Source organism: Pseudomonas lini (assembly GCF_001042905.1).
GTDB lineage: Bacteria > Pseudomonadota > Gammaproteobacteria > Pseudomonadales > Pseudomonadaceae > Aquipseudomonas > Aquipseudomonas lini.
This window is the reverse complement of the sequence record NZ_JYLB01000001.1, coordinates 685703-743373: the sequence shown is the minus strand read 5'-3', so window position 1 is coordinate 743373 and position 57671 is coordinate 685703. Positions and strand designations below refer to the sequence as shown.

The window sequence follows — 57671 nt, the reverse complement described above, 5'->3', positions numbered from 1 at the left end:
ATCAAGTCCGATAACTACAACACCGCCGGTGTGGTCACCACCTCGTACGATGAAAGCGAAACCACGCCGCTGTTCGGGGTGGTGGTCAAACCCTGGGATCACGTTTCGTTCTACTACAACTACATCGAAGGCTTGAGCAAAGGCGACATCGCACCGGCCACGGCCTCGAACTCGGGTGAAATCTTCGCGCCTTACATCTCCCGTCAACAGGAAGTCGGGGTCAAGGTCGACTACGGTACCTTCACCTCCACACTCGCCCTGTTCCAGATCAAGAAGCCCAGCGGCGAACTGGCCAACGGCGTGTTCTCGGTGGAAGGCGAACAACGCAACCGTGGCGTGGAGTTGAACGTGTTCGGTGAAATCGCCCAGGGCACGCGGCTGCTCGGTGGCGTGACCTTGCTCGACGCCGAACTGACCAAAACCGGCACTGCCGCCAACCGTGGCAACAAACCGGTGGGCGTACCCGAGGTTCAGGCCAACCTCTGGGCCGAATGGGACACCCCGTGGGTCGAAGGTTTGACGCTGACCAGCGGCGCGATCTACACCGGCAGCCAATACGTGAACCAGGCCAACACCCAGGAACTCGATCCATGGACCCGCTTCGATGTCGGAGCGCGTTACGCCACGCGCATCGCGGAACACCCGACCACGTTCCGGGCGACGGTGCAGAACGTATTCGATCGTGAGTACTGGTCCGGTGTCGCGTCTTACGGCGCCTTCTCCCAAGGTTCGCCGCGCACCCTGCAACTGTCGGCCACCGTCGATTTCTGAAAACGTTCAGCCCGAGCAGTGGCCTGAGCCGCTGCTCGGGCTGACCCTGTAAAGGCTTCAACCATGGCATCTGTTCATCGACACAGCCACGCCTTCGTTGCCCTGCTATTGGCAGGACTGCTGGGCGTGGCGTTGTTTTTTTCACTGGCGCCGCGCAACGCGGTTGCCGCGGTTCAGGACCCTGCAGCAGTCACGGTGACCGACTTGCTGGGACGCAAGGTCAAGGTTCACCTTCCAGTCAGACGGGTGATTCTCGGTGAAGGTCGTCAGCTGTACCTGGTCGCCGCGCTGGATACGCAGAACCCGATCGAGCGCATCGTCGGTTGGCGCAAGGATTTGATCCAATCTGATCCGGACACCTACGGCGCCTACCTGCGCAAATTCCCCGACATCGCGAAGATCCCCACCTTCGGCGGCTTTGAAGACGGCACGTTCGACATCGAGCAAGCCATCTCCCAGCAGCCGGACGTGATTATTCTCAACATCGAAGCCCAACACGCCACTGAAGACGCCCGCTACATCGAGAAACTCGACGCCCTAGGCATTCCGGTGGTCTATGTCGATTTTCGCAACAACCCGATGGCCAACACCGAACCGACCATGCGCCTGTTCGGCAAGCTGTTCGGCAAGGAAGCGCGCGCCGAGGCGTTCATCGATTTTCGCAACCAGCAGATCCGCCGCGTCACCGACGTCATCAAGGCCAGCCAAGCGCCGCGCCCGAACGTGTTCATCGAACGCATCGGCGGTTATACCGACGACTGCTGCCTGAGTTTCGGTAACGAGAACTTCGGTCGTTTCGTCGAGATGGCCGGCGGCAAGAACATCGCCAAAGGAATCATTCCGAGCACCTTTGGCCAGTTGAACCCTGAACAGGTGATTGTCGCCAACCCGGATCAGGTGGTCGTGACCAGCGCCAACTGGGAAGCCTTTGCGCCCAACGGCCGTTGGGTCGGCGTTGGCCCGGGCGCCGACCTCACAGAGGCCCGACGCAAACTGGCCTGGTACACCCAGCGCCCGGCTTATGCCGGGATCAAGGCTCAGGGCACCCAAGCGTTTCATGGGATCTGGCACCAGTTCTACAACAGCCCTTACCAATTCGTGGCCATCCAGCAACTCGCCAAATGGTTTCACCCGACACTGTTTGCCGACCTCGATCCCGACGCCTCGTTTCGCGAACTGCATGAGCGATTCCTGCCGGTACCGTACGAGTCGGGTTACTTCGTCAGCCTTAAGGAGAGCCGTCAATGAGCTCCTTGGGCGAAGCGCAGATCGTACAACGCGACACGTATCGTCAATTGGTGCTGCGCAAACGGCTGATTCTCGCGGCGTTGGTGGTGTTGCTAGTGTGCAGCGTGTTGCTGGATCTGGCCCTGGGCCCCGCCAGTTACAGCTTGAGCGAAGTACTCAATGCACTGTTTTCACCGGACACCGCATCGGCGCAAGTGCGGGTGGTGATGTGGGAAATCCGTCTGCCGGTGGCGCTGATGGCGGTGGCGGTCGGCGCGGCGTTATCGCTGGCCGGCGCGCAGATGCAGACCATCCTCAACAATCCCCTCGCCAGCCCTTTCACCCTCGGTATTTCCGCCGCCGCCAGTTTCGGCGCGGCCATGGGCCTGGCCTTCGGCGTGGCGCTGTTTCCGTTGGCGGCGCAGTACATGGTGCCAGTGAATGCCTTCATCATGGCGATGCTGTCCGCGCTGCTGATCCACTTCCTGAGCATGCGCCGTGGCGTGACTGCAGAAACCATCGTGCTGCTCGGCATTGCGCTGGTGTTCACCTTTAATGCGCTGTTGGCGCTGGTGCAATTCTTCGCCACCGAACAAGCGGTCGCGGCGGTGGTGTTCTGGACCATGGGCAGTTTGACCAAAGCCACCTGGCCAAAACTCGGGGTGATCTGCCTGGTGATCCTGATCACCCTGCCGATTTTCGCCAAACGTGCCTGGGCTTTGACCGCCCTGCGCCTGGGCGATGACAAGGCCGCGAGTTTCGGGATCAACGTGCGCAGCCTGCGCTTTCAAACGCTGATCATGGTTAGCCTGCTCGCCTCGTTTCCGGTGGCATTTGTCGGCACCATCGGCTTTATCGGGCTGGTCGGGCCGCACATCGCGCGGATGCTGATTGGTGAAGATCAGCGGTTCTTTTTACCCGCCTCGCTGCTGACCGGCTCGCTGATTCTGTCCGCCAGTTCAGTGGTCAGTAAAACCCTGATCCCGGGCGCGATATTTCCCATCGGCGTGGTCACTTCGCTGATCGGCGTGCCGTTCTTCATATCTCTGATTCTCAGCGGGAAGAAAAACTCATGGTGAAGATCCAGCTTGAGAACCTCGGCGCCCGCTATGGTCAGCGCGAGATCATCTGCGGCGTGACCACCGCGACCTTCACCGGTGGCCAGGTGGTCGCGGTGGTCGGGCCCAACGCAGCGGGCAAGTCGACCCTGTTCAAGCGCATCGCCGGCCTGATCGATGGGCCAGGCCAAGTCATTCTGCAAGACTCGAAAAAAGGCGCACAAGGCATCAGCTACATGCCGCAAGGCCTGAATGCCAGCGCCCGCCTGACGGTTTACGAGTCAGTATTGCTGGCACGCAAACAACTGACGCCTGGCTGGGTCGTGTACGATGACGAGTTGAAACTGGTGGACGAAATCCTCGGCGCACTGGGGATCACCGAACTGTCTTTTCGTAACCTCGGCGAACTCAGCGGCGGCCAGCAACAGCTGGTGTCGATTGCACAAACCCTGGTGCGCGAGCCGGAAATCCTGCTAATGGACGAACCGACCAGCGCCCTCGACATGCATCGACAGGTGCAAGTGTTGAACTTCATGCGCGCACTGGCGCGCAAACGCGAGGTGATCGTGTTCATCGCGATCCACGACCTGAATCAAGCCCTGCGCTTCGCCGATCAGGTGCTGGTCATCGCCAACGGCACCAGCCACGGCAGCGGGCCCAGCGATGAAGTGATCACTGAGCAGATGCTGCGCGAGGTCTACAAGGTCGAAGCGCGAATCGAAAAATGCAGTCGTGCCCAAAGCCACATTCTGATCGACGATATCGTCTGAAACCCGCCGTCAAAGGTCGAAGCGATCAACCGCCCGCCGGCGTTCATTGTCGTCGCGCACATCATAATTAGCGGTGGTCTGGATGTTGCTGTGATGGGCCAGTTTCTGCGCGATCGACAGGTCGTGCTCTTCAATCACTCGGGTGATGAACGATCGCCGGAAATCGTGCGGCATGATTTTCACCCCGACCTGCGCACCGCGTTGCCGGGCGATGTAGTAGATCGCATGCTTGGTGATGCGCTCGCGGGTAATGTGGCTGCCACGGCGGATGCGGTTGAACAGGAACGGATCATCCGTCTCGCCCTCCTTTAGCTGCGAACGCCGCAACTCCAGCCACGCATCCAGTTTGGCGAAGGCCCAGGCTGGCGCGTATTTGATCAGCTGTTTGTTGCCCTTGGCGGTGACGCACAGGCTGCGTTCGGTGAAATCCACCTGGGCCAGGTCCAGATTCACCGATTCCGATTTGCGCATCCCCGAACCGTACAGAATCCCGATGATTGCCGCGTCCCGGAGCCCTTGTGGCCGTGGATCGGCGGCGCAGACCTCCATCAAGTCGCGAATCAAGGTGCGCTTGAGGTTGCGCCCCTGGGACAGTCGCGTGCCGGCAATGCCTTTGACCGAACGCATTTTCAGCAAGTGCTCCTGACTAATCAGGCTCATGCGCCACGCTTCGTTCATCACCCCGCGCACCGCATTAACGTACAGCGATGAGGTATTCGGCGCGTAGCCGTCTTCGCGCAAGGTCGCCACCAGTGCAACGACATCCTCGGGCTGCAGTTGATGCCAGGGAATCTCTTCGATGTTCATGTCTTCGAAGTCCAGACGGTCGGCGGCGTCCTGCAATACATAACGCATGGTCAACTGGCTGGACGGCGCCAGACGCGCCAGATACAGGGTCAACGGGTTGGCTTTGGAAACAATGGATTTAGTAGCAGGTAAGTCAATCAATGAAACGGCCTTGAAAATGAATAAAGTTCAAAAAAATAACTAAACAATGAAATCTACTTAATATAAAGCGCGGCACTTCTGTCGCGCTCTTACGCTAAAAAACGGGATAAACGGCACAAGTCTGAACAGTGGCTGTATGAGCTTCAGATAAACGATTCGCCCACCGCTTTTTCATGTTCCTTTGACAAAAACGGGCATAACCTTCCCTTCATTCGACGAGCCCGCGGGGCCGTCACGCTGCCGGTCATGGCCGGCAAAGTCAATTGATGGCTTCTTGGCTTATCGGCTAAGCCTTTGAAAACACGCTTCTTTCGGCGATTTCGCTGAAGGGCTTCGTTCGCCCGGAGATTACTATGAATCAGGCGTTTCTCCCCTTCTCCCGCCCCAGTATCGGCGATGAAGAAATAGCCGCGGTAGAACAAGTACTGCGCTCCGGCTGGATCACTACCGGGCCGAAAAACCAGCAACTGGAAGAGCACTTCGCCAACTATGTCGGCTGTCGCCATGCCGTCGCATTGTCTTCAGCCACCGGCGGGATGCACATCACGTTACTGGCATTGGGAATTGGTCCCGGCGACGAAGTCATCACACCATCCCAGACCTGGGTATCGACCGCCAACATGATCTGCCTGCTCGGCGCGACGCCGGTTTTCGTCGACGTTGATCGCGACACGTTGATGAGCGACCTGGCGAGCATCGAAGCGGCAATCACGCCGCGCACCAGGGCAATCATTCCGGTGCATTACGCCGGAGCCGCGTTCGACCTCGATCCGCTTTACGCGCTGGCCGACAAACACGGCATCGCCGTCATCGAAGACGCTGCGCATGCGGCGGGCACTTTCTATAAAGGTCGTCACGTCGGCGCCCAAGGCACGGCGATCTTCTCATTCCACGCGATCAAGAACATGACCTGCGCCGAGGGTGCAATGTTCGTCAGCGACGATGAAGCCCTGGCCGCTCGAGTGCGCATGCTCAAATTTCATGGCTTGGGCGTGGATGCCTACGACCGCCTGACCCACGGCCGCAAACCTCAGGCCCAAGTGATTGAGCCTGGCTTCAAGTACAACCTGGCCGACATCAACGCGGCCATTGCCCTGGTGCAATTGAAGCGTCTGGACGCGATCAACGCCAAGCGCACGGAGCTGGCCCAGACCTATCTGCAACGCCTGGAAGGCTTGCCGGTGCAACCGCTGGCCATTCCGGCGTATGCGCAGCAGCACGCCTGGCACCTGTTCATTCTGCGCATCGACACCGAACGTTGCGGGCTGGACCGCGAGGCGTTCATGAAGGCTTTGCAGGAACAGAACATCGGCACCGGCATTCACTTCATCGCCACGCACCTGCACACCTTCTACCGCCGCCGTTTCCCCAACATCTACCTGCCTAACACCGAATGGAATTCGGCGCGGCTGTGTTCGATCCCGTTGTTCCCCGACATGACCACCGATGACGTCGATCGTGTTGTCGGCGCCATTGAAAACACATTGGACAAAAGCCTGTGAAACCTTATCCGATCCGTTGCGTGTCAATCGTCATCCCGGTCTACAACGAGCAAGACAGCCTGCCCGAGTTGCTCCGGCGCACCGAAGCGGCGTGCCGGCAACTGCATCAGGATTACGAAATTGTGTTGGTCGATGACGGCAGTCGCGACAACTCGGCGCAGATCCTCGAGGACGCTGCCAGTCGCGAGTGCAGCCCGGTGGTGGCGGTCATTCTTAATCGTAACTACGGCCAGCACGCAGCGATCATGGCCGGGTTCGAACAGTGCAAAGGTGATGTGGTCATCACCCTAGACGCCGACCTGCAAAACCCGCCGGAAGAAATCCCGCGGCTGGTGGCTCAGGCCGAACTGGGTTACGACGTGGTCGCCACGGTGCGCAACAATCGTCAGGACTCTGCCTTGCGTCGTTGGCCATCGAAGCTGATCAACCTCGCCGTGCAGCGTTCCACCGGCGTCGCCATGAGCGACTACGGCTGCATGCTGCGCGCCTATCGCCGGACCATCGTCGACGCCATGCTCGCCTGCCGCGAACGCAGCACCTTCATCCCGATCCTGGCCAACAGCTTCGCCCGGCACACCACGGAAATTCTGGTGACCCACGCCGAGCGCGAACACGGCGAATCCAAATACAGCCCGATGCGCCTGATCAGCCTGATGTTCGACCTGATCACCTGCATGACCACCACACCGCTGCGATTACTGAGCATCGTCGGCTTCGGCATGGCCGGCCTCGGTTTGTTGTTCGCCGTCATGCTGATCGTCCTGCGCCTGGTCTTCGGCGCCGAGTGGGCCGGCGACGGGCTGTTTGTACTGTTTGCGGTGCTGTTCGTTTTCACCGGTGGGCAGTTCATCGGCATGGGCCTGTTGGGCGAGTACCTGGGCCGCATGTACAGCGACGTCCGGGCGCGCCCACGGTTCTTCATCGAAAAGGTTCTGCGCAGCCACCCCTCTACCCCTGCTCCCGTAGTCACCGTCGACGGCCTCACTTCCACTTCTTCAGATCAGGTTCTCTCATGAGCGCAAAAGCTGTTGTCTTCGCCTATCACGATATTGGCTGTGCCGGCATCGAAACCCTGCTCGACTCGGGTTACGAGATTGCCGCCGTGTTCACCCATCCCGACGATCCGAAGGAAAACGCGTTCTACGGCTCGGTTGCGCAGCTGTGCGCGCGCAAAGGCATCCCGGTGCACGCCCCGGAAGACGCCAACCATCCGCTGTGGATCGAACGCATCAGCCAGCTCAACCCCGATTACCTGTTCTCGTTCTACTACCGCAATCTGTTGAGCGAACCGCTGTTGGCCACGGCCAGTAAAGGCGCGTTCAACCTGCACGGTTCGTTGTTGCCTCGCTACCGTGGCCGGGCACCGGCCAACTGGGTGCTGGTCAACGGTGAAACCGAAACCGGCGTGACCCTGCACCGCATGGTCAAACGTGCCGACGCCGGCGCGATCATCGCTCAGCAACGGGTGGCGATCGAGCGCAGCGACACCGCGCTGATCCTGCACGGCAAATTGCGCGTGTCTGCCACCGATCTGCTGCGCGATACCTTGCCGGCGCTGCTTCAGGGCAAAGTCAGTGAAACCCCACAAGATGAATCCCAAGCCACGGTGTTTGGCCGTCGCACCCCGGCGGACGGCAAACTGCTCTGGAACAAACCCGCTGAACAGCTGTTCAATCTGGTCCGCGCCGTGACCCAGCCTTATCCGGGCGCGTTCTGCGCGGTGGGCGAGCACAAGCTGATTGTCTGGAGCGCGGACGTGGCAAAGGACAATGAAGGCCTGGCCCCGGGCCGGGTCATCAGCGTCGATCCATTGCGAATCGCCTGTGGCGAAGACTCGCTGGTGATCAATGCCGGCCAGCGTAATGACAACGGTCTGTACTTGAGCGGCCCGCAACTGGCCAACGAACTGGGGCTGGTCGATGGTTCGGTATTGCGTGGCGCCGAATCGGGCCGTGGGCCACGTCGCACCCGGGTGCTGATCCTCGGCGTCAACGGTTTCATCGGCAATCACCTGTCCGAACGCCTGCTGCGTGACGACCGCTATGAAGTGTACGGCCTGGACATCGGCTCGGACGCCATTGAGCGGCTGCGCAGTCATCCGAACTTCCACTTCGTCGAAGGCGACATCAGCATCCATTCGGAATGGATCGAGTACCACATCAAGAAGTGCGACGTGATCCTGCCACTGGTGGCGATTGCCACGCCGATCGAATACACCCGCAATCCGCTGCGCGTGTTCGAACTGGACTTCGAAGAGAACCTGAAACTGGTTCGCTACTGCGTCAAGTACAACAAGCGCGTGATTTTCCCGTCGACCTCCGAAGTCTATGGCATGTGCCAGGACGGCAACTTCGACGAAGACAGCTCCAACCTGGTGGTCGGGCCGATCAACAAGCAACGCTGGATCTATTCGACCTCCAAGCAGTTGCTCGACCGGGTGATCTGGGCTTACGGCCAGAGAGACCTGAATTTCACTCTGTTCCGTCCTTTCAACTGGATGGGCCCACGCCTGGACCGGCTGGACTCGGCGCGCATCGGCAGTTCCCGAGCCATCACCCAGTTGATCCTGAACCTGGTGGAAGGCACGCCGATTCGTCTGTTCGACGGCGGCGAGCAAAAACGCTGCTTCACCGACATCGCCGATGGCGTCGAAGCCCTGGCGCGGATCATCGACAACGAGAACGACGCCTGCAACGGCCAGATCATCAACATCGGCAACCCCGACAACGAAGCCAGCATTCGTCAGTTGGGCGAAGAACTGCTGCGCCAGTTCGAGGCGCACCCGCTGCGCAACAACTTCCCGCCGTTCGCCGGCTTCCGCGATATCGAAAGCAAAGCCTTCTACGGCACTGGCTATCAGGACGTGTCTCATCGCAAACCGAGCATCGCCAACGCCAAACGTCTGCTTGACTGGATACCAACGGTGCAGATGAGCGAGACCATTGGCAACACGCTGGATTTCTTCTTGCGCGAGGCCATGCTCGAACGGGCGGAGCAATCTACAGAAGAATCATGCTGATGCAGGCAGGCCTACGAATCGATGTCGACACTTACCGAGGCACCCGTGAGGGGGTGCCGCGGCTGCTGGACATGCTCGATGAGGCTCAGGTCAAGGCGACGTTTTTCTTCAGTGTCGGGCCAGACAATATGGGGCGCCACTTGTGGCGCCTGATCCGCCCGCAGTTTCTCTGGAAGATGCTGCGTTCCAACGCCGCCGACCTGTATGGCTGGGACATTGTGCTGGCCGGCACCGCTTGGCCGGGCAAACCCATTGGCCGAGACCTCGGACACCTGATGCGTCAGGCCCTGGCGGGTGGGCATGAAGTCGGCCTGCACGCCTGGGATCACCATGGCTGGCAGGCCAATGCCGGGCGCTGGAGCGAGGCGCAGTTGATCGAGCAGATTCGCCGTGGCGTCGACAGCCTCAACGACATCCTCGGGCAAAAAGTCGAGTGCTCGGCGTCTGCCGGTTGGCGGGCGGACGAGCGAGTGATCGAGGCCAAGCAGGCTTTCGGCTTTCGCTACAACAGCGATTGTCGGGGCCAGCGCCTGTTCCGGCCAACATTGGCCGATGGCAGTCCAGGCACACCGCAGATTCCCGTGGACCTGCCGACCTTCGACGAGGTGGTCGGCTCGGCTGTCGCGGCCAAGGACTTCAACGCGTTCATTCTTGAGCGGTTCACCCCGCAAACACTCAACGTCTACACGATCCATGCCGAAGTAGAAGGGATTCTAATGGCCAACGATTTCCGTCAACTGCTGGCCGAAGCGCGTCGGCAGGACATTCACTTCCAACCCCTGGGCAATCTGCTGCCCGAGGCTCCCGCCACTTTGCCCATGGGCCATGTCGCGCGCGGCACCCTCGAGGGCCGTGAAGGCTGGCTGGGGGTACAAGGCGCATGAGCCAGCGCTGGACACTGCCGTTTTTGCTGGTCGTTTTGGCGCTGGCGTATTTGCTGCCACTGGGTACTCACGGTTTATGGATTCCCGACGAAACACGCTATGCCCAGATCAGCCAGGACATGCTCCTGAGCGGTAACTGGGTGTCGCCGCACTTCATGAGCCTGCGTTACTTCGAAAAGCCAGTGGCCGGTTATTGGATGATCGCCATTGGTCAGGCGCTATTTGGCGACAACCTGTTTGGTGTGCGTATCGCCTCGGCGCTGAGCACCGGGTTGAGCGTGTGGCTGTGTTATCTGATCGCCCGACGGCTGTGGAACGAGCCGCGCAAGAGCTTCGCCTGCGCGCTGCTGTACATGAGTTTTACCATCGTCGCCGGACAAGCCGGCTACGCCAACCTCGATCCGCAATTCACTTTCTGGGTCAACCTGAGTCTGGTGGCTTTGTGGTTTGCGCTGGACAGCGTCAACCGTGGCCCGCGTCTGCTCGGCTGGGCGATGCTGGGGCTGGCCTGCGGCATGGGCTTCATGACCAAGGGGTTCCTCGCCTGGCTGCTGCCGGTGCTGATCGCCCTGCCCTGGATGCTCTGGCAAAAACGCTGGCGCGAGCTGCTGACTTACGGCGCGGTGGCGATTGTCGTGGCCATCGCGGTCAGCCTGCCGTGGGCCTTGGCGGTGCATGCGCAGGAACCCGATTACTGGCGGTTCTTCTTCTGGCATGAACACATTCGTCGCTTCGCCGGGGATGACGCCCAGCATGACGCACCGTGGTGGTTCTATTTGCCGTTGCTGGTGGCGTTCAGTCTGCCGTGGGCGGCGTTGCTGCCCACGGCACTGAAACAGGCGTGGCAGACCCGGCATCAGGCAGGCATCGCTTTCCTGTTGCTGTGGCTGCTGATGCCGTTGGCGTTTTTCAGCCTGAGCAACGGCAAATTGCCGACCTACATCTTGCCCTGCCTGCTGCCCCTCGCATTGTTGCTGGGCCATGCACTGGCAGACCATTTGAAGCTGGAACAGGGCCGGGTACTGGGGATCAATGGCCTGCTGAACCTGACGCTGGGCCTGATCACCCTGATTACGCTGGTCTGGCTGCAACTGAAAAACCCGCTGTACGCCCATGAACTGCACAACCTGGTGCTGGTGTTCATCGGTTTGATCGGCTGGATCATGGCAAACCTGCTGCAAGCGTTCCGCCCGTTGCAATGCTGGGCGGCACCGGCCTTCGGCAGTTTGCTGCTGATCGGCGTGCTGCCGGCCGGGATGCCCGATTCGGTGGTGGCAAACAAGATGCCCGATCAGTTCGTCCTCGAACACGCCGAGGAACTGGCGCAAAGCGGCAAGCTGTTGAGCAATGACCTGGGCGCCGCTTCAGCCCTGGCCTGGCGCCTGAAACGCCCCGACGTGGCGTTGTACAACACGATAGGCGAATTGAAATATGGCCTCGCCTATCCTGATTCAGCGAAGCAGCGAGTCGACCCGGACAAGGTTCGACAGTGGATGCGCGAAGCCCGCCAGAGTGGTTCGGTCGGCGTGGTGATGCGGGTCAAGGGCGATGGCGAGCTGCAAGAAATCGAACGACTGCCCAAGGATGGCAAACGTTATGAGCAAGGCAACCTGGTGATTCTGATCTTTCCTCAGGAGGCGTCATGAGCCTGCTGCTCGTTTTAACTGCCTGCCTGCTGACCTGCCTGGGCCAAATCGCCCAGAAATACGCCGTGGAAAGTTGGCGCGGCAAGGCGTCGGGCTGGGGTGAGAAGCTGCGTTCGCCGTGGCTGTGGCTGGCGCTCGCCTCTCTGGGATTGGGCTTGCTGGTCTGGCTGCTGGTGTTGCAACGCCTCGAAGTCGGCGTCGCCTATCCCATGCTCAGCCTGAATTTCGTGTTGATCACATTGGTCGCCCGCTTCGTCTTCCACGAAACCATCGACCGCCGTCACTGGTTGGGCGTGGCGCTGGTGATCGCGGGTGTGGTCTTGCTGGGGCAACACGCATGAGCCTGCGTCGCGGACTCGTCTTCGCCTTGGCCAGCGTGCTGCTGGGCAGCGCCGCGCAGTTGGGCATGCGCTGGAGCATGACCCGCCTGCCCCATCCCGAACAGTTGATAAGCGCCTTGAGCAACGGCAGCGTCGATGCGACCGCCGTGTCCGTCGTGCTGGCCGCCATCCTCGCCTATGCCGTGTCGATGTTCACCTGGCTCGCCGCCCTGCGGGATTTGCCCCTGGGTCGGGCGTATTCACTGCTGAGCATCAGCTACGCGCTGGTGTACGTGCTGGCCGCCAGCCTGCCTGTGTTCAACGAAACCTTCAGCCTTTCGAAAACCCTGGGGGTGGCGCTGGTCATCCTCGGTGTCGTCACCATCAACTCGCGACCCGCTCACACGCCCACTATCAGGAGAGCTCCATGAAAATCAGTGTATTTGGCAGCGGTTACGTTGGCCTGGTGCAAGCTGCCGTCCTGGCTGAAGTCGGCCACGACGTGGTGTGCATGGACATTGACGAGGAAAAAGTCGCGCTGCTGCAACAAGGCCACGTCAGCATCTTCGAACCGGGGCTGGCCAGCCTGGTGCGTGAGAGCCTGGAAGCCAAACGGCTGCAGTTCACCACGGACGAAAAATTCGCGGTGCAACATGGCCAGGTACTGTTCGTCGCTGTCGGCACGCCGTCCCGGGACGATGGTTCGGCGGACCTGCGCTACGTGCTGTCGGTGGGTGAAGCGGTGGCGCGTCACCGTGAACAACCGGTGATTCTGGTGGAGAAATCCACGGTGCCGGTGGGCACGGGCGATACGCTGCGCGCGCATATCGAAAAGTGCCTGCTCAAAGTCGGTCGGTTGCTACAGTTCGATATTGTCTCCAACCCCGAATTTCTCAAGGAAGGTTCGGCCGTGGCCGATTGCCGGCGCCCGGACCGCATTGTCATCGGCTGTGAACGCGATGACGTGCGCGACGTGATGCGCGACCTCTACGCCCCGTTCAACCGCAACCATGACCGCATCATGTTCATGGACCTGCGTAGCGCCGAACTGACCAAATACGCCGCCAACTGCATGCTGGCGACCAAGATCAGTTTCATCAACCAGATCGCCGAACTGGCCGAGCACCTGGGCGCCGACATCGAGTCAGTGCGGCTGGGCATTGGCGCCGATTCACGCATCGGTTATCACTTCATCTATCCCGGCTGCGGTTACGGTGGCTCGTGTTTCCCCAAGGACATGCGCGCGCTGATTCACAGTGCCGAACAGGCCCACTGCTCCAGCGACCTGCTGCAAGCGGTGGAAGCCATCAACCAGCGGCAGAAACACAAACTGTTCGAACGCATCAACGCCTTCTACAAAGGCGATTTACGTGGCAGGACCTTCGCCGTGTGGGGCCTGGCCTTCAAGCCCAATACCGACGACATGCGCGACGCGCCGAGCCGGGTGCTGCTGGAATCGCTGTGGGCTGCAGGGGCTCATGTGCGGGCGTTCGACCCGGAAGCCATGCAGGAAACCCAACACCTTTACCCGGACGAATCTAAGCTGATGCTTATGGGCACACCAGAATCGGTTCTTACCGGGGCCGACGCCTTGATCATTTGCACCGAGTGGCAGCAGTTCAAGGCGCCGGACTTCAACCTGATCCAGCAACGGCTTAACGCGCCGGTGATCTTCGACGGGCGCAACCTGTACGACGCCGAGCGCCTGGCCCGCAGCGGTTTCCTGTACTTCCCGATGGGCCGCGGTGAATCGCGCAACCTGCCGATTCCCCATCAGCAATGGCCTGCGGCCTCGGTCGTGGCGTGAACACGGTTTCGCCCGGCATTCGTCGGCAGTCCCTGGGGGTTGGGCTGCTGGCGCTAATGCTGTTCATCGCCGGGGTTTATCAGCAAGCGCCGATCGGTTTCGACTCACGGTTCGTGCTGTTCGCCCAGGAGATGCTGCGCCACGGGCCATCGGTTTTTCCGACTACCTACGGCCAGCCCTATGCCGATTATTCAGCGGTTTCGACGCTGTTCATCTGGTTGTTGTCCCTGCCGTTCGGGCAGGTCAACAGCCTCAGCGCCTGGTTGCCGAGCGCCATCGCTGCCGCGGTGATCGTCACGTTGATGTACCGGTTGCTCACGCCGTACTCCAGACGTTGGGCGCTGCTGAGCATCGCCTTGATGTTGCTGACCAGTACGTTTGTCACTGAAACCCGTGCCGTTTCCCAGGATTTGATGCTGGCGGCCGTCGCGTTTTCGGTGTTCTACCTGGGGTACGCCACCGATCATTTTGCGATGCCTCGTCGGTTGCCGTTACTGCTTGCCTTGTTGCTGCTGGGCTTCGGTATTCGCGGGCCGATCGGGCTGGTGATTCCTGCCGGCATGCTGTGCAGTTATTACCTGCTCAATCGCCAATGGTCACGGTTGTTCGGTTTCGGCTTGCTGGCGACCGTGTTGCTGGCGATGTGTGTCGGCGTGCTGCTATGGCTGGCCGAAACCAGCGGCGGACCGGCATTCATGCAGGACGTGGTGCACATGCAGTTCTTGGGGCGTATGGATGGCAGCGAAGGGGCCAGCGGTTCGCTGTATTACTTCACCCGTTCGCTGGGTAACTATGCGCTCGCCTATCCGCTGGCGTTGCTGGTGTTGGCCGCGGTCTGGCTGACGAATCCACGGCAGGCCGGTCCGGCATTGCGCCTGTTGCAGTACTGCACGGCGGCCGGGTTGATCGTGATGATTGGCTTGTCGATTCCCCAAGCGAAAAAGGCCCGCTACCTGCTGCCGATGCTGCCCATGGCGGCGATCATTGCGGCGTATCCGTTTCAGGTGGCGCAAGGTCGGGTGTTCGGTTGGTTGCGGACCTTGATGCAAGGGCTGTGGTTGCTGATTCCGGGGCTGTTGATCGTCGGATTACTGATCGCGCAGCGGCGTCTGCCAACGCCACCGGCTGCCTTTGTTCCGGTCCTGATCGTGCTTGCCGCGTTGCAAATCATCGCGCTAGTGGTGTGGTTCCGATCTCGCTGGCGGGCCGAATTATTGGCCGGTTGCGCAGTCCTGGCGCTGTGGTCGGTTTACATCCTGGTGTTCGAACCGGTCGAGCGTCAGCTTTACGACACGCAAACCTTCAGCCGAGCGGCATTCGCACAGGTTCAGAAAGACCCGGCGCCGCTGGTGCTGCACGGCATGGGCAAAGACGCCAAGGCGATCAAGTTCATGGTCAATATCGAGCAGGATCTGCAACCGGTGTTCACCGAATCAATTCAAGAACTCGAAGCGCTGCCAGGACCGGCCTGGCTGATGATGGATCGGAGCGACTACCACGCTCTGCAAGGCACACCGCTGGGAGCCCAGGCGCCGATATTGAGCGGGCGTTTCGATAAAAACGATTACGTCCTGCTGCACACGCCTCCCTTGTAGGAGCTGCCGAAGGCTGCGATCTTTTGGTGGTTTCGATGTTGTTGAAGATCAAGATCAAAGGATCGCAGCCTGCGGCAGCTCTTACATAGGGACGTATAGCCTGCAGACCGTGGACGGTCGGCAAGCGAGCCTGTGTGTTGAGGTGCCGTTGGGTGCGCCGGGCAATCGGTTGAGTGATGAGGCGCTGGAGGAGAAGTTTTTCAGTCTGGCGGGGCGGGTGATGCCGCGACAGCGGGCGGAAGAATTGCTTGCGCAGTTGTGGCGACTTGAAGAGCTGGAATCGGTTCGGGCGCTTGAGCGGTGGCTGAGTTGAGTATGCGTTGTTTGTGCTGGCCTCTTCGCGGGCAAGCCCGCTCCCACAAGGTTCGCGTCGAGCCACGATTAAATGATCGACACAAAACCTGTGGGAGCGGGCTTGCCCGCGATTGGCAACGACTCGGTCTTGTGTCGGACACTACAGAATCTTAATAAGGACATTTGCCCCACCGTGGCCACTTACTCCCTCGTTATCCGCCGCTTGATGATCGTTTCGCTGACCATCGTCGTCAGCCGCGCCATTACCAGCCCGTTGCTCACCCTGTTTCTGAGCAACAAACTCGGCCTCAACCAACAGGACGTCGGCCTGTTGCTGGGCATCGCGGTGTTCATCGCCACCCTGCTCGCCCTTTACGGCGGCTACATCATCGACCGCCTCGAAAAACGCCGGCTGCTGATCCTGGCCATGCTCTCCAGTGCCATCGGCTTTGTGCTGCTGACCTTCGCCGAAAACCTTTACCTGACCACCGCCACCCTGGTGATTACCGAAACCGCCTCGGCGCTGTTCCTGATCGGGTCCAAGGCGATCCTCAGCGAGAACCTGCCTATGGGCCAGCGCGCCAAGGCTTTTTCACTGCGCTACACGCTGACCAACATCGGCTACGCCACCGGCCCCATGCTCGGTGTGGTAATCGCCGGGGTGCAGCCAACAGCGCCATTCCTGATTGCCGGCGGCATCGCATTCTTCAGTATTTTCCTGATGAGCGGAATTCCCAAAGACCCGGCCCAGATACCCGCCATCGGCCAGCCCCAGAGTTTCCTCAAAACCCTGATCACCCTGAAGAACGACCGCACGCTGATCATGTTCACTTGCGGCTGCCTGCTCAGCACCGTGGTGCACGGTCGTTTCACCCTGTACTTGTCGCAATACCTGCTGGTCACGCAAGACACCAAACGTGCCCTGGAAACCATGGCTGCCCTGCTCGCCTGCAACGCCATCAGCGTGATCCTGCTGCAATATCAGATCGGACGGTTCCTCAAACGTGAACAACTGCGTTACTGGATTGCTGGCGGCACCAGCCTGTTCATCCTCGGGTTGATCGGTTTCAGCCTGGCTGACAGCCTGGTGAGCTGGTGCGTGGCGATGTTCATTTTCACCCTCGGCGAAATGATCATTTACCCCGCCGAATTCCTCTTTGTCGACACCTTGGCCCCGGAAGAACTGCGCGGCAGCTATTACGGCGCGCAGAACCTCGCGGCCCTCGGCGGTGCGCTGAGCCCGGTGATCTGTGGCTATCTGCTGATGCACACGCCCGCACCCACCATGTTCTATGCCTTGAGCGCGTTGACGGCAATGGGCGGTTTTCTCTGCTTCATGAGCGGTCGGCGCGTGGCAATACTGCAAAAATAATGCATTGAAACTGCATTAATATGAATTTGTCAGCATCAGGAATGATCGGCACACTGTGCGGCGTTCCTCCCCCAATAGTTGGAACTACTTCAAGGGCTTTCTGGGTATCCCAGCTAAGCCTTTTTTTTGCCTCGATTTTTACGGATTGTTTGCCTCATGTTTGCTCGCTGGTTCCCTGCCGCCATCAATACCCGTCCTTCAGAATGGAGCCGCGCCGCCATCGGCATGTCGCTGGGGACGATGTTCAGCGTCTGGCTCTGCAGTCAGGTATTTGGCATGGAAGTGGCGCAGCACCTGATCGGCCCGCTGGGTGCATCCGCAGTATTGCTGTTTGCTGTGTCCTCAGGCGCCCTCGCCCAGCCCTGGTCGATTCTTGGCGGCTACTTGAGCGCCGGGGTGGTCTCACTGCTGGTCGCTCATGTACTCGGACGCACCTTGGGCAGCGCGTGCCTCGCGGCAGGCATGGCGCTGATTCTGATGTGCTGGCTGCGTTGCCTGCACCCACCGGCCGGTGCGTTGGCGTTGCTTTTGGTGGTGGCGGACCCGGCGACCATCGCCCTGGAATGGAAAGCCCTCGGCCCGGTGATGCTCAGTGCCTCGACGATGCTGCTCAGCGCATTGGCGTACAACAATCTGACGCGCATTCGTTACCCAAAACGTCCCGCCGAACCGGCGCCGATGATGCCCCTCCCCGACAGCCAGGCGATCACTGCCGCGGATCTGAAACTGGCCCTCGCCGACATGGAGGCCTTTTACGACGTCACCCCCGAAGACCTCGAACAACTGATCCATGCCAGTGAATTGCATGCCAAGCGGCGTAGCATCGGGGATGTATTTTCCAGCAAGGGTTGAAGATCAAAAGAAAGATCAAAAGATCGCAGCCTTCGGCAGCTCCTACGTTGAACATCGATTGCGTAGGAGCTGCCGAAGGCTGCGATCTTTTGTTTTGGCTTTAAGGTAAAAATGCAAACAGCACCTGCACGTATCCCGGTTGTACATCACAAATTTGCACTGATACGATCCAGCATCGCTCGCGCGCGAGCTTCTCTATAAAGAACAATAAAAGCAGGGAGTTAGTGATGACTGCTCAGGTTTCATCCCCGACCACACAGCCCATGGATGCCACGCAAAACGAAGTGTTGGCCGAGGTGCGCAATCACATCGGTCACCTGACCCTCAATCGTCCCGCCGGCCTCAACGCCATTACCCTGGACATGGTTCGCAGCCTGCAACAGCAGCTCGATGCCTGGGCACAGGATCCGCAGGTGCATGCGGTGGTGTTGCGCGGCGCTGGTGAGAAAGCGTTCTGTGCCGGCGGCGATATCCGCTCGCTGTACGACAGTTTCAAAAGCGGCGACACCCTGCATGAAGACTTCTTCGTCGAGGAATACGCCCTCGACCTCGCCATCCATCACTATCGCAAACCGGTCCTGGCCTTGATGGACGGCTTTGTGCTGGGCGGTGGCATGGGGCTGGTGCAAGGCGCCGATTTGCGGGTGGTCACCGAGCGCAGCCGTCTGGCGATGCCGGAAGTGGCTATCGGATATTTCCCGGACGTCGGCGGCAGCCATTTTCTGCCGCGTGTTCCCGGTGAGCTGGGTATTTACCTAGGTGTCAGTGGCGTGCAAATCCGTGCGGCCGATGCGCTCTATTGCGGCCTGGCAGACTGGTACCTGGAAAGCAACAAGCTGGGCACCCTGGACGAGCAACTCGATCAGCTCGAATGGCACGAGACTCCATTGAAGGACCTTCAAGGTCTGCTGGCGAAACTCGCCGTGCAACAACTGCCGGCTGCACCATTGGCGGCGTTGCGGCCGGCTATCGATCACTTCTTCGCCCTGCCCGATGTGCCGAGTATGGTGGAACAACTGCGTGAAGTGACCGTCGCCGATAGCCATGAGTGGGCCACGGCCACCGCTGACTTGCTGGAAAGCCGCTCACCGCTGGCCATGGGCGTGACCCTGGAGATGCTGCGGCGCGGTCGGCACCTGAGCCTGGAACAGTGCTTCGCCCTCGAACTGCACCTGGATCGCCAGTGGTTCGAACGCGGCGACCTGATTGAAGGCGTGCGCGCCTTGCTGATCGACAAAGACAAGACCCCGCGCTGGAATCCGCCGACCCTGCAGGCGCTGGACGCCGAGCACGTGGCGAGTTTTTTCACCGGGTTCGAGCAGAGTGGGAGCTGAGTCATGCACGATATCGAATTGAGCGAAGAGCAAGTGATGATCCGCGACATGGCCCGGGATTTTGCCCGCGGCGAAATCGCGCCCCATGCACAAGCCTGGGAAAAGGCCGGCTGGATCGATGACGGTCTGGTAGCGAAGATGGGTGAACTGGGTCTGCTGGGCATGGTGGTGCCCGAGGAATGGGGCGGCACTTATGTCGACTACGTCGCCTACGCCTTGGCGGTGGAAGAGATTTCCGCCGGCGACGGCGCCACTGGTGCGCTGATGAGCATCCATAACTCCGTGGGCTGCGGGCCGGTGCTCAACTACGGCACCGAAGAGCAGAAACAGCAATGGTTGCCAGACCTCGCCAGCGGCCAGGCCATCGGTTGCTTTTGCCTCACCGAACCCCAAGCCGGTTCCGAAGCCCACAACCTGCGCACCCGCGCCGAACTGCGCGACGGCCAGTGGGTGATCAATGGCGCCAAGCAATTCGTCAGCAATGGCAAACGGGCGAAGCTCGCAATCGTGTTCGCCGTGACCGATCCGGAGCTGGGCAAGCGCGGCATCTCGGCGTTCCTGGTGCCGACCGAAACCGCAGGTTTTATCGTCGACCGCAGTGAACACAAGATGGGTATCCGTGCGTCCGATACCTGCGCCGTGACCCTGAGCAATTGCACCGTTCCCGAGGCCAATTTGCTCGGCGAACGCGGCAAAGGCCTGGCCATCGCCCTCTCCAACCTCGAAGGCGGCCGCATCGGCATCGCCGCGCAAGCCTTGGGCATCGCCCGTGCGGCGTTCGAAGCAGCGCTGGCTTACGCGCGCGATCGGGTGCAGTTCGACAAGCCGATCATCGAACACCAGAGCATCGCCAATATGCTGGCCGACATGCACACCCGGCTGAACGCCGCGCGTTTGCTGATCCTCCACGCCGCAAGGTTGCGCAGTGCTGGCAAGCCGTGTCTGTCGGAGGCTTCACAGGCCAAGCTGTTTGCCTCGGAAATGGCCGAGAAGGTCTGCTCGTCGGCGATACAGATTCATGGCGGGTATGGGTATCTGGAGGATTACCCGGTGGAGCGCTACTACCGGGATGCGCGGATCACGCAGATTTATGAAGGGTCGAGCGAGATACAGCGGATGGTGATTGCCCGGGAGCTCAAGCACTACCTGGTTTGAAGCCTTAAAAGCTTCGCGAGCAAGCCCGCTCCCACATTAGTCCTGCGGTGTACACGGCATTTGTGAACACCCGAGATCAAATGTGGGAGCGGGCTTGCTCGCGAAAGCGTCCGCAAGAACGCTACATCACTTACCCTGGAACTCCGCCTCCCGCTTGGCAATAAACGCCGCCATCCCTTCCTTCTGATCCTGCGTCGCAAACGCCGCATGGAACACCCGGCGCTCAAAACGCACACCTTCCGACAGGCTGACTTCAAACGCGCGGTTGACGCTTTCCTTGATCATCATCGCAATCGGCAGCGACTTCTTGGCAATCAGCGCCGCGACTTTCAGCGCCTCTTCCAATAGCTCATCCGCGGGCACGATGCGCGCAACAATGCCGCAGCGCTCTGCTTCCACCGCATCGATCAAACGTCCGCTCAGGCACATTTCCATGGCCTTGGCCTTGCCCACGGCTCGGGTCAGGCGCTGGGTGCCGCCCATGCCCGGCAACACACCGAGGTTGATTTCCGGCTGACCGAATTTGGCGTTGTCGCCCGCCAGAATGAAGTCGCACATCAACGCCAGTTCACAACCGCCGCCCAAGGCGAAACCGTTGACTGCGGCGATGATCGGCTTGCGGCGGTTGGCCACGCGATCGCTGTCGCTGAACAGGTCATCGAGGTAGATCTGCGGATACGTCAGCTCGGCCATTTCCTTGATGTCGGCACCGGCGGCGAAGGCTTTTTTCGAGCCGGTCAGCACGATACAACCGATGTTCGAATCGGCTTCCAGACCATCGAGGGCGTGGTTCAATTCGCTGACAATTTGCGCATTCAACGCGTTCAAGGCTTGCGGACGGTTGAGGGTGATCAGGCCGACGCGGCCGTGGGTTTCCAGCAAAATCGTTTCGTAGTTCAGCTCTTTATTGCTCACAGAGGGGACTCCTTCTCAAAGATTGCGCGAAATGACCATGCGCTGAATGTCGCTGGTGCCTTCGTAGATCTGGCACACCCGCACGTCGCGGTAGATCCGCTCCAGCGGGAAGTCGTTCAGGTAACCGTAACCGCCAAGGGTTTGCAACGCCGAGGAGCAGACCTTCTCGGCCATTTCCGAAGCGAACAGCTTGGCCATGGATGCTTCCACCAGCGCCGGTTTGCCGCTGTCGCGCAACGCCGCCGCGTAATGCACCATCTGCCGGGCGACGGCGATCTGGGTTGCCATATCCGCTAGCCGGAAGGCTACCGCCTGGTGTTCGATGATCGGCTTGCCGAAACTCTCGCGTTCGCGAGCATAATCACGGGCCGCTTCGAACGCGGCGCGGGCCATGCCCACCGATTGCGAGGCGATGCCGACACGACCGCCTTCGAGGTTGGCCAGGGCGATCTTGTAGCCTTCGCCCTCCTCGCCCAGTCGATTGGCCACCGGGACTTTCACATCCTCGAAGAGGATCTGGCAGGTATCGGAGGCGTGCTGACCAAGTTTGTCTTCGACCCGCGCGACTTTATAGCCCGGCGAATCGGTCGGCACGATCAGCGCCGTGATCCCGCGTTTGCCGGCACTCGGGTCGGTCACCGCAAACACAATGACCACCCCGGCGTTTTGCCCGGAAGTAATGAACTGCTTGCAACCATTAAGCACGTAGTGATCGCCGTCCAGCCGGGCACGGGTTTTCAGGCTGCTGGCGTCGGAGCCGGCTTGCGGTTCGGTCAGGGCAAACGCACCGAGCATCGCGCCGCTGGCCAGCGGTTTGAGGAAGCGCTCTTTCTGGTCGTCGTTGCCGAACTTGAGGATCGGCACGCAACCCACCGAGTTGTGTACGCTCATGATGGTCGAGCAGGCGCCGTCGCCGGCAGCGATTTCTTCCAGGGCCATGGCGTAGGCCAGGTAACCGGTGTCGCAACCGCCCCACTGCTCCGGCACCAGCATGCCGAAGAAACCCAGGTCGGCCATCTCGCTGATGGCTTCCTTGGGGAAGCGATGTTCACGGTCCCATTCGGCGGCGAACGGTTTCAGCCGTTCCTGGGCAAACTGCCGGGCCGCGTCGCTGATCTGAAGTTGTTCGTCATTGGGAATCATGCCAAGTCCTTAAAAATGTAATTGCCCCTACAGAAGCCATGCGGGCCTTAGTACAGGCATTCCACAGCCATGGCCGTGGCTTCGCCGCCGCCAATGCAGATCGCTGCAACACCGCGTTTCAGGCCTTTCTGGCGCAAGGCCGAGAGCAAGGTCACGAGGATCCGCGCGCCAGACGCACCGATCGGGTGGCCCAAAGCGCAGGCACCACCGTGGACGTTGATCTTCTCGTGAGGGATTTCCAGTTTGGTCATGGTCACCAGACTGACCACCGCAAAGGCTTCATTGACTTCGAACAATTCGACTTCGTCCAGGGACCAGCCGGTTTTCTTCATCAGTTTCTTGATCGCGCCCACCGGTGCCACCGGGAACAGCCCCGGCGTGTCGGCAAATGCAGCGTGACCATGAATCACCGCCAGCGGTTTAAGGCCTTGTTTCTCTGCTTCGGAACGGCGCATCAGCACCAATGCTGCAGCGCCATCGGAGATCGAACTGGAGTTCGCCGCGGTCACAGTGCCGCCATCGCGGAATGCCGGTTTCAGCGAGGCGATCTTGTCCAGTTTGGCTTTCGGCGGCTGTTCGTCGTGGCTGATCAGCACCTGCTCTTTGCCGACCATCACCTGCACGGGCACGATCTCGGCGTTGAAGCTGCCGTCCTTGATCGCCTGTTGCGCGCGGGTGGTCGAAGCGATGGCGAAGGCGTCTTGAGCTTCACGGGTAAAGCCGTTGGTTTCGGCGCAATCCTCGGCGAAGGTGCCCATCAGACGGCCCTTGTCGTAGGCGTCTTCAAGACCGTCGAGGAACATGTGATCGAGCACCCGGCCATGGCCCATGCGGTAACCGCTGCGGGCGCGGTCCAGCAGGAATGGCGCGTTGGACATGCTTTCCATACCGCCGGCGACGACCACATCGGCACTGCCGGCGATCAGCATGTCGTGGGCCAGGATCGTGGCTTCCATGCCCGAGCCGCACATTTTGTTCAGCGTGGTGCAACGGGTCGATTTATCCAGCCCGGCGCCCAGTGCCGCTTGCCGCGCCGGGGCCTGGCCGAGACCGGCGGAGAGCACGCAGCCGAACAGCACTTCTTCGACGGATTCAGGCGAAACACCGGCGCGTTCGACGGCAGCACGAATAGCTGCGGCGCCCAGTTGCGGCGCGGTCAGGCTTTTCAGCTCGCCCTGGAAACCGCCCATCGGGGTGCGGACGGCGCTGACAATAACAATCGGATCGTTGGAAAGTGTCATGTTTAATCCTCCTTATTTGGCGGCCATGCGCAGGGCACCGTCGAGACGGATCACCTCACCGTTAAGCATGCTGTTTTCTATGATATGCCTGACCAGCGCGGCGTACTCGCTCGGCTTGCCCAGGCGCGGCGGGAACGGAACGCCGGCGGCCAAGGATTCGCGCACTTCCGGGGTCATACCGGCCATCATTGGCGTTTCGAAAATGCCCGGGGCGATGGTCATCACGCGGATGCCGAAGCGCGCCAGTTCACGGGCGGCGGGCAAGGTCAGGCTGACGATCGCGCCTTTCGACGCCGAATACGCGGCTTGGCCGATCTGGCCGTCGAAGGCTGCGGCCGAAGCGGTGTTGATGATCACCCCGCGCTCACCGTCTTCGTCGGCTTCGGTTTCGGCAATCGCCGCCGCTGCCAGGCGCAGCATGTTGAAGCTGCCGATCAGGTTAACGTTGATCACCTGGCTGAAACTGGCCAGTGCATGGGGGCCATTCTTGCCGAGGATCTTCTCGCCACGAACGATGCCGGCGCAATTGACCAGACCATTAAGGCCGCCAAAGGCTTTGACCGTCGCCTGCACCGCCGCTTGCGCAGCCGCTTCATTGCTGATATCCGCCACCACGCTTTGCGCGCCCAGACGTGCAGCCTGGGCCGCGACGGCTTCGGCGTTCATGTCCACCAGCATCACTTTGGCGCCAGCAGCCACCAGCATTTCAGCAGTGGCGGCACCGAGACCGGACGCACCACCGGTGACGAGAAAAACCTTGTTTTCGATCTGCATCATTGTTTCCTTGGATTCAAGCTGAAACGTTCTTCGCGGTGGCCTCTTGAGCCTTGGCGATTTCCTGGTTGCGCAAGATAAAGCGCTGCAATTTGCCGCTTGGGGTTTTCGGCAATTCGCTGACAAATTCGATTTCACGGGGGTACGCGTGCGCCGCCAGACGCTTGCGCACGTGTTGGCGCAACTCTTCGGCGAGCGCAGGTTCGGCGCGGTATTGCGGACTGAGCACAACGAAGGCTTTGACCAGCTCGGTGCGCTCCGGATCGGGCTTGCCGATCACCGCCGCTTCGACCACCGCCGGGTGTTCGATCAGCGCACTTTCCACGTCGAACGGGCCAACGCGATAGCCGGAGGTGGTAATCACGTCGTCGCTGCGGCCGACGAAGCTGATGCTGCCGTCCGGGTTCCACTCGACGGTGTCGCCGCTCAGGTAATAGTTGCCGACGAAGGCCTTGGTCGGTGCGCCTTCGTAGCCGCCGAACCAGCACATCGGCGATTGGGTACGGTCGATGGCCAGGATTCCTGGCTGGCCGACGCCGAGCTCTTTGTATTCGTCATCCAGCACTACGATGCGGTGACCCGGCGAGGCGAAACCGGCAGCGCCGACGTGCACCGGATGATCGAGGCCGTGGTGGTTGCACAAGACCATGCCCAGTTCGGTCTGGCCGTAATGGTCGTGGATCACCACGCCGAGGTTATCGGCGAACCAGCGGATCACTTCCGGGTTCAGCGGCTCGCCGGCGCTGCTGACAATACGCAGTTTGCCCTTGATCGAGCGGGCGAACTCGTCGCCACCGGCAATCAGCAAGCGATACGCGGTCGGCGAACCGGTGAGGTTGGTGATCCCGTATTTATTGATCACCCGGCAGGTGCTTTCGAGGGTGAACGGGCCATCGTAAAAGGTGATCGGATGCCCCATCGCCATCGGCCCGGTGACGCCGAAATAAATGCCATAGGCCCAGCCCGGATCGGCGACGTTCCAGAATGCGTCTTCAGGGCGCAGGTCTACCGCGTCACGGGTGTAACTCTGGAACGCGACAATTGCCTTGAGCGGCACCGACAACGCTTTCGACGGGCCGGTGGTGCCCGAGGTGAACATCAGCAGGAACGGGTCTTCGCCGGTCAGCAATACCGGTTCGCACTCGGAAGAATAATTGGCCAGTTCGGCCCAGAAACTGAAGTCGCCACGCACGATGCCCTGGCCCTTGGGGCCGCCGACGGTGACGATGGTCGGGCAGTCGGCCACTTCAGCGAGTTTCGAGCGATTGACCGCATCGGTCACCACGACGGCGGCGCCGGAGCTGTTGAGGCGATGTTCGATGGCTTTCGGGCCGAAGGCGGTAAACAGCGGCTGATAGACCGCGCCGATGCGCCAGGTGGCGAACACGGTGATCAGCAACTCGATGTTGCGTGGCAGGAGGCCGGCGACTTTATCGCCCTTCTTCACGCCCTGGGCCAGCAGGAAATTGGCAAACCGAGCGGCTTTGTCCTGCAAGTCGCTGAAGGTGTAGGTCGCGCTGGCACCGTCGCGGCCTTCCCAGAACAGCGCGATGCGCCCCGGCAAGGCATGCCGGTCGCAACACTCGACGCAGGCATTGAGCGCACTCAACGACCCTGTGAGCGCGGCATCGACGGTGTGCTGATAATTGAACTGTGACGTAGCAGACAAGTAATCGCGCATTGCCAGAATCCCTGTGTATTTTTATTAGGTTGGGGAACCGTAAATAACAGGGAAATACTCGCTCTGCGCGGGGCGCGGGACAATGGTCAAAGCTATCAAATTGTGTGACTGGTTTGGCCAAGGTTCAAGGGATGCGTCGCCTGGACGGACGCCATCGCGGGCAAGCCTGCTCCCACAGGTTTTGCGGCGTGTACAACATTTATGGTCATCGCATATCACTGTGGGAGCGGGCTTGCCCGCGATGGCGCCGGCTCAGGCACCACACAATCCGGATCAACTGGCTTCGTTAAGAATCAAACTCCGATAATGCCCCGGATTAGACCCCGACCACTTGCGAAACGCCTTGTAGAACGAACTCGCATCGGCAAACCCCAAACGAGTAGCGATTTCGGCGAAGCTGATAGCCGGTTCGGCCAACCAGACAATGGCCAGTTCCTTACGCACGCTGTCCTTGAGCCCCTGATACGTCTGCCCCTCTTCAGCCAGGCGGCGGCGCAGGGTCGAGGCCGACATGCACAGTTGCTGCGCCAGCGCCTCGGTTTCCGGCCAATGCTCGGCAGGCAGTTGCCGCAGATCGTGCTTGATCCGACTGGCCAGACTCTCCGGATCGCGGTACTTGACCAGAATGTTCGCCGGCGCATGGGCGAGGAATCGCTTCAATTCTTCAGCGCTGCGCTTGATCGGCAAATCCAGGCAATCGGCCGAGAAAATCATCCGCGTGCGCGGCCGGTCGAACCGCAGGTTCTCGGAGAACATCACCCGATAGTCATCACAAAAATCCGGCGCAGGGCAACGCAACTCAATGGCCAGGATAGGAATCCGCCGCCCCGCCAGCCAGCAGGCCACGCCGTGCACGATCATCCAGTAAGTGAAATAGGTGAAGGCGCGGCGCGGGTCTTCGTCGTCTTCCAACAGGACGATTTCCGCCAGGCTTTGCTGGCGAACCAGTTGCGCGGGCATGCGTTCTAGCATCAACGACAGGAAGCTCAGGCCAGAAGTCAACCCGGTGGCCAGGCTCGGCTGGACCATCGAGCAGCGACACAGAAACTCCAGGCTGCCGGACTTGAGCTTGCGCGGGTCCATGCCAAAAAACTCATCGTCCCCGCGCCGGGCCAGCAAGCGCCACAACCGTGCATAGGCGGTGGCCGGAACACGGGCGTCGGTGGTTTCCAGCAACGCCGGATCAATGCCGACCTTGTTCAACACCTCTTCGGTGGCAGCGCCCGGGGCGCAACTTTGCAACAGCGCTTCACGCACCAGTTGAATGGAGATGGTGTCTTTTTCCGACATTGACCGTGGCGAGCCTTGTTCTTGTGTGAGTGGTGAGCATATTAGCGCAGCCATCAGCCCGGTGCAGATCCCTGTGGGCAGCCTGAATCCATGTGGGAGCGGGCTTGCTCGCGAAGGGGCCATAACAGTCAACATTGATGTCGCCTGACACACCGCTTTCGCGAGCAAGCCCGCTCCCACATTGGATTTGAGTCGATCACAATTCCAATGTGGGAGCGAGCCTGCTCGCGATGGCATTTGGGCAGGCGCCACACCTACCCCGCCGTATTAACCCTCACAAAATCCGATACAACAACCGCTCGATCCGTACCCGACTCACACGCTTGAGAAACTTGGCCACTCCCGCCGGGTAATCCGGCAATGTTTCCAGATCCTGATACCGCTCAATGCGGCTGGTGTGCCGGAAAATCTCCGTCAGCTCATTGCCACGCGGCTCCAGCAATTCACCTTTCGGATCATCGATCAGCAACGCGTTTTCCAGGTCGAGTCGGAACGCTCGGGGATTGAGGTTATTGCCGGTAAGCAAGGTGTAGCGCTGATCGATCCACATGCCCTTGAGGTGATAGGTGTTGTCGCCATCCTTCCACAAATGCAGGTTCAGCTTGCCGTTGTCGATGCTGCGCTGATGACGCTTGGCGAAGCGTCGCAGACTGATCTCGTAAAGGTATGGCAGCGCCGCGATGACCTTGAACGGCTCGCTCGGCGGAATGTAGAAGTCGTTGGCGGTTTTGTCGCCGACGATGATGTCGATCTTCACGCCCCGCGCCAGCGCCCGATTGATTTCCCGGGTCACTGCCAGCGGCAGGTTGAAGTATGGGGTGCAGATGGTCAGCTGATGTTGAGCGCTGGCGATCAGCTCGCAGATCACCCGACTCAACGGGTTGTTCTTGCCCACACCGAGCAATGGACTGACCGATAAACCGCCCTTCGCCGTGCTGCCCACCGTGGTGTCGTACGCCGCGTGCTTGAGACGGCTGCGCAGGTCACCGATATCGTTGCGCAGGCTGCGGGTGGTCGGCAGGTTTGGCAGGTCGAGGCGATGCACCGCTTTTGAGGCAATCAGACCATGCTGAATCAGGTGCTGCATCGAATCGGCCAGCGCATGATTCTGCAGCAGGTGATAACGGTCGAAGCGGTACTTGTCGAATTTGTGCAGGTAAACGTTGTTCAGGCTCGCTCCGCTGTAGAGCACGCAATCGTCGATCACGAAGCCCTTCAAATGCAGCACGCCGAACAGCTCGCGGGTCTGCACCGGCACGCCGTACACCGGCACCACGCTTTCGTGGGTGCGGGTCGTTTCCTGATACCAGGCCGAGTTGCCCGGCTGCTTGCCGGCACCGATCAAACCGCGCTGGGCACGCAGCCAGTCCACGACCACCACCACGTCCAGTTCCGGGCGCGCCAGTTTGGCGGCGTGCAGGGCATCGAGGATTTCCTGCCCGGCCTCATCCTGTTGCAGATACAGCGCGACGATATAGATGCGCTGGGTTGCCTGGGCGATTTGCTCCAGCAGGCAACGACGGAACTCGGCGGCGCCAGAGAGGATGGTGACGGCATCGGCGGTCAGCGGAAAACTGCGCAGTTTAGGCAGCAGAGAGCGTTTGAAAAGCGACGGCATAGGGCTCGCAAAGGGTCGAATCCGAAGAGTCCGAGAGCTTACACCATGGATGGGTTTGGGTCTTGTTACTGTCTGTAATGGCCTCTTCGCGGGCAAGCCTCGCTCCTACGGTTGATTGCATTCCTCTGTAGGAGCGAGGCTTGCCCGCGAAGGCAATTTCACAGTCGCCAAAAATAATTTATTGACCAAGAAGAACGATCATTCTACTGTTCGCAACATGAACGAAATCACTAGCAACGACACACGCGACATCATTCTGGATGTCACCGAAAAGTTGATCTACAAAAGTGGCATCGCTGCCACCGGCATGGATCTTCTGGTGAAAACCGCCGGCGTTTCCAGAAAAAGTATTTACCGCTACTTCGCCAACAAGGAGGAGCTCACCGTCGCAGCCCTGCAACGCCGCGATGTGCGCTGGATGAATTGGTATCGAAGCGAAGTCGGCAAGGCGCAAACCCCAGCCGAGCGGCTGCTCAACCTGTTTACCGTGCTCAAGACCTGGTTCGACTCCGAAGGCTTTCGCGGTTGCGCATTCATTAACACCAGCGGCGAAACCGGCGATGCGCAAGACCCGGTTCGCCTGGTCGCCAAAGACCACAAACAGAAGCTGCTCGACTACGTGCGCAAGCTCTGTACCGAACATGGCGCACACGACCCGGAGACGCTGGCCAAACAGCTGCTGATCCTGATCGACGGTGCCATTACCGTAGCGCTTGTGATGGGTGATCACAGTGCCGCCGATAATGCGCAATGCATGGCGCGAAAGTTATTGGACCTGTAACACTTTTAATAAGCCCGACAACGTGCTTGAACGTTAATTTGATAGGGAGACTTTATATGTCTACTGCCGAAGTTCGTCCGCCATTGCCGCCGTTTACCCGTGAATCGGCCATCGAAAAAGTTCGCCTGGCCGAAGACGGCTGGAACTCCCGCGACCCGGAACGGGTGTCCCTGGCCTACACCCTGGACACCCAGTGGCGTAACCGCGCCGAGTTCGCTCACAACCGCGAAGAAGCCAAAGCTTTCCTGACCCGCAAATGGGCCAAGGAATTGGACTACCGGCTGATCAAGGAACTCTGGGCCCATGGCGACAACCGTATCGCCGTGCGTTATGCCTACGAATGGCATGACGACTCGGGCAACTGGTTCCGTTCCTATGGCAACGAGAACTGGGAGTTCGACGAGAACGGCTTGATGTTCAACCGTTACGCCTGCATCAACGACATGCCAATCAAGGAAAGCGACCGCAAGTTCCACTGGCCGCTGGGCCGCCGGCCGGATGATCACCCGGGCTTGTCGGACTTGGGCCTATAGGTTCACACAGTCCAAATGTGGGAGCGGGCTTGCTCGCGAAAGCGGTGTGTCAGTCGACATCTATGTTGAATGTCAGTCCGTCTTCGCGAGCAAGCCCGCTCCCACAGTGGCTTTTGTGGTGTTCAGGCTACCGCGGCGGTCTGCTTCAACTGAGACTTGGCCTCCAGCTCCCTCACCAACGGCAACACCCGCTTCCCGAAGTATTCCACCTCTTCCTGAAAGTGCAGAAACCCCGCCAGCACCAAATCCACGCCCACTGCTTTCAACGCGACGATCCGCTCGGCGATCTGCTGTGGCGTGCCAATCAAATTGGTCTTGAAGCCATCGTTGTACTGCACCAGGTCTTCAAACGTCGATTTGGCCCAGTTGCCCTCACCCTCGGGCGATGCCCTGCCCGCTTGTTTCGCCGCATCGCCAAAGGCGTTCACGGCTTCGGGGTCGGCCTGATCGATGATCTGCGCCAGCACCGCCCGTGCTTCTGCTTCGGTGTCGCGAGCGATGACAAAAGCATTCACCCCGACCTTCACCGAATGATTGTTCGCAGCCGCTTTCGTGCGAATGTCGTCGACCTGGGCCTTGATGCCTTCGGGGGTGTTGCCGTTGGTGAAGTACCAGTCCGAAACCCGCGCCGCCATGTCCCGGGCCGCACGGGAGCTGCCGCCCTGAAAGACTTCCGGCTGGCCCAGCGGTTTGGGTTTGAGGCTGTAGTTGTCGAAGCGGTAGAAGTCGCCGCGAAAGGTAAAGTTGTCCTGGGTCCAGATGCCCTTCAATGCACGAATGAATTCTTCGGAGCGGCGATAACGTTCATCGTGCTCCAGCCAGTGTTCGCCGATGGCCTGAAACTCGCCCTTGAACCAGCCGCTGACAATGTTCACCGCCACCCGGCCGTTGGTGAGTTGATCGATGGTTGCCAGTTGCTTGGCCGCCAGCGCCGGTTGCCATGGCCCCGGCAGGATCGCGGCGATGACTTTCAATTTTGTGGTGGCGGCCAGCAGCGCATGGCTGAAGGCAACGGATTCATGCTGGAACTCGGCGCCATAACCGGCGGTGAAACGAATCTGGGTCAGGGCATATTCGAACCCCGCCTCTTCGGCCAGTTGCGCCAGTTTGCGGTTGTAGTCGATGCCCCAGTGGGTGCGCTGCTCGATCTTGCTGACCACCAGCCCGCCACTGACGTTCGGTACCCAGTAGGCAAATTTGACGGCTTGCTGACTCATTGGCGTGTCCTCGGGTTTTCAGGGAAGTCCTGAGGCCAGAGCAGCAACCGTGCCAGCGCTGAATCACGATTTGTGACACTACCGTCTTGAGTCGAGCGAGATCCCTGTGGGAGCGGGCTTGCTCGCGAAAGCGGTATGCCAGCCAATAAAGATGTTGAATGTTAAACCGCCTTCGCGAGCAAGCCCGCTCCCACAGGGATCCGGGTGCACCTGAAACAATTTGCTGATGCACTGTTGGCACAGCAACAATTCAGGCCACGCCGAAATCCACAACATCCAATAAACCAGGGTCTGCGAGCTTCGGCATGGACCGTGCAATCCCCTATGGCACTCACTGCCGTTCCAAGGAGCTGTCCCATGACCGAACATCAAGTAATCAACCCGCTGTCCATCGGCACTGACTATGAAGCGCTGGCCGCACGTTTTCGGCCAATCTTCCAGCGCATCGCCGCCGGTGCCGTTGAGCGCGAACAAAGCCGCAGCCTGCCTTACGAACCGATCCAATGGCTCAAGGAGGCTGGCTTCGGCGCGGCGCGGGTCCCGGTTGAATACGGCGGTGGCGGCGCGTCGCTGCCACAGCTGTTCGAATTGCTGATCGAACTGGCCGAAGCCGATTCCAACGTGCCCCAGGCCTTGCGCGGGCATTTCGCCTTTGCCGAGGATCGTTTGAACTCACCGCCGGGGCCGGGCCGGGATCTGTGGTTCAAACGCTTTGTCGAGGGTGACATCGCCGGCAATGCCTGGACCGAAATCGGCAGCGTGGCGATCGGCGATGTGATCACCAAGGTCTCGCCCGACGGCGATCGGTGGCGGCTCAACGGCGAGAAGTTCTACAGCACCGGTAGTATTTTCTCTGACTGGATCGACGTCTATGCCCAGCGCAGCGATACCGGCGGCGATGTGATCGCCGCCGTCCGCACACGCCAACCGGGAATTGTGCAGAGCGATGACTGGGACGGTTTCGGCCAGCGCACCACGGGCAGCGGCTCCTCGCGGTTTATCGAGGCTGAAGTGGACGCCGAGAACATCATCGACTTCGCTACCCGCTTCAAATACCAGACGGCGTTTTATCAATTGGTGCTGCTGGCGACCCTGGCCGGGATTGGCCGTGCCGCGTTGCGCGATGTGGCGCATCAGGTGCGCGAGCGTAAACGCATCTACAGCCATGGCAATGCACAACGGGTCAGCGAGGATTCGCAAGTGCAGCAGGTGGTGGGTGAAGTGGCGGCGTGGGTGTATGCCGCCGAAGCCAGTGCGTTGAAGGCTGCGCAACCGGCACAACGGGCTTATCTGGCGCGGTTCTCCGGGGATGAAGCGCTGGAGCGCGCGGCGAATGTGGCAGCGGAGATTGAGTCGGCCAAGGCTCAGGTAGTAGTCTCGGAATTGATCCAGCGCGCGACCACGGCGCTGTTCAATGCCTTGGGCGCTTCGGATGTTCGTGAAGGCAAATCGCTGGACCGGCATTGGCGCAATGCGCGGACCGTGTCATCGCACAATCCGGTGATCTACAAGGCGCGGATTGTCGGGGACTGGGCGATTAACGGGACTGAACCGCCGTTTGTGTGGCAGATTGGTAATGGGCCGCAGCACAAAATCTAAGGTTGCACGCAATCCCTGTAGGAGCTGGCGAAGCCTGCGATCTTTTGACTTTGCTCTGTTTTTTCAAGATCAAGATCAAAAGATCGCAGGCTTCGCCAGCTCCTACAGAGACTGTGTGCAGCCATGACAATTGGGCCGTACCCGATCATGCGCATGCATTGCGCCAGACCGGTCGCCGCAGAGTTTGGATATGGGTAAGATACCGGCCTTCCTCGCAGCCCCTCTTCCTGCGCCCTGCCGAATAAGCCCATTCCATGCCTTTCGAACTCAGCGTTGACCTCACTACCCTGGCCGTTCTGGCCCTCGTCGCTTTCATTGCCGGTTTCATCGACGCCATCGCCGGCGGTGGCGGTCTGTTGACCACTCCGGCGCTGCTGACCGCCGGCCTGCCGCCGCACCTGGTGCTGGGCACCAACAAGCTCAGTTCGACCTTCGGCTCGGCCACTGCCAGTTTCACTTTCTACCGACGCAAGCTGTTCCATCCTCGGCAATGGACGCACGCCATCGTCGGCACGTTGGTGGGTGCTCTCACCGGCGCCGTGGTCGCTCATTACTTGCCGGCGGAATGGCTGAACAAGATGCTGCCGGTGATCGTTTTCGCTTGCGGTCTTTATCTGTTGTTCGGCGGCACACCGAAGGCGCCGCTGGACAGCGACGCACCGATCAAGAAAAAATGGCAATCGACACAAGGCTTCAGCCTCGGTTTCTACGACGGCGTGGCCGGGCCGGGAACGGGGGCGTTCTGGACCGTCAGCAGCCTGCTGATGTACCCCATCGACCTGGTCAAGGCCAGCGGCGTGGCGCGCAGCATGAACTTCGTCAGCAACATCGCAGCGCTGTCGGTGTTCATATTTTCCGGGCAGGTGGACTGGATCATCGGCCTGAGCATGGGCCTGTCGGTGATGGTCGGCGCCTTCTTCGGCGCGCGCACCGCCATCAGCGGCGGTGCGAAGTTCATTCGCCCGGTGTTCATCACCGTGGTACTCGGCTTGACCGTCCGGTTAGCTTGGCAGCACTGGTTCAGCGTGGCCTAAGCGCCGCGCCACGTAGACGTCGATCAGGTAACGGGCAATCGAGCGAGACGCCGGCAATGGCGGCAGCTCGTGCACGTTGAACCACTGGGCGTCTTCGATCTCGTCTTCCTGACAGACAATCTCGCCCCCGGCGTACTCGGCGTGAAAACCGAGCATCATCGAATGTGGGAACGGCCAGCATTGACTGCCCATGTACTGGATGTTCTTGACCTCGATCTGCACCTCTTCGCGGACCTCGCGAATCAGGCAGTCCTCGGCCGACTCACCCGGCTCGGCAAAACCCGCCAAGGTGCTATAGACCCCGGTGACAAAGCGCGGCGAACGAGCCAGCAGGACTTCGTCGCCACGGGTCACCAGCACGATCATGCTCGGTGAAATGCGCGGATAGTGGCGTATATCACACGGTTCACAGTACATCGCCCGCTCACGCGGCACCTGGCTCATCACCTGCCCGCAATTGCCGCAGAAGCGGTGTTCACGGGCCCAGGTCCCGATTTGCGCGGCATAACCGAGAACCTTGTAGACGGTGTGATCGCCCTCGAGCATGAACGCTCGCAGGCCTTTCCAGTTGCAGCCCGGCACGTCGCTGTGACTGCGCAGCTCCAGCAGGTAGACCGGTTCGCCATCCAGGTGACCGATGCCATGCTCGGCGAGAATCGACAGGTCCTGACGCTTGAGCCATTCGCGTGGAAACAGTGCGCCATTGTCATCGAACAAAAAGCCTTCGGGGCTGCGTGCCACGGCCCAACCGCCGGGTTGATCGGTGTCCAGTACTGCGGTGGTCCAGCGTGAAGTCATGGTTAATCAATCCAGAAATTCGGGTTTCTGTTTGCTCATATGCGCGGCCATGGCCACGCGCAGATCGGTGGATTGCAGCATGGCGGCGTTCCAGGTGGCGACGTATTCGAGGCCGTCGTCGATGCGATGGTCACGCATGTAGCTGATCATCTCTTTGGTGCCGGTGATAGCAATCGGCGACTTGCTGGCAATTTCACGGGCAATGCCCATCACGCCTTCAAGCAGGCTGGCGGTGTCGCTGTAGACGCGATTGACCAGGCCGATGGTGCGCGCTTCGTCGGCGCCAAAGGTGCGACCAGTGTAAGCCAGTTCACGCAGCATGCCGTCACCGATTATCCGTGGCAAGCGTTGCAAAGTGCCCACATCGGCTGCCATGCCGATGTCGATTTCCTTGATGGAAAATTGCGCGTCCTCGGCGGCGTAACGCATGTCACAGGCGGAAATCAGGTCGATGGCGCCGCCCAGGCAATAACCCTGAATCGCCGCCAGTACCGGCTTTCGGCAGTTGTCGACGGCATTGAACGAGGCTTGCAGCGCGAGGATCTTGCGCCGTAGCAGGCGCGCATTGCGGCCGACATCCTTACCCAGCTCATTGGCCACACCGGCCAGCATCATCAGGTCGATGCCGGAAGAAAAATGCTTGCCGGCACCACTGAGTACCACCACCCGGACTTCGTCGGTATCGTCGATCCACTGGAAAATCTCGATGATCTCGCTCCAGAACGCGGCGTTCATCGAATTGATCTTTTCCGGGCGGTTGATCTGCACATGGGCGATGTTATCGGCCAGTTCGACGCTGAAGGCGGTGTATTGAGACATGGCAGTGATCCTTTACCGGGCAGAATATGAGGCCCGAACTATAACAAGGCATCAGTGCCGGCAGTAAGGCAGCGGTTCGGCCAAATGCGGGACTGGCTTCAGCTTCTTTAGCGTCTGGACCGGCCTCTTCGCGGGCAAGCCTCGCTCCTACAGGGGAATGGTGTCGGATACATAACGTGCGACCGACACATAACCTGTAGGAGCGAGGCTTGCCCGCGAAGGCCACACCGCCGATCCAACTGCCCCTCACTGTCACAAACGCAGCCATTTAATAAATCCGACTTAGCACGCGAGCAAAGTTGTCACTATGCTTGCACCTGACTTTCCAAGGAGGAACCCCACCCATGCCAATTTCTTCACGTGCAGCCCTGCTGGTTATCGACGTACAGAACGACTTCATCCCCGGCGGTCAATTACCGGTGCCGGAGGGCGACCTGATCGTGCCCTTGATCAACCGACTCGGCCGGCAGTTCAAACAGGTCATCATCGCCCAGGACTGGCACCCGCCTGGCCATGCCTCGTTCGCATCCAGCCACCCCGGTCGCAAACCTTACGACGTGATCCAGTTGCCTTACGGCGAGCAGACGCTCTGGCCTGAGCATTGTGTGCGAGCCACACCTGGCGCCGAGTTCCACGCGGAACTGGACCTGCCCCACGCCCAATTGATCATCCGCAAGGGCTGCAATCCGGACATCGACAGTTATTCGGCGTTTCTGGAAGCGGATCGAACCACGACCACAGGCTTGGCCGGATACCTTAAAGAGCGCGGCATCGACACGGTTTACATGGTCGGGCTGGCACTGGATTTCTGCGTGATGTTCTCTGCGCTGGACGCGCGGGCGGCGGGGTTCAATGCGTTTGTGGTGATGGATGCGTGTCGGGCGATTGATCTGGATGGATCGCTGGCGGCAGCCATTGACCGGATGCAAGTGGCTGGGGTCGGGTTGATTCCATCAACCGAAATACTCGGCTCCTGCGGCTAGTGATCCCCTGTGGCGAGGGGGCTTGCCCCCGTTGGGTCGCGAAGCGGCCCCCTACATGTCTTCAGTCACATCACGGAGGCAGGATTGGCGACTCACCCTGGATGTTTTCAGCCCGACGGATTCAATCATCCGGTTCGCAGAGCGTGAGACGTTCGGGTTTGCGGCCGTACGCCAGGTATTCGCCGACATACCGGTTTACGCAGGCACTGAGGTCGGCAAAAGATACGCCATGGCCGTAGGCGCCCTTGAGCAGAACCATATGGGTGTTGGAGAAACGGGCAAACGCATTGAACGCCTCGGCTCGCGGTGTCTGGTCGTCGAACTCAGCCTGAACCATCACAATGCTGTCCGCCTGCGCGACGTTGCGAAAAGGCGCTGCAGGCGGATGTCCGCCCTTCCACTCAGCACAATGTCTGGCCAGAAAGAAGTTGCCTGCTATCGGGTATTTCGTTGCGTAGATGTCCTCCTTGCGTTGCCAGAATGCGGCATTCGCAGAGGGGGAATCATTGCACAACACAGTGCTGCGAACAGAGTCGGCAGCAGACAGGTTCAATTTGCCCGGCGCGAGACCATTCCACAGAACGGGCTGGCGCGTGATGAACAGCACATCATTGAAGGCTTGCCTGGCAAAATGATCGACCTCTTCATCCGGACTGAAGCGATGCGCTTGCGCCCGCATCTCCAGTTCGGCCTCGTCGGCGTCGGGCATGATGTTCAACCAGTCACTGAGGGTTTGCGCCGCCATCAGGTGCTCAGGAGAGCTGTAATACTGGCTGTCGGAGCGCAGCGCTGTTCGAACCGCGGGCAGTAGGTTCAAAAACACCTCGCGTACGTCTTTCGGTGTGCTCCCCAGGCGATAAGTCTGCGGATTGTTGGCGGCGTGCTCAGCGACGAAATGGTTGAAGATTCGCTCCTTCTGCGGCGCAATACTCAAACTTGCGTTCTGGAAGGTTGATGTCCAGTCCATGTTGGAGTCCAGCATCATTCGGCCAACCTGTTTCGGGAACAGGCCTGCGTACCAGGCACCCAGCCAGGTGCCGTAGGAATTGCCAAAATAATGGAGTTTGTTTTCGTTCAGCTCAATGCGGACAAACTCCATGTCCCGCGCGGTTTGTTCCGTGTTGATATAGGGCGCCAGCCTTTGGCTCGCGCAACCGCGTGCGAGTACACCGATGTTGTGGTGCAGGGCCGCAAGATTGGTAGGGCTGCGGTCTTCGCTGATGTCACCCTGGGTGACGATCAGTTCTTCGGACTGACATCTCAGTTGCGAGTCCCTCGCGCGGCTCTGCCCCCGCGGCGTAATGCCGATCAGGTCATAGGCATTGGTCAGGTGCCTGTAGGGCTCGCCTTCGGGTTTGTCGATGTACCCCTTCCAGACTGAAGCCAGTAACACCGTGAAGGTATCGTTGCCGTTGGATCCCGGCCCGCCAGGGTTAGTGAAGATGGCGCCTTCGCGTGCTTGCGGTTGTCGGGCGGTAACACGGGTGATTTCCAGTTGGAGGCTGCCGAGGTCGGGATTCAAGTGATCCAGCGGCACGGTGACAATGCCGCACTGCGTCCTCGCCACGACTTCGGAGTCCAGCCCTCCGGCGGGCAAGTCCTCGCACATCGGCAACCATGTGATGCCCCGTTCGGGTTGTTGCTCTCTGGCGCATTCGCTGACCACCCAAATGCTGACAAGACACAGACAGCTTCCGATCACTCCACGCACGAGCGTTTTGTAACGCGTCATCCTTGCTCCCGAAGATTGCTTTATGAAAGCAGGGATTGTTGCAAAGCCGCAATGGGCAAGCATGTAGGAAGAGTACGAGTTTACCCGGTGAAGGGTCTGATCTTGACACTTTGCCGTATCGCGTGAGGATTCAGGCCGGCGTCGGCAACCACAACCTGAACCGCGCCCCACCCAGCGGTGAAGCTTGCGCGGTAAGTGTGCCACCCTGTGCTTCCAGCGCTCGACGGCTGATCGCCAGGCCTAACCCGAATCCGCCAGTGGCGCGATCCCGACTACGATCCAGCCGATAAAACGGCTCGAAAATCCGCTCCCGCTCTTCCTCCGGAATACCGATGCCATCGTCATCCACCCAGATCTCACAGCCCTTGGCGCACACCTGCACACCGATCTGAATCCGTTTTTCGCAATAACGCATGGCGTTACGCAGCAGGTTCTGGATCGCCCGGGCGGTCAATCGCGGGTCCAGCGAGAAGCGTTCCAGCTGGCCGTGAAGCAGCACGTCGATAACGATTTCCGGGGATTCCAGTTCTTCGTCGACACTGCCGAGGATGCTGTCGATGAACTCATCCAGCGACACATCGACCTGTTCCGGCAGCCGCGCCGGGTTTTGCAATCGGCTGTAAGACAGCAATTCCAGCACCAGCTCATCCAGTTCGCGAATGTGCGCGACCAAGCCTTGCAGACGTTCGCGGCTGGTAGCCGGCAAGTCGTCGGACAGCGCCAGCGCCAAGCCGAAATCCAGCCGCGTCAGTGGCGTACGCAGTTCGTGGGACACGGCGTTGAGCAGATCGCGTTGCTGGTTGAGCAGGTTTTCGATGTCGCCGGCCATGGTGTCGAACACGTGGGCCAGGCTGCCGATGTTGGAACTGGGGGAAATCTGCGTGCGCTCGCTCAAGTGGCCCTTGCCGAAGCGCTCGGCGGTGCCTTTGAGGCGTTCCAGGTCGCGCCAGTGCGGTCGCAACCACAGCAACAGACAGGCGAGCATGGTCGCGCCGATCAGTACGTTGATGCTCCAGTACAACCAACTGACGTCCGTCGGGTCCGGCGGCACGACCATTTTCACCACCATCTGCTCGTTCAATGGTGCCACCGCCAGAGTACGCCAGCCCCAGTCACCGATGCGCACGACGTTTTCCCCGCGCTGCAAGCGCGCACGTTCATCCAGGGTAAATTCGGCGTCGTCGTTGCGGGCCAGCACAATGTTCAGCGGCTGGAACTCCTTGTCCATCTCGGCGGCCAGTGCCGGCCACTGCTCTGAAGTCACGGCGCGAAACTGCTTGGCAATCAGCGTTTGCAAACCTCGGGAGTAATCGAGGTTGTAGGTTACGAAGCGCTCATGAAAGACCTGGATCACCAGGTCCGGCACCAGGTAGATCGCCGCGCTGAACGAGACAATGGTTACCAGGTAGAGGCGAAACAGGATTCTGAACATCGACTCAGCATTCCCACTCGGAGCGGCTGAACAGGTAACCCTTGCCCCATACGGTTTTGATCTTGCGCGCTTCGCCGGCGTGGTCGTCGAACTTGCGTCGCAGCTTGGAGATGGCCACGTCCACCGAGCGGTCGGTGCCGTTGAATTCGATACCGCGCAAGCGTTGCAGAATCTGGTCGCGGCTCAGTACTTCGCCGGCATGCCGGGCCAGCACCACCAGTAAGTTGTATTCGCCGCTGGACAACTCGACCAGTTGCTCGCGCCAGGTCACGGTGCGCTCGGACAGGTCGATGCACAGATTGCCCATGAGAATGCGGTCGTTGGCGGTCATCGGTTCGCTGAGGCTGCTGCGGCGCAGCAAAGTCCGCACCCGGGCCAACAAGACGCGTGGTTCGCAAGGTTTGGTGACGTAGTCGTCGGCGCCCATCTCCAGCCCCAGCACCTGATCGTGGCTGTCGTCGCGGGCGGTGAGCATCAGGATCGGCAAAGTCGCCGAATCGGCGCGCAGCAAGCGGCAGACTTGCAAACCGTCGAGCCCCGGCAGCATCAGATCGAGGATCACCAGGTCCGGTGGATTGACCCGCGCCCGTTCGCGCACATGGTCGCCACGGCTGATCACGCTGACGCAATAGCCGTTGCGTTCCAGGTAGCTGGCAATCAGTTCGGAGAGCGCGGTGTCGTCTTCGACCAGGAGGATGTTGGGCATGGGGTGTTTCCAGAAAGTGCAGTGGCGCCGGATAGATCGTCATCGCGGGCAAGCCCGCTCCCACAGGGATTTGATGTGGACACAGATTTTGTGAACATCACCGACCACTGTGGGAGCGGGCTTGCCCGCGATAGCGGTACATCTGTCGCAATAAATTTCAAGGCGCCAAGGATATACGCCCTCACGCGCCCATGAGCAAAACCCTTACACAATTTCACACAGCGCCTACAAAGCTTCACCGCTACCCTCGTCGGCCCCCCGTAGGATACGGGAGGTCATTATTGGGGTATTTACATGTCAAAGAATCTGCTTGCCCGGCTCAGCCTGATTGCATTGGCGTTGACGCTGAGCGCCTGTGACCAGTCCTCGACCGCCGAAGAACAGGCGCCGCTGGCCACCGTGCGGATCGAAACCATTGAAGCGCGGCCGCTGTCGATCAGCAGCGAACTGAGCGGGCGGATTGTCGCGCCACGCATCGCTGAAGTCCGTGCCCGAGTCGCCGGCGTGGTGTTGCAGCAGGCCTACCGTGAAGGCAGCGACGTAAAAAAAGGCGACGTTTTGTTCCGTATCGACCCGGCGCCGTTCAAGGCCGACCTGGACAGCGCCGAAGCCGCATTGCGCAAGGCCGAGGCCAATGCGTTCCAGGCCAGACTGCAAGAGCAGCGTTACGCCCAATTGATCGAAGGCAACGCCATCAGCGGTCAGGATTACGACAACGCCCGCGCCAATGCCCGGCAGACCGCCGCCGATGTCGCCGCCAACAAAGCCGCCGTGGAGCGGGCGAAACTGAACCTGGGTTACGCCACCGTCACGGCGCCGATTTCCGGGCGCATCGGCCGAGCGCTGGTGACTGAAGGCGCGCTGGTCGGGCAGAACGAAACCACGCCGCTGGCACTGATTCAGCAGTTGAACCCGATCCACGCGGACTTGACGCAATCGACCCGTGAACTCAACGACCTGCGCCGCGCGTTCCGTTCCGGCCAGTTAAAGGAAGTGGGCCAAGGTCAGGCCAAAGCCACGTTGATTCAGGACGATGGCAGCCTCTACCCGCTGCCGGGCAAGTTGCTGTTCACCGATATCACCGTCGACCCGGGCACCGGCCAGATCATTCTACGCAGCGAGTTTCCCAACCCGGATCTCGACTTGCTGCCGGGCAGCTTCGTTCGCGTGCGTCTGGAGCAAGCGTTCATTCAGCAAGGCATCAGCGTGCCGCAACGGGCCATCCAGCGTGACAGCGCCGGTATCGCCCAAGTGCTGCTGCTCGACGCCGAGCAGCGCGTAGGCCAGCAACCGGTAGAACTGGGCGCCGTGCAGAACGATCGCTGGATCGTCACCCACGGTCTCAAGCCCGGCGACCGCATCGTCACTGAAGGCCTGCAACATGCGCGCCCCGGTGAAAAAGTCCAGATAGATGACACCCCTCTTCCACTTGCCCAGGTTTCTGGTCAGTAAGCAGGACGCTTTTTTATGCCGCAGTTCTTTATCGACCGCCCGGTGTTTGCCTGGGTGGTCGCCCTGTTCATCCTGCTGGCCGGTGCGCTGGCCATCCCGCAGTTGCCGGTGGCGCAGTATCCCAACGTCGCGCCACCGAAAGTCGAAATTTTCGCCACCTACCCGGGCGCTTCGGCGCAGACCGTGGACGAAAGTGTGGTCAGCCTGATCGAGGAAGAGCTCAACGGCGCCGACCATTTGCTGTACTTCGAATCCCAGAGCAGCCTCGGCAGCGCCACCATCACCGCCACGTTCCAGCCAGGCACTGACCCGGAAATGGCGCAGGTCGATGTGCAAAACCGCCTCAAGGTTGTCGAGTCGCGCTTGCCGCAAGCGGTGACTCAGCAGGGTTTGCAGGTGGAGAAAGTCTCCGCCGGTTTCCTGCTGCTGATCACTCTCACCTCCAGTGACGGCAAGCTCGACGACGTGGCGCTCAGCGATTACCTCGCGCGCAACGTGATGAACGAGATCAAGCGTCTGGACGGCGTCGGCAAGGCGCAGTTGTACGGTGCCGAACGGGCGATGCGGATCTGGATCGATCCGCAGAAACTGCTTGGCTTCAACCTGACCCCGGCCGATGTCAACGCCGCCATCGTTGCGCAGAATGCTCAGGTTTCCGCGGGCAGCATCGGCGACTTGCCGACCCGTACCACGCAGGAAATCACCGCGACCATTCTGGTCAAAGGTCAGCTATCGACGCCTGAAGAATTCGCCGACATCGTGCTCAAGGCCAATCCTGACGGCTCCACCGTGCGCATCGGCGATGTGGCGCGGGTCGAGATCGGCAGTCAGGAATATCAGTTTTCCACGCGCCTGAACGGCAAACCATCGACCGCCGTCAGCGTGCAGCTGTCGCCGGGCGCCAATGCCCTGAGCACCGCGACGCTGGTTCGGGCGAAAATGGACGAACTGGCGCGCTACTTCCCGGCTGGCGTCGAGTACAAGATTCCGTACGACACCTCGCCCTTCGTCAAAGTCTCGATCACCAAAGTGGTCTACACCCTCGTCGAGGCAATGGTGTTGGTGTTTGCGGTGATGTTCCTGTTCCTGCAGAACATCCGCTACACGCTGATTCCGACGCTGGTGGTGCCGGTGGCGTTGATGGGCACGTTTGCAACCATGCTCGCGCTGGGCTTCTCGATCAACGTGCTGACCATGTTCGGCATGGTGCTGGCCATCGGCATTCTGGTGGACGACGCGATTGTGGTGGTGGAGAACGTCGAGCGGATCATGGCCACCGAGGGCCTGTCGCCCAAGGACGCGACCCGCAAGGCGATGAAGCAGATCACCGGGGCGATCATCGGCATCACCCTGGTGCTGGTGGCAGTGTTCATTCCGATGGCGTTCATGCAGGGCTCGGTCGGGGTGATTTACCGGCAGTTCTCGCTGTCGATGGCCACCTCGATCCTGTTCTCGGCATTTCTCGCCCTGACCTTGACCCCGGCGCTGTGCGCGACGCTGCTCAAGCCGATTGCCAAGGGCGAGCATCACGCCAAGGGTGGTTTCTTCGGCTGGTTCAACCGACGCTTCGAACAACTCACCGAGCGCTATCAGGGCTGGGTCGCGTATGCGTTGAAACGCACCGGCCGTTACCTGCTGATCTACGGCGTGCTGCTGATCGGTCTGGGGTTGTGCTTCAGTCGTCTGCCCTCCTCGTTTCTGCCGGTGGAAGACCAGGGTTACACCATCACCGACATTCAACTGCCACCGGGCGCGAGCAAGAATCGCACGGTGCAGGTGGTCGAACAGATCGAAGCGCACAACGCCACCGAACCGGGCGTCGGCGACAGCACGGTGATTCTCGGTTTCAGCTTCTCCGGCAGTGGACAGAACGCCGCGCTGGCGTTCACCACGCTCAAGGATTGGTCGGATCGGGGTAGCGATGACTCAGCGAGTTCGATTGCCGACCGCGCCAACATCGCGCTAAGTCAGATCAAGGACGCCATGGCCTTTGCGGTGTTGCCGCCGCCGGTTGATGGCCTCGGCACGTCCAGCGGTTTCGAGTTCCGCCTGCAAGACCGTGGCGGTCTCGGCCATGCCACGCTGATGCAGGCGCGCAGCCAATTACTGGCCGCCGCCGAGAAGAGCCCGGTCTTGATGAACGTGCGCGAAAGCGCCCTCGCCGAAGCGCCGCAGGTGCAACTGGAAGTCGACCGCAAGCAAGCCAACGCCTTGGGCATTTCGTTTGCCGACATCGGCAACGTGCTGTCCACGGCGGTCGGGTCGGCCTACATCAACGACTTCCCCAACCAGGGACGGATGCAACGGGTGGTGGTCCAGGCCGAAGGCGATCAACGCAGTCAGGTCGATGATCTACTGAAGATTCACGTGCGTAACAACGCAGGGAAAATGGTGCCGCTGTCGGCCTTCGTCCGGGCCAACTGGACTCAGGGTCCGGCGCAGTTGACCCGTTACAACGGTTACCCGGCCATCAGCATTTCCGGCGAACCGGCGGCGGGTTACAGCACCGGCGAAGCCATGGCGGAAATCGAACGGCTGGTGGCGCAAGGCCCGGCCGGGTTGGGTCAGGAATGGACCGGGTTGTCGTTGCAGGAACGCTTGTCCGGCAGCCAGGCACCGATTCTGCTCGGGCTGTCGCTGCTGATCGTGTTCCTGTGCCTGGCGGCGCTGTACGAGAGTTGGTCGATTCCGACGTCGGTGCTATTGGTGGTGCCGCTGGGTGTACTCGGTGCAGTACTGGCCGTGACCCTGCGGGGGATGCCCAACGATGTGTTCTTCAAGGTCGGGCTGATTACCATCATTGGCCTGTCGGCGAAGAACGCAATCCTGATCATCGAGTTCGCCAAAAGCCTGTACGACGAAGGCCATGACCTGATCGACGCCACCCTGCAAGCCGCACGACTGCGACTTCGCCCAATCGTCATGACCTCGCTGGCATTCATTCTTGGCGTAGTACCGCTGGCAATTGCCACCGGGGCCAGCTCGGCGAGCCAGCAAGCCATCGGCACCGGGGTGATCGGCGGGATGATCACCGCGACCCTGGCAGTGGTGTTCGTACCGGTGTTCTTTGTGGTGGTGATGAAACTGGTGCGTAAATCCACCAAGCAGCACTGATTCCACCTGTAGGAGCTGCCGAAGGCTGCGATCTTTTGACTTTGCTTTTAAAGATCAAGATCAAAAGATCGCAGCCTTCGGCAGCTCCTACAAAAGCGGTGTCGCGTGCGCTATGGTGCAGAGACGCGCCGTCAAAGTGAACTTCCATGCCCCTACTCGCCCGCACCCACCCTCGCCTGTCCGCCGCTGCCACACTCGGCGTCGCGGTAGGCATTCTGGCTCCGGCCGATTCGATCCTCGGCAAAATCCTCATCGGCTGGAACGCCGGGGTCTGGACCTATCTGGTGCTGATGCTCTGGTTGACCATGCGGGCCAAGGCCCCAGACGTCAAACGCATCGCCGAGGTCGAAGATGAAAACGCCGGTCTGGTGTTGCTGCTGGTGTGCATCGCGGCACTGGCCAGCCTCGGCACGATCACCTTCGAACTCGCCGGCAGCAGGGACCTGGAAACCACCCGCAAACTGCTGCGCTACGGTTTCACCGCATTGACCGTGATCGGCTCATGGCTGCTGATCGGGGTGATTTTCAGCGTGCACTATGCCCGGCTGTATTACACCTGGAACGGAAAGGAACCAGCACTGCGTTTTGCCGAAGAGTTGAAAACCCCCAATTACTGGGACTTTCTGTACTTCTCGTTCACCATCGGCGTGGCCGTGCAGACGGCCGATGTGGGCGTCGCCACGCGGGAGTTGCGCAAGATCGTGCTGGCGCAGTCGTTGATCGGGTTTGTGTTTAATACGGCTATTTTAGGGTTTTCGATCAATATTGCGGCGGGATTGTTTGGCTGATACACCTGTCAACTCTGACAGTTACGCCGGCTTTCCCTAATCCTTATGCTGAGACTCCCGCCGGATATCCAGCCCGGTGAATGGACCAATGGCTCAACAGCCAGGGAGCACAGTAATGGACGTCAAAAAGCCCCGCCAATCCACCGGAACAATGTCAGCGACCATCAGCTACTACGACGAAGAGTTCGTCGGAGGGAGTGACTTCGCCATCGTAGAGTATCCCGACCGTTTTTTTCTCTATGCACGTATGGACTTGCCCAATGGCGAGTGGAGATACCTTTCAATGTGGATACCGGCGAATATTGCGAATGATGGGTCAGAAATTGTCTTGCAGTTAAAAATGAATCCGGAACCGAACATTGAGGCACGGGCAAACTACGACCGGTTTACCCCAGATTTTGGAATCCAATTGGGGTCGCGATCCGGGGAACTGAGAATACGCTACGACGGGGCAACCGCCCGAATGCATGGATCCTTCTGGTATGAAGGCGTGTTTGGCGCGGACGAGATCGAGGTGACCGTGACCAATGGCAACTTTGATTTGACTGGCATAACCGCCGGAGTCAGGGAGAACAACCAGCGAACCGACAGCGGCTCATTCACCGCCGACAGTGCCTGGGGCAAGTTCATTGCCGATCAGGTGAGCATCGAATCTAAAGAGCTGCCTGGGGATCCCGTCGGTTATTGGGAAGTCATCGGGCGAATGGATAGGGACGATGGGTTTCCAGGGCTCCCATCCCATATCATGCTGTTTATCAAAAAGGACATACCCGGTTATGAACACGACTTGGAGAAAAACGATGACGTATGGGTCCATTACTTCAGGCCAGATCACGGTGGCGGCCATCTATCTGTCAAGGGTACCCTCAGTTTCACCTCGTTGCCCGGCAACGGCCATGCGAAGGGGAAGTTAGCTGGGTTCTTCCAGCAAGGTGAGGAGGAACCTGTCGAGGTAAAGGGCGAGTTTGACATCAAGGACGAAGTCGCTCAGTCCTGATGTCTATCGCATCAACAACCGCCAGCCACCGGACACCTCGATAGATGCATTTTTTGCACCTATCGAAGTGGCTGGAATTAGTTGATCAAGACAAACAGAGATATTGACTGACCGGACAAGTCGGATCGCCGCATCGCTCGCTCCTGCAGGGAATTATCGGCCTTATCGTTGTGGTCATAATGGACGGCGTTGGGGCTATCGTGTTTGAAAAAAAACCGACACATCGAACCTCCTCGCCCGCACCCACCCTCGCCTGTCCGCCGCTGCCACACTCGGCGTCGCGGTAGGTATTCTGGCTCCGGCCGATTCGATCCTCGGCAAAATCCTCATCGGCTGGAACGCCGGGGTCTGGACCTATCTGGTGCTGATGCTCTGGCTCACCATGCGGACCAAGGCCCCGGACGTCAAACGCATTGCCGAGGTCGAAGATGAAAACGCCGGCCTGGTGTTGCTACTGGTGTGCATCGCCGCACTGGCCAGCCTCGGCACCATCACCTTCGACCTCGCCGGCAGCAGGGACCTGGAAACCACCCGGAAACTGCTGCGCTACGGTTTCACCGCGCTGACCGTGATCGGCTCATGGTTGCTGATCGGGGTGATTTTCAGCGTGCACTATGCCCGGCTGTATTACACCTGGAACGGAAAGGAACCGGCGTTGCGTTTTGCCGAAGAGTTGACCCCCCCCAATTACTGGGACTTTCTGTATTTCTCGTTCACCATCGGCGTGGCGGTGCAGACGGCCGATGTGGGCGTCGCCACGCGGGAGTTGCGCAAGATCGTGCTGGCGCAGTCGTTGATCGGGTTTGTGTTCAATACGGCGATTTTGGGGTTTTCGATCAATATTGCGGCGGGGTTGTTTGGCTGAAACTGATTGTGCGCAAGCTTCAAAGCGGCCGGTTACCCCTATCAACTCTGACAGTTACGTTGGTTGCTCATAGCTCATACGCTGTGGTTTTCCACTGGTTTCAGTGGATTGCCAGACGGCTAAAGGGCCAAGGAGCACAGAGTGATGGACAGCAAAATTCCCCGCCAGACAACCGGCACCATGTCGGCCAGCATTGACTACTTCGACGAACGTTTCGAAGGATCGAGTGACTTCGCCATCGTGAAGTACCCTCAGCGGTTTTATGTCAAGGCACGTATGGACCTGCCCGATGGTAATTGGCGATACATTTCAATGTATTTACCCGCCAGCATTCCCGATGATGGATCGGAGTTTGACTTGTCATTAGTGATGAATCCGGAATTGAACACTCAAGCCCGGGCAAACTACGAACAATTTTCGCCTGAAGGCGGAAGTCAATGGGGATCAGCGTCCGGCCAACTCAAAATGAGTTACAACTGGAAAACGGCCCAAATGGAAGGTGATTTTCAGTTCGAATCCAGGGCTGGCTCCCCTACGATCGAGATCAGTGCCGGTCAGTTCGATTTGACGGGGATCACCGACGGCGTAAAGCACAGTAGTTCGCTCACCGGTAGCGGAACCTTCCAGGCCGCCAGCCAGGAGTGGGGCCCCTTCAATGCCGATACAGTGGGCATCGAACGTAAAGAGATCCCCTTTGATCCAGTCGGTTACTGGGAGATCGTCGGCCGCATGAATATGGACAATAAGGTTCCGCCAACCCAATCCCATATCGCGCTATTTATCAAAACAAACGTGGAGGGGAAAGAGCACCAGTTAAAGGACAACAATGACGTTTGGGTCACTTACTTCAGGCCACACCACGGCGGGTTCTTGCAAGCCATCAGGGGTAGCCTCTCGTTCAAATCGCTGCCCGGAACAGGCCATGCCGAGGGTACGTTGATTGCGTATTTCAACGAGGACGGGAAGGAGATTCTGGTAAACGGTGAGTTCAGTATTAAAGACAACGTTCCCAAGCCCTGATGTCCATCGCATCGATAAACCGTCAGCCTCAGGGTGACGGTTTTGCCCTTCCCCCTGCAAACCTTCCAGGCACTCCCCCCGCACAGGCATGACAGCCATCTGATCGGCGTCACCGATACCCCAGATAAAAATCACATTAATGGCGCCCTGTAAACTGCTAAGTCTGACAGTTTACAGGGCAGGTCCATTAGCGGTTTGATACATCATCCCGGAAGTTATCTTTAATAGCGGGATATCTTGTCATGACTATGGAGACCGTATTGATGAACATGATCACGCAAAGAAAAAGACAAGCAGTTAACGCCGGTACCTGTACCGGGATGATAAACAACGCAGAAGCATTTAACGCAGGTCTGGTGGAACTCTCGGAGCGCCTTTTCCCGCTACCTCATGGCGAGGCTTACGTCATGTTTGCCCGGCAACGCGACTCGGAACCGGATTACACGACAAAAGAACTCACCCTCTCTTTTTCCAAGGGCCTTGCCAATGACACCTACGACCTGGTGCCGAATTCACATCGCGTACGACTGACCTTCGCTGACAATAGCGACCCAGCCAAGCCTGTTATTTATACCCAACGCGAGGGAACAGCCGAGCTGGAATATGACGACTCCACCGGCATTTTTTCCGGCGATTTGAAGAGCGTCATCGTTGAAAATCGGGACGATGATGTTCTTAAAGAGTTGACTATGGATGTGGTCTTTTCGGCAAAGGGCAACATCACCATGTCGAGTCTAGCTGCATAACCGTTTGATCCAAACATTAAAAAGGAAGCCTAGGCTTCCTTTTTAATAATCATCCAACAGAATTATTTACCACTTATAACGAAAGCCAACGTTGACACCAAAAGGCTGCTCAAAATTCCGGCCGTTACTGTAGTCAAAATCCGCGTGCATGTGGAAATTTGACGTCATCGAGACAGCCACCCCGGCACCCAACTCAGCCCGAGAACCGGACAGATCGTTATTAAAGACATTATTGTTAACCTGAACTTCATTGCTCTTCGCGAACTCATGAGCCCACGCGGCGCGCAGGTAAGGCTGCAATACACGCCCATGCTCCAGTGCAATATTTCGCCCTGCGGTAGCCCCCACCTTTCCGATAAAGGAACGCGTACGATCCCCTTCAGCCTGCAAATCGTTGTCCAGGGAAAAGTCCTTGCCTTGAATGACCACCGCAGACCATTGGGTGAAGGGCTCAAGGAAGTTGCCATTGGCGAAGCTGATATGGCGTCCGAACTCGATGGAGCCTCCCAGCCCTGAGTTGTCATAGTCGCCCTTGGCCCGGCCCCCATCGCTCAAACCAACTTTCGCTTCATTGCGAAAACGGTTTGCCTTCAACACGCCGTCGAAATAATAACCGGTCTGGGGATCGAGCCAGGTGGCGTAAGTGCCCAGGTAGTAACTGTCCACACTCCCTGAGGTGCCAGCGTTCAGGTCAAGGTCGGATTTACTGTGACCGGCCATCACACCCACCAGCCATTGGCCGTCTCCGACAGGCAGCGGCGCATCTGCGCCCAGGGTGAAACCTTGTTGGGTTTGCTGGTACCCGACGCCAGAGCCATCGGCAATGTTGTACTTGTTACCGTAGGTGCGGCCCTAGGCGCCCGCTTTACCGCCATTGAATCGCAACTCCCCCATGCGGGTGCGCAACGACGTCAACTCGCCTAACCACACGGTCGATGCGGTGTTGAATAGCGCGAGTACCGAACGTGTGCCTGGGCTGACCGTGCGGGTGCTCGGATCGAGAATCCAGTCATTGCCACTTTTTGCCAGCCCGTAGGAAAACGCCCCAAGATCGACCGCGCCGTTGACCAGAGAAAACTGTGCATCGCCACCCGTGGTTTGAACCACGCGAATAGGCTGGCCGGCGGCCGGATCTACGCCGCTACTGGCAATCAACAATTCATGGTTGCCAGTGGCGGTCCCTGTGACATTCAGTAAATCTGTCTGGCCCGTAGCGAAATCTGTGCCCATTACGAAGCGGCCATTGCCTGAAAGGTTATTTACGTTCAATTGATAGAATGCGTTATCAGCGCCGAAAACCACTGAACCGCCGTTGTTTAGAATAAGACTCTGGACTTGGCTGTCATCCACCAGTACCCATTTGGAACTGTCATTGATGGTGGTGCTGGTCACATTTTCAAGGCGACCGGTCAAGACCGAATTACTCTGTAAAGTCAGGTGGGTGGTGCTGCCTTGCTCGGTAACGATGTTACCCGTCAACGTACTGCCATTAACGGTCATGGAGGTATTGGCACCACCCCTCACATCCAACAGAGTATCGTTGCCCGCCAGCAAGCGGGAATTGTTCAGGGAGATGGTCGCTGTCGAGGTCGCGGCATTGGCAAAGTCAACCAGGATCGCCGAACCGGTGTTCCCCTGAACGGTCGTGTTTTCAACGACAAGTACGGTGGGTTGAACGTCATTCGGGTCAAGATCGATGAGTACACCGTTTTGCCCACCAACGATTGTGCTGTTTCTGGCGGCGGCCTGCCCACTGCGCAACCGAAGCCCGTAACTCGAGGCACCGGTGCCTTGGATGGTTGAATCGGTGACGTCCAGAGTGCTATGGGCACTGACCAGGGCGCCCCCCGTCACACCACTAATGGTGCTGTTGCCTGTCACGGTAACCCTGGAGCCGGTCGGAGTAGCGATATTACGAACCGCCTGCAGTCCTACGCGATTACCAGTAATAGTGCTGTTGTCGATAGTGCCGTCACTGTTGCTCAGCAGAACAGCGGCGAGACCGCCGACGCCTGAAACGGTCGCCCCGCTCAGATTGACGCTTGAGCCATTGCTGGCCGAAATCTGCTGAGTAGTGCCACCGGTGTTTACGTTTAGTGTCGAATTGTCGGAAGTGATGCTGAGCGTTTGCGCGCCATTGACTGTCAGCGTTGCACTCTGGCTAAGGTCCCAACTTTCTGGTGTGCCGCCATTAATAGTTACATTTCCCCCAACGACAGGCGCAGCGATTGCAAATGAAGTGAAGCACGCCAGCAACGAAGGACACAGCAATGTATACCCGGTTGAATTTCTGGAAATAAATGAAGATTTGCCTCGCATAGTAGACACCTGCCTGAATAAAACTCGAGCGCTGGGCACTCTCGGAGATGAGCGGGCCAGCTATTTGAGGGTCGCTAGGCTATCTGGGAATTTCACAAAGTTCTGTAGGATTTATCCTAATTTAATACGCGAAAATTCCTTCAGAGTTTTTCTTGAAACGTATGCAAATGCATTACAACAGTACGACGGGTATTTTCTCCCGTCGCACTGTTACAAGCCAGTCTTTATCTATGGAAGAGGATGCACTTCTTCACAGAACTGGCCCTCACTATTATCCAGATCCAACCGATGAACAGCAGCCAGTGATTCAGGTGTTGGATTATTTCCTGCACCTCCGCGCGAAATTGTATAGGTGATTCTGGCATTTGCAGCGTGTGCCGGTCTGAAGTCTTCCATGTAGTCACCTATACTAATGAGGGCGCCATCGTCAGGATATGTGCCAGAAATTTCGAACGTAGCTTCGGCATCTGTATCAGGAATTGGCACTGCCGGGTCAGTGGTGTATGCATAATATTTCAGAGTAATTGTTTCACCATCAACCGTGTATTGATTTTTAAGCACGCGCACCAATAGATTTCGCCTGGCAGTCCCATCCCCTGGATCCAGCTCCGAAGGGAAGTTCAAAGTGGTGCAACCAATTCTTTTAAGTGGACCTGCAAGCTTTAATACTTCCGGCGCAGCCATTTCAATTGGAAATTCTTCTACAACGATATCCTTGGTACGGGACTGTGTCGGATTAACACCGGTTGGCGTATACAATGTGTAACGCAAGATTTTGGTGCCACTTTGTTGGGCAAGCACGGTCGCCCAAGGCAGTGGCACAGAAAGCGTGGTGCCTTCCTCTCCTGTTGTCAAAGGAATAGGTGAACCGATCTTGACATCATTATAGAAAACATCAATCAGCCAGCCCTCTTCAGTAGGAGGAGCATCAAAAATCTTAATACGAATCTGTATTCCATTGTCGCCGAAGTCCGACTCCAATATTTCATCAGTGCTACCGTTTGTCGTTGTCAGACTGGGCGCTTCCAACCCGATAAGAATTGGATCAGGGCCAATGAATGAAATATCAAACTTTATGTCGACATTACTTGTGGCTATCTCACGGACACCTCGAAACATTTTATAGCTAACGTTTATAATTACCGTCCCGTCGGTGTTGCCATAAACTTCTTTTACAAGATCATAGCTCGCAAAAAATGTTAATTTAACTTCAGCTCCCACTCTTTGCTCTGGACCAACAGGTTTGCCTCCCAAGTAAGCAACGATTGTGTCACCTGGCGCGTTTGGCGTCGGTACCATAACGTCGATTTGCACACCTCTTGCATCGAATTGAGTGTCAGCCAGATCGATCAGATCATCGCCACTTTCACCATTCGCCAAAGGAAGCACTGGAGGCAAGACCGTGTCAGGGTCCGGGTCAGGCAAAAAAACTACATTCCGCTGGCTGAAATTTGATCTCTTTCCCACATTCCCCGGCAAGTCTGTCGCTCTGTATATAAGCTGATTGGCACCCTCATCCCCATTTTTAAATACATCGGCAGGAATTAATGCCTCCCTTAAAGTGTTCAATGCGCCTTCAAACACTGGCGGGTCACGATCCGGATCAGGTGCAGGCCCCCAGTAGAACTTGTAAATATCAGTCTCATGATAAGTGGGAGAAGTAGCAGGCTTTACAAGGATCCCAGACTTGCCTTCAAGATAAGCTTCATCGATCGGGACGGTCGGGCCCAGATCGGCAGGCCACGTTGGTGCACCCGGCGTACGGTCCGATGCCGGACTTTTCACTTTGTAGGGATATGTCAGGTCAATCGTGTACAGAGTTCTATCCGATATACCGTCGTTCGTTCCTCCAGCCCAATAGATGTATCGCATTTCATATTCAGTAGGGGGCTCAGGCGTGAGTGCCTCTATCAAGAAGCTTACTGCAATCTCAAACGGCACTGTCCAATCCCTGTCAGCCACTGGGCCCAACTCAATAAATTGGCCGGGAGCAATATCTATCCAGGTAGCATCTCCTAATTTACGAATCTGAGGTTGTAGAAAATCTTCATCGTCTTCTAGCAATGGCTGGGGAACGACGTACTTCAAGGGCGACAGCAAGTCAGCGATGGGTATCCGTAAGTCGGGCAACAATGTTTGTGCTGGGAAGGTAACCGGCTTGGGAGGATCCGCGAGGGCATCGCCTGCTCTGGTGTATTTTTCTTGAAGCACTGCTCTTCTTGACACTATGGCCTGTTCAACTATTGCGTTCATTTTAACCGTCTCCATACATTTATAATTGAGAGCGCAACGAATTCAGACAGGAATAATCACTTCGTGCGCCTCTGCCTTCTCCACTTATTTCCATGCTCACTCAAGGCCCGCACGGAAGTTCTTCGCCAGGTCTGATCCTGTCTATTTTTACCAATGCGACCTTTGATATCCCTACAAGCCTCATGCCGCGATATACCCGGTACTCAATAGTCGCAGAGGCATTGCTCACCATCGGTTTTATATGAGTGCCGTAAGGCTCGATAACCAAGGAGTACCCTTCGCGGATATCTTGATCACTTAAAGCTGGACGTATGACGCTCTTTCTAGCCTCACTGAGTTCAGGACCACTGCCATTAAGACTTGAGTAGCCTTTCCAGAGCACCTCGCAACGATCTCCGACATTAAAATCCGCGAGCTTTGGAACACTGACTGTGACGCCGTCCCATAGTGGAGGAACAGTGTCGCAATTTAGATAACCCCAAGCGTTTACATGAGAAAAAGCGGCTTCCTCAAGATCGACTTTAATAGGAGTATGATCAATGGTCAGTCGCCGACGAATTGAAAATGATGGATTATCAGCAGTATCAAGAAGTTCATACCACAACTCACCTTGCCCATTATTCCGCAGATACTCCGGACCGATATGGATAATGAATTCTGGTTTCATATCCGCTGGCTCGTAGGTATTTTCTATTTTTACCGGCGGCTGTTCTGGTTGTAAAAACCGAACGGTCAGAATGTCCCGTTCTCCCGGTCTGGATGCCGGTTCGTCCCACAAGGGGATTACCACATCAATGCCCGTGAGCAGCAATGGAAGTGGGATATACCCCTCCGGATCCACATCAGGATCAGCCACACCAGTAACTTTCGGCGCGTCGAATGTAAGTGGTTTACTGGGCGCCATGTCACAAGTCCTCGTGAAAGTATTCTCTGGTGCTGAATAAAATTAAGCGCCGAGTTGAAGCGCATGGCTACTGTCATATCTGACAGGTAAAGCCACCGTTCGTCGGCTTTTTCCTACGCACTGAGGTTCCTCTGACTTGACGGCTCTTTGTGAATGGTGTCTTCTGAAACCGGTTTCAAAGCCATCTACACAAACACCAATAACAAGGTTAAAAACCGTGAACGACTTCTCCGCCGCCCAACGCAGCCGTGTGACCATGCTCGACGTCGCTGAACACGCCGGCGTCTCCAAGGCCAGCGTCTCGCGTTTCATCGGCGACGACCGTGCCCTGCTCTCCGATGCCATTGCCCAGCGCATCGAGCAGGCGATCAGCGAATTGGGTTATCGCCCGAACCAGATGGCTCGCGGTCTGAAGCGTGGGCGCACCCGTCTGATCGGCATGTTGGTGGCCGATATCCGTAACCCTTATTCGATTGCCGTGATGCACGGGGTGGAAACCGCTTGCCGTCAGCACGGCTACAGCCTGGTGGTGTGCAACACCGATCGCGATGACGAGCAGGAGCGTCAGCACCTGGCGTTGCTGCGTTCGTACAACATCGAAGGCTTGATCGTGAACACCCTCGGCCATCACCGCGATGAGCTGCGCGAACTGCATCGGGAAATGCCCATGGTGCTGGTGGATCGCAAGGTCGATCAGCTCGAGAGCGATCTGGTGGGGCTGGATAATCCGGCCGCTGTCGAGATGGCAGTTGCCCACCTTGAAGAACGCGGTTATCGCGATGTGCTGATGGTCACCGAACCTTATGACGGCACCAGTTCGCGGATCGAGCGGGTCAGCAGTTTCAAGGCGCAGATCGAGCAGCGTCCGGCGCTCTCGGGCGCGGTGGTTGAAACTGGCGGCGATCTGACCGCTCGTTTGAAAGCCTTTCTGCAAACTCCCGGCCCTGGCCCGAAAGCGCTGTTTTGTGCCAACGGTATCGCCGCGCTGGCCAGCACCCATTCGTTGCGTGAATTGAAGTGCAACCTGTTCGAGGATGTCGGGCTGATTGCCCTCGATGATCTGGATTGGTATCCGTTGGTGGGCAGCGGGATTACCGCCCTCGCCCAGCCGACGGCGGAGATTGGCGCGAGTGCGTTTGAATGTTTGTTCAAGCGACTGCGTGGGGATGATGGGCCGGTGCGGAACCTGGATTTTCCGGCGCGGCTGATTGTTCGAGGGTCGACCCTGGGGAATCTTTGGTGAATGTTCGGGCCTCTTCGCGGGCAAGCCCGCTCCCACAGGGATCTGGGGTGTTCACAAAACCTGTGGGAGCGGGCTTGCCCGCGATGGAGCCCCAAAGACCACCCCACAACTCACATGAATATTTTTTTGACCAAATAACAGGGATCTGTGGCGTTCACAAAACCTGTGGGAGCGGGCTTGCCCGCGAAGAGGCCCGAAAGAACAACACATCCTTAAAGCAGTCAGTTTTTTTTGACCAAAAATGAAACCGGTTTCAGAGGTGAATAACAATGAACAAACCACCCGTTTCCATCAGCCTGTCCAGCTACGGCGCGGACCTTGTACGCCAACGCGGCCAAGGTAGCTTTGTCGAGATATTGGCCGCCGCCCATGCCACGCACATCGAATGGCGCGAAGAGCTGCTGACCCTCGAAGACCCCGCGCAACTGGCTGACGCCACGCAATCCCGGGGTCTCGAAAGTGTGTATTCCTCGCCGATGGAATTGTGGCTGGCCGGGCAGTCGACACCCAACCCGGAACTGCTCTCGACCCTGAAACGCGCCAAGGCATTCGGTGCCAAATGGCTGAAAGTCTCCCTGGGTTATTTCACCGACAACAATGATCTGCAAACACTGGCGCTGCAGTTGCAACAGAGCCCGGTGAAGCTGCTGGTGGAGAACGACCAGACCTTGCACGGCGGCCGAATCGAACCGTTCCAGTGCTTCTTCGCCGACGTCGAGCAACACCATCTGCCGATCAAAATGACCTTCGATATCGGCAACTGGCAATGGCAGGACCAATCCGCCGCCAGCGCTGCGCGGTTGCTCGGTCGACATGTCGGCTACGTGCACTGCAAAGCGGTGGCGCGCCGGGCCGACGGCAAACTGGTGGCGGTGCCTCCGGCCGCCAGCGATCTGCATCTGTGGGGCCAATTGCTGCAGCACATGGATCACGGTGTGATGCGCGCGGCGGAGTATCCGCTGCAAGGCGATGACCTGGTGCAGTTGACCAGCGAGCATGTCGCCGCCCTCGCCCGCCTCGGTCAATCCCGCCTGGAGTCTGCTCATGTCTGAGATCGATATTCTGTCGTTCGGTGAAACCATGGCGATGTTCGTCGCCGAGCAGAACGGCGAGCTGGCTG

48 protein-coding genes and 2 pseudogenes (2 of these 50 running past the window's edge) are annotated in these 57671 nt (G+C 58.8%); 33 read left to right on the top strand and 17 right to left on the bottom strand.

Annotated elements, in window-relative coordinates; genetic code table 11:
- The 4 genes from TU81_RS03280 to TU81_RS03265 form a co-directional block, all read left to right on the top strand.
- Positions 1–771 carry the end of a TonB-dependent receptor gene (locus tag TU81_RS03280; RefSeq protein WP_038983254.1) on the top strand. 1662 nt of this gene lie to the left of the window's left edge, so 771 of the gene's 2433 nt are visible here — the last part of the coding sequence; its start codon lies off the left edge, out of view; the stop codon is at positions 769–771.
- 63 nt (positions 772–834) lie between these two features.
- A complete protein-coding gene (locus tag TU81_RS03275) occupies positions 835–2019 on the top strand; it encodes an ABC transporter substrate-binding protein (RefSeq protein WP_038983253.1) in 1185 nt (394 codons plus the stop codon).
- Entirely contained in the window at positions 2016–3077 is a 1062-nt protein-coding gene (locus tag TU81_RS03270; RefSeq protein WP_038983252.1) for a FecCD family ABC transporter permease, read from the top strand. The genes TU81_RS03275 and TU81_RS03270 overlap by 4 nt, the downstream gene beginning before the upstream one ends.
- Positions 3071–3826: an ABC transporter ATP-binding protein gene (locus tag TU81_RS03265; RefSeq protein ID WP_048393356.1), complete on the top strand. Its 756-nt coding sequence runs from the start codon at positions 3071–3073 to the stop codon at positions 3824–3826. The genes TU81_RS03270 and TU81_RS03265 overlap by 7 nt, the downstream gene beginning before the upstream one ends.
- Before the next feature lie 9 nt (positions 3827–3835).
- Here TU81_RS03265 and TU81_RS03260 read toward each other — a convergent pair whose 3' ends face one another.
- Positions 3836–4774: a site-specific integrase gene (locus TU81_RS03260; RefSeq protein WP_048393354.1), complete on the bottom strand. Its 939-nt coding sequence runs from the start codon at positions 4772–4774 to the stop codon at positions 3836–3838.
- A gap of 353 nt (positions 4775–5127) precedes the next feature.
- Here TU81_RS03260 and arnB point away from each other — a divergent pair, with 353 nt between their 5' ends.
- The 14 genes and pseudogenes from arnB (at position 5128) to TU81_RS03195 (ending at position 20554) form a co-directional block, all read left to right on the top strand.
- On the top strand, positions 5128–6276 hold the full coding sequence (gene arnB, locus TU81_RS03255) for a UDP-4-amino-4-deoxy-L-arabinose aminotransferase (RefSeq protein ID WP_038983249.1): 1149 nt from the start codon (positions 5128–5130) through the stop codon (positions 6274–6276).
- Entirely contained in the window at positions 6273–7292 is a 1020-nt protein-coding gene (gene arnC, locus TU81_RS03250) for an undecaprenyl-phosphate 4-deoxy-4-formamido-L-arabinose transferase (RefSeq protein ID WP_038983248.1), read from the top strand. The genes arnB and arnC overlap by 4 nt, the downstream gene beginning before the upstream one ends.
- Positions 7289–9295 (top strand): bifunctional UDP-4-amino-4-deoxy-L-arabinose formyltransferase/UDP-glucuronic acid oxidase ArnA, encoded by a 2007-nt coding sequence (gene arnA, locus TU81_RS03245; protein ID WP_048393352.1) that lies wholly within the window; start codon positions 7289–7291, stop codon positions 9293–9295. Before arnC ends, arnA begins: the two co-directional genes overlap by 4 nt.
- Positions 9295–10179 (top strand): 4-deoxy-4-formamido-L-arabinose-phosphoundecaprenol deformylase, encoded by an 885-nt coding sequence (gene arnD / locus TU81_RS03240; RefSeq protein WP_048393653.1) that lies wholly within the window; start codon positions 9295–9297, stop codon positions 10177–10179. Before arnA ends, arnD begins: the two co-directional genes overlap by 1 nt.
- Positions 10176–11825 carry a lipid IV(A) 4-amino-4-deoxy-L-arabinosyltransferase gene (gene arnT / locus TU81_RS03235; protein ID WP_048393350.1) on the top strand — a complete coding sequence of 550 codons (1650 nt, stop codon included), beginning with the start codon at positions 10176–10178 and terminating at the stop codon, positions 11823–11825. Before arnD ends, arnT begins: the two co-directional genes overlap by 4 nt.
- Positions 11822–12166 carry a 4-amino-4-deoxy-L-arabinose-phosphoundecaprenol flippase subunit ArnE gene (arnE, locus tag TU81_RS03230; RefSeq protein ID WP_038983245.1) on the top strand — a complete coding sequence of 115 codons (345 nt, stop codon included), beginning with the start codon at positions 11822–11824 and terminating at the stop codon, positions 12164–12166. The genes arnT and arnE overlap by 4 nt, the downstream gene beginning before the upstream one ends.
- Complete coding sequence (gene arnF, locus TU81_RS03225; RefSeq protein ID WP_048393348.1) at positions 12163–12576, top strand: 4-amino-4-deoxy-L-arabinose-phosphoundecaprenol flippase subunit ArnF; 414 nt, start codon at positions 12163–12165, stop codon at positions 12574–12576. The genes arnE and arnF overlap by 4 nt, the downstream gene beginning before the upstream one ends.
- Positions 12573–13952, top strand: coding sequence for a UDP-glucose dehydrogenase family protein (locus TU81_RS03220; RefSeq protein ID WP_038983243.1), 1380 nt, complete (start codon positions 12573–12575; stop codon positions 13950–13952). The genes arnF and TU81_RS03220 overlap by 4 nt, the downstream gene beginning before the upstream one ends.
- Positions 13925–15547: an ArnT family glycosyltransferase gene (locus TU81_RS03215; RefSeq protein WP_048393346.1), complete on the top strand. Its 1623-nt coding sequence runs from the start codon at positions 13925–13927 to the stop codon at positions 15545–15547. Before TU81_RS03220 ends, TU81_RS03215 begins: the two co-directional genes overlap by 28 nt.
- Before the next feature lie 97 nt (positions 15548–15644).
- A pseudogene (locus TU81_RS29245) lies at positions 15645–15860 on the top strand (MmgE/PrpD family protein); the annotation flags it as partial.
- 174 nt (positions 15861–16034) lie between these two features.
- On the top strand, positions 16035–17213 hold the full coding sequence (locus tag TU81_RS03210; protein ID WP_038983241.1) for an MFS transporter: 1179 nt from the start codon (positions 16035–16037) through the stop codon (positions 17211–17213).
- A gap of 156 nt (positions 17214–17369) precedes the next feature.
- Entirely contained in the window at positions 17370–18065 is a 696-nt protein-coding gene (locus tag TU81_RS03205) for an HPP family protein (RefSeq protein ID WP_048393344.1), read from the top strand.
- Positions 18066–18292: 227 nt separating this feature from the next.
- A complete protein-coding gene (locus TU81_RS03200) occupies positions 18293–19399 on the top strand; it encodes an enoyl-CoA hydratase/isomerase family protein (RefSeq protein ID WP_048393342.1) in 1107 nt (368 codons plus the stop codon).
- Between the two features lie 3 nt (positions 19400–19402).
- On the top strand, positions 19403–20554 hold the full coding sequence (locus TU81_RS03195; protein ID WP_038983238.1) for an acyl-CoA dehydrogenase family protein: 1152 nt from the start codon (positions 19403–19405) through the stop codon (positions 20552–20554).
- Positions 20555–20680: 126 nt separating this feature from the next.
- On the opposite strand, the gene TU81_RS03190 is transcribed toward TU81_RS03195, so the two are convergent.
- The 7 genes from TU81_RS03190 to pssA all read right to left on the bottom strand — a co-directional run bounded on the left by TU81_RS03190 (position 20681) and on the right by pssA (position 29216).
- The gene (locus tag TU81_RS03190; protein WP_030131385.1) at positions 20681–21454 is read right to left on the bottom strand and encodes an enoyl-CoA hydratase; all 774 of its coding nucleotides are present in this window, start codon (positions 21452–21454) and stop codon (positions 20681–20683) included.
- Positions 21455–21484: 30 nt separating this feature from the next.
- Positions 21485–22612 (bottom strand): acyl-CoA dehydrogenase, encoded by a 1128-nt coding sequence (locus tag TU81_RS03185; RefSeq protein WP_030131386.1) that lies wholly within the window; start codon positions 22610–22612, stop codon positions 21485–21487.
- Between the two features lie 47 nt (positions 22613–22659).
- Positions 22660–23853, bottom strand: coding sequence for an acetyl-CoA C-acyltransferase (locus tag TU81_RS03180; protein WP_048393339.1), 1194 nt, complete (start codon positions 23851–23853; stop codon positions 22660–22662).
- A 12-nt stretch (positions 23854–23865) separates the two neighbouring features.
- Positions 23866–24627, bottom strand: a complete 762-nt coding sequence (locus TU81_RS03175) for an SDR family NAD(P)-dependent oxidoreductase (protein WP_038983236.1) — start codon at positions 24625–24627, stop codon at positions 23866–23868.
- 16 nt (positions 24628–24643) lie between these two features.
- Positions 24644–26308, bottom strand: a complete 1665-nt coding sequence (locus TU81_RS03170; RefSeq protein WP_048393337.1) for an AMP-binding protein — start codon at positions 26306–26308, stop codon at positions 24644–24646.
- A 273-nt stretch (positions 26309–26581) separates the two neighbouring features.
- Complete coding sequence (locus TU81_RS03165; RefSeq protein ID WP_048393335.1) at positions 26582–27598, bottom strand: AraC family transcriptional regulator; 1017 nt, start codon at positions 27596–27598, stop codon at positions 26582–26584.
- Between the two features lie 274 nt (positions 27599–27872).
- Positions 27873–29216: a CDP-diacylglycerol--serine O-phosphatidyltransferase gene (pssA, locus tag TU81_RS03160; protein ID WP_048393333.1), complete on the bottom strand. Its 1344-nt coding sequence runs from the start codon at positions 29214–29216 to the stop codon at positions 27873–27875.
- A 217-nt stretch (positions 29217–29433) separates the two neighbouring features.
- Between pssA and TU81_RS03155 the strand changes: the two genes are divergently transcribed.
- Positions 29434–29997 carry a TetR/AcrR family transcriptional regulator gene (locus TU81_RS03155; RefSeq protein ID WP_048393331.1) on the top strand — a complete coding sequence of 188 codons (564 nt, stop codon included), beginning with the start codon at positions 29434–29436 and terminating at the stop codon, positions 29995–29997.
- Positions 29998–30053: 56 nt separating this feature from the next.
- Positions 30054–30530, top strand: coding sequence for a nuclear transport factor 2 family protein (locus TU81_RS03150; protein WP_038983231.1), 477 nt, complete (start codon positions 30054–30056; stop codon positions 30528–30530).
- A 122-nt stretch (positions 30531–30652) separates the two neighbouring features.
- Here TU81_RS03150 and sfnG read toward each other — a convergent pair whose 3' ends face one another.
- A complete protein-coding gene (gene sfnG, locus TU81_RS03145) occupies positions 30653–31747 on the bottom strand; it encodes a dimethylsulfone monooxygenase SfnG (RefSeq protein WP_048393329.1) in 1095 nt (364 codons plus the stop codon).
- A gap of 357 nt (positions 31748–32104) precedes the next feature.
- Here sfnG and TU81_RS03140 point away from each other — a divergent pair, with 357 nt between their 5' ends.
- Positions 32105–33346: an acyl-CoA dehydrogenase family protein gene (locus tag TU81_RS03140; RefSeq protein ID WP_048393327.1), complete on the top strand. Its 1242-nt coding sequence runs from the start codon at positions 32105–32107 to the stop codon at positions 33344–33346.
- A gap of 254 nt (positions 33347–33600) precedes the next feature.
- Positions 33601–34380, top strand: coding sequence for a TSUP family transporter (locus TU81_RS03135; RefSeq protein WP_048393325.1), 780 nt, complete (start codon positions 33601–33603; stop codon positions 34378–34380).
- Here the strand turns inward: TU81_RS03135 and nudC are convergent.
- Positions 34348–35178 (bottom strand): NAD(+) diphosphatase, encoded by an 831-nt coding sequence (gene nudC, locus TU81_RS03130; RefSeq protein ID WP_048393324.1) that lies wholly within the window; start codon positions 35176–35178, stop codon positions 34348–34350. The two genes, TU81_RS03135 and nudC, sit on opposite strands and share 33 nt — an antisense overlap.
- A gap of 6 nt (positions 35179–35184) precedes the next feature.
- Positions 35185–35997, bottom strand: coding sequence for a crotonase/enoyl-CoA hydratase family protein (locus TU81_RS03125; protein ID WP_038983226.1), 813 nt, complete (start codon positions 35995–35997; stop codon positions 35185–35187).
- 344 nt (positions 35998–36341) lie between these two features.
- Between TU81_RS03125 and pncA the strand changes: the two genes are divergently transcribed.
- Entirely contained in the window at positions 36342–36980 is a 639-nt protein-coding gene (pncA, locus tag TU81_RS03120; protein WP_048393323.1) for a bifunctional nicotinamidase/pyrazinamidase, read from the top strand.
- A gap of 121 nt (positions 36981–37101) precedes the next feature.
- On the opposite strand, the gene TU81_RS03115 is transcribed toward pncA, so the two are convergent.
- The 3 genes from TU81_RS03115 to TU81_RS03105 form a co-directional block, all read right to left on the bottom strand.
- Positions 37102–38775 (bottom strand): alpha/beta fold hydrolase, encoded by a 1674-nt coding sequence (locus tag TU81_RS03115; RefSeq protein ID WP_170287824.1) that lies wholly within the window; start codon positions 38773–38775, stop codon positions 37102–37104.
- Positions 38776–38842: 67 nt separating this feature from the next.
- Positions 38843–40144, bottom strand: coding sequence for an ATP-binding protein (locus TU81_RS03110; RefSeq protein WP_038983224.1), 1302 nt, complete (start codon positions 40142–40144; stop codon positions 38843–38845).
- Between the two features lie 4 nt (positions 40145–40148).
- Positions 40149–40850, bottom strand: coding sequence for a response regulator transcription factor (locus tag TU81_RS03105; protein WP_008012908.1), 702 nt, complete (start codon positions 40848–40850; stop codon positions 40149–40151).
- A gap of 294 nt (positions 40851–41144) precedes the next feature.
- On the opposite strand from TU81_RS03105, the gene TU81_RS03100 reads away from it, so the two are divergent.
- From TU81_RS03100 to TU81_RS03070, 7 genes are all read left to right on the top strand, one after another.
- The gene (locus tag TU81_RS03100) at positions 41145–42302 is read left to right on the top strand and encodes an efflux RND transporter periplasmic adaptor subunit (RefSeq protein WP_038983223.1); all 1158 of its coding nucleotides are present in this window, start codon (positions 41145–41147) and stop codon (positions 42300–42302) included.
- Between the two features lie 15 nt (positions 42303–42317).
- Entirely contained in the window at positions 42318–45416 is a 3099-nt protein-coding gene (locus TU81_RS03095; RefSeq protein ID WP_048393321.1) for an efflux RND transporter permease subunit, read from the top strand.
- A gap of 146 nt (positions 45417–45562) precedes the next feature.
- Positions 45563–46204 (top strand): DUF1345 domain-containing protein, encoded by a 642-nt coding sequence (locus TU81_RS03090; protein ID WP_048393319.1) that lies wholly within the window; start codon positions 45563–45565, stop codon positions 46202–46204.
- A gap of 115 nt (positions 46205–46319) precedes the next feature.
- Positions 46320–47201: a hypothetical protein gene (locus TU81_RS03085; protein WP_048393317.1), complete on the top strand. Its 882-nt coding sequence runs from the start codon at positions 46320–46322 to the stop codon at positions 47199–47201.
- Between the two features lie 253 nt (positions 47202–47454).
- A complete protein-coding gene (locus TU81_RS03080; RefSeq protein WP_048393314.1) occupies positions 47455–48066 on the top strand; it encodes a DUF1345 domain-containing protein in 612 nt (203 codons plus the stop codon).
- 144 nt (positions 48067–48210) lie between these two features.
- The gene (locus TU81_RS03075) at positions 48211–49086 is read left to right on the top strand and encodes a hypothetical protein (RefSeq protein ID WP_048393312.1); all 876 of its coding nucleotides are present in this window, start codon (positions 48211–48213) and stop codon (positions 49084–49086) included.
- A 263-nt stretch (positions 49087–49349) separates the two neighbouring features.
- Positions 49350–49832, top strand: a complete 483-nt coding sequence (locus tag TU81_RS03070) for a hypothetical protein (protein ID WP_083377339.1) — start codon at positions 49350–49352, stop codon at positions 49830–49832.
- A gap of 66 nt (positions 49833–49898) precedes the next feature.
- On the opposite strand, the pseudogene TU81_RS03065 reads toward TU81_RS03070, so the two are convergent.
- The 3 genes and pseudogenes from TU81_RS03065 to TU81_RS03055 all read right to left on the bottom strand — a co-directional run bounded on the left by TU81_RS03065 (position 49899) and on the right by TU81_RS03055 (position 55308).
- A pseudogene (locus TU81_RS03065) lies at positions 49899–52151 on the bottom strand (autotransporter outer membrane beta-barrel domain-containing protein).
- A gap of 228 nt (positions 52152–52379) precedes the next feature.
- Positions 52380–54404 carry a hypothetical protein gene (locus tag TU81_RS03060; protein WP_048393310.1) on the bottom strand — a complete coding sequence of 675 codons (2025 nt, stop codon included), beginning with the start codon at positions 54402–54404 and terminating at the stop codon, positions 52380–52382.
- A gap of 100 nt (positions 54405–54504) precedes the next feature.
- A complete protein-coding gene (locus TU81_RS03055) occupies positions 54505–55308 on the bottom strand; it encodes a hypothetical protein (RefSeq protein WP_048393306.1) in 804 nt (267 codons plus the stop codon).
- Between the two features lie 217 nt (positions 55309–55525).
- Here TU81_RS03055 and TU81_RS03050 point away from each other — a divergent pair, with 217 nt between their 5' ends.
- From TU81_RS03050 to TU81_RS03040, 3 genes are all read left to right on the top strand, one after another.
- Complete coding sequence (locus tag TU81_RS03050) at positions 55526–56551, top strand: LacI family DNA-binding transcriptional regulator (protein WP_048393304.1); 1026 nt, start codon at positions 55526–55528, stop codon at positions 56549–56551.
- Positions 56552–56820: 269 nt separating this feature from the next.
- The gene (locus TU81_RS03045; RefSeq protein ID WP_048393303.1) at positions 56821–57603 is read left to right on the top strand and encodes a sugar phosphate isomerase/epimerase family protein; all 783 of its coding nucleotides are present in this window, start codon (positions 56821–56823) and stop codon (positions 57601–57603) included.
- A protein-coding gene (locus TU81_RS03040; RefSeq protein ID WP_048393301.1) for a sugar kinase crosses the window boundary here: on the top strand, positions 57596–57671 show its 5' end (the start). 914 nt of this gene lie beyond the right edge of the window; the window shows 76 of its 990 coding nt (coding positions 1–76); the start codon lies at positions 57596–57598; its stop codon lies off the right edge, out of view. The genes TU81_RS03045 and TU81_RS03040 overlap by 8 nt, the downstream gene beginning before the upstream one ends.

What these genes read in the sequence shown, in the direction of transcription:
- TU81_RS03275 (WP_038983253.1), top strand. Translation starts at nt 835, where the DNA reads ATGGCATCTGTTCATCGACACAGCCACGCCTTCGTTGCCCTGCTATTG.
- TU81_RS03270 (WP_038983252.1), top strand. Translation starts at nt 2,016, where the DNA reads ATGAGCTCCTTGGGCGAAGCGCAGATCGTACAACGCGACACGTATCGT.
- TU81_RS03265 (WP_048393356.1), top strand. Translation starts at nt 3,071, where the DNA reads ATGGTGAAGATCCAGCTTGAGAACCTCGGCGCCCGCTATGGTCAGCGC.
- arnB (WP_038983249.1), top strand. Translation starts at nt 5,128, where the DNA reads ATGAATCAGGCGTTTCTCCCCTTCTCCCGCCCCAGTATCGGCGATGAA.
- arnA (WP_048393352.1), top strand. Translation starts at nt 7,289, where the DNA reads ATGAGCGCAAAAGCTGTTGTCTTCGCCTATCACGATATTGGCTGTGCC.
- arnD (WP_048393653.1), top strand. Translation starts at nt 9,295, where the DNA reads ATGCAGGCAGGCCTACGAATCGATGTCGACACTTACCGAGGCACCCGT.
- arnT (WP_048393350.1), top strand. Translation starts at nt 10,176, where the DNA reads ATGAGCCAGCGCTGGACACTGCCGTTTTTGCTGGTCGTTTTGGCGCTG.
- arnE (WP_038983245.1), top strand. Translation starts at nt 11,822, where the DNA reads ATGAGCCTGCTGCTCGTTTTAACTGCCTGCCTGCTGACCTGCCTGGGC.
- arnF (WP_048393348.1), top strand. Translation starts at nt 12,163, where the DNA reads ATGAGCCTGCGTCGCGGACTCGTCTTCGCCTTGGCCAGCGTGCTGCTG.
- TU81_RS03220 (WP_038983243.1), top strand. Translation starts at nt 12,573, where the DNA reads ATGAAAATCAGTGTATTTGGCAGCGGTTACGTTGGCCTGGTGCAAGCT.
- TU81_RS03215 (WP_048393346.1), top strand. Translation starts at nt 13,925, where the DNA reads ATGGCCTGCGGCCTCGGTCGTGGCGTGAACACGGTTTCGCCCGGCATT.
- TU81_RS03205 (WP_048393344.1), top strand. Translation starts at nt 17,370, where the DNA reads ATGTTTGCTCGCTGGTTCCCTGCCGCCATCAATACCCGTCCTTCAGAA.
- TU81_RS03200 (WP_048393342.1), top strand. Translation starts at nt 18,293, where the DNA reads ATGACTGCTCAGGTTTCATCCCCGACCACACAGCCCATGGATGCCACG.
- TU81_RS03195 (WP_038983238.1), top strand. Translation starts at nt 19,403, where the DNA reads ATGCACGATATCGAATTGAGCGAAGAGCAAGTGATGATCCGCGACATG.
- TU81_RS03185 (WP_030131386.1), bottom strand. Translation starts at nt 22,612, where the DNA reads ATGATTCCCAATGACGAACAACTTCAGATCAGCGACGCGGCCCGGCAG.
- TU81_RS03180 (WP_048393339.1), bottom strand. Translation starts at nt 23,853, where the DNA reads ATGACACTTTCCAACGATCCGATTGTTATTGTCAGCGCCGTCCGCACC.
- TU81_RS03175 (WP_038983236.1), bottom strand. Translation starts at nt 24,627, where the DNA reads ATGCAGATCGAAAACAAGGTTTTTCTCGTCACCGGTGGTGCGTCCGGT.
- TU81_RS03170 (WP_048393337.1), bottom strand. Translation starts at nt 26,308, where the DNA reads ATGCGCGATTACTTGTCTGCTACGTCACAGTTCAATTATCAGCACACC.
- TU81_RS03165 (WP_048393335.1), bottom strand. Translation starts at nt 27,598, where the DNA reads ATGTCGGAAAAAGACACCATCTCCATTCAACTGGTGCGTGAAGCGCTG.
- pssA (WP_048393333.1), bottom strand. Translation starts at nt 29,216, where the DNA reads ATGCCGTCGCTTTTCAAACGCTCTCTGCTGCCTAAACTGCGCAGTTTT.
- TU81_RS03155 (WP_048393331.1), top strand. Translation starts at nt 29,434, where the DNA reads ATGAACGAAATCACTAGCAACGACACACGCGACATCATTCTGGATGTC.
- TU81_RS03150 (WP_038983231.1), top strand. Translation starts at nt 30,054, where the DNA reads ATGTCTACTGCCGAAGTTCGTCCGCCATTGCCGCCGTTTACCCGTGAA.
- sfnG (WP_048393329.1), bottom strand. Translation starts at nt 31,747, where the DNA reads ATGAGTCAGCAAGCCGTCAAATTTGCCTACTGGGTACCGAACGTCAGT.
- TU81_RS03140 (WP_048393327.1), top strand. Translation starts at nt 32,105, where the DNA reads ATGACCGAACATCAAGTAATCAACCCGCTGTCCATCGGCACTGACTAT.
- TU81_RS03135 (WP_048393325.1), top strand. Translation starts at nt 33,601, where the DNA reads ATGCCTTTCGAACTCAGCGTTGACCTCACTACCCTGGCCGTTCTGGCC.
- nudC (WP_048393324.1), bottom strand. Translation starts at nt 35,178, where the DNA reads ATGACTTCACGCTGGACCACCGCAGTACTGGACACCGATCAACCCGGC.
- TU81_RS03125 (WP_038983226.1), bottom strand. Translation starts at nt 35,997, where the DNA reads ATGTCTCAATACACCGCCTTCAGCGTCGAACTGGCCGATAACATCGCC.
- pncA (WP_048393323.1), top strand. Translation starts at nt 36,342, where the DNA reads ATGCCAATTTCTTCACGTGCAGCCCTGCTGGTTATCGACGTACAGAAC.
- TU81_RS03115 (WP_170287824.1), bottom strand. Translation starts at nt 38,775, where the DNA reads ATGCTTGCCCATTGCGGCTTTGCAACAATCCCTGCTTTCATAAAGCAA.
- TU81_RS03110 (WP_038983224.1), bottom strand. Translation starts at nt 40,144, where the DNA reads ATGTTCAGAATCCTGTTTCGCCTCTACCTGGTAACCATTGTCTCGTTC.
- TU81_RS03105 (WP_008012908.1), bottom strand. Translation starts at nt 40,850, where the DNA reads ATGCCCAACATCCTCCTGGTCGAAGACGACACCGCGCTCTCCGAACTG.
- TU81_RS03100 (WP_038983223.1), top strand. Translation starts at nt 41,145, where the DNA reads ATGTCAAAGAATCTGCTTGCCCGGCTCAGCCTGATTGCATTGGCGTTG.
- TU81_RS03095 (WP_048393321.1), top strand. Translation starts at nt 42,318, where the DNA reads ATGCCGCAGTTCTTTATCGACCGCCCGGTGTTTGCCTGGGTGGTCGCC.
- TU81_RS03090 (WP_048393319.1), top strand. Translation starts at nt 45,563, where the DNA reads ATGCCCCTACTCGCCCGCACCCACCCTCGCCTGTCCGCCGCTGCCACA.
- TU81_RS03085 (WP_048393317.1), top strand. Translation starts at nt 46,320, where the DNA reads ATGGACGTCAAAAAGCCCCGCCAATCCACCGGAACAATGTCAGCGACC.
- TU81_RS03075 (WP_048393312.1), top strand. Translation starts at nt 48,211, where the DNA reads ATGGACAGCAAAATTCCCCGCCAGACAACCGGCACCATGTCGGCCAGC.
- TU81_RS03070 (WP_083377339.1), top strand. Translation starts at nt 49,350, where the DNA reads ATGAACATGATCACGCAAAGAAAAAGACAAGCAGTTAACGCCGGTACC.
- TU81_RS03060 (WP_048393310.1), bottom strand. Translation starts at nt 54,404, where the DNA reads ATGAACGCAATAGTTGAACAGGCCATAGTGTCAAGAAGAGCAGTGCTT.
- TU81_RS03055 (WP_048393306.1), bottom strand. Translation starts at nt 55,308, where the DNA reads ATGGCGCCCAGTAAACCACTTACATTCGACGCGCCGAAAGTTACTGGT.
- TU81_RS03045 (WP_048393303.1), top strand. Translation starts at nt 56,821, where the DNA reads ATGAACAAACCACCCGTTTCCATCAGCCTGTCCAGCTACGGCGCGGAC.